48 protein-coding genes, 1 pseudogene and 1 riboswitch (2 of these 50 running past the window's edge) are annotated in these 57,671 nt (G+C 58.9%); of the genes and pseudogenes, 21 read left to right on the forward strand and 28 right to left on the reverse strand.

What is annotated here, in order from left to right:
- From EO087_RS13055 to EO087_RS13100, 10 genes and pseudogenes are all read left to right on the forward strand, one after another.
- A protein-coding gene (locus EO087_RS13055; RefSeq protein ID WP_240669207.1) for a S9 family peptidase crosses the window boundary here: on the forward strand, positions 1 to 1,696 show its 3' portion. Its footprint begins 542 nt before the window's first position; 1,696 of the gene's 2,238 nt are visible here — the last part of the coding sequence; the start codon falls outside the window, past its left edge; its stop codon occupies positions 1,694 to 1,696.
- 278 nt (positions 1,697 to 1,974) lie between these two features.
- The gene (locus EO087_RS13060; RefSeq protein WP_128899246.1) at positions 1,975 to 2,622 is read left to right on the forward strand and encodes a DUF2076 family protein; all 648 of its coding nucleotides are present in this window, start codon (positions 1,975 to 1,977) and stop codon (positions 2,620 to 2,622) included.
- A gap of 295 nt (positions 2,623 to 2,917) precedes the next feature.
- On the forward strand, positions 2,918 to 5,842 hold the full coding sequence (locus EO087_RS13065; protein WP_128899247.1) for a UvrD-helicase domain-containing protein: 2,925 nt from the start codon (positions 2,918 to 2,920) through the stop codon (positions 5,840 to 5,842).
- A gap of 99 nt (positions 5,843 to 5,941) precedes the next feature.
- Positions 5,942 to 6,187, forward strand: coding sequence for an AbrB/MazE/SpoVT family DNA-binding domain-containing protein (locus EO087_RS13070; RefSeq protein ID WP_128899248.1), 246 nt, complete (start codon positions 5,942 to 5,944; stop codon positions 6,185 to 6,187).
- A complete protein-coding gene (locus tag EO087_RS13075; protein WP_128899249.1) occupies positions 6,184 to 6,579 on the forward strand; it encodes a type II toxin-antitoxin system VapC family toxin in 396 nt (131 codons plus the stop codon). Before EO087_RS13070 ends, EO087_RS13075 begins: the two co-directional genes overlap by 4 nt.
- Positions 6,580 to 6,748: 169 nt before the next feature.
- Positions 6,749 to 9,174, forward strand: a pseudogene (locus EO087_RS13080) (class I SAM-dependent DNA methyltransferase).
- Entirely contained in the window at positions 9,167 to 10,438 is a 1,272-nt protein-coding gene (locus EO087_RS13085) for a restriction endonuclease subunit S (RefSeq protein WP_128899250.1), read from the forward strand. Before EO087_RS13080 ends, EO087_RS13085 begins: the two are co-directional and overlap by 8 nt.
- Positions 10,435 to 11,496: a PDDEXK nuclease domain-containing protein gene (locus EO087_RS13090; RefSeq protein WP_128899251.1), complete on the forward strand. Its 1,062-nt coding sequence runs from the start codon at positions 10,435 to 10,437 to the stop codon at positions 11,494 to 11,496. The genes EO087_RS13085 and EO087_RS13090 overlap by 4 nt, the downstream gene beginning before the upstream one ends.
- Positions 11,496 to 14,828 (forward strand): type I restriction endonuclease subunit R, encoded by a 3,333-nt coding sequence (locus EO087_RS13095; protein ID WP_128899252.1) that lies wholly within the window; start codon positions 11,496 to 11,498, stop codon positions 14,826 to 14,828. The genes EO087_RS13090 and EO087_RS13095 overlap by 1 nt, the downstream gene beginning before the upstream one ends.
- Positions 14,828 to 15,517 carry a SprT family zinc-dependent metalloprotease gene (locus EO087_RS13100; RefSeq protein ID WP_128899253.1) on the forward strand — a complete coding sequence of 230 codons (690 nt, stop codon included), beginning with the start codon at positions 14,828 to 14,830 and terminating at the stop codon, positions 15,515 to 15,517. The genes EO087_RS13095 and EO087_RS13100 overlap by 1 nt, the downstream gene beginning before the upstream one ends.
- 313 nt (positions 15,518 to 15,830) lie before the next feature.
- Here the strand turns inward: EO087_RS13100 and EO087_RS13105 are convergent, their stop codons facing one another.
- The 5 genes from EO087_RS13105 to EO087_RS13125 all read right to left on the reverse strand — a co-directional run bounded on the left by EO087_RS13105 (position 15,831) and on the right by EO087_RS13125 (position 20,941).
- Positions 15,831 to 16,268 carry a GNAT family N-acetyltransferase gene (locus tag EO087_RS13105; protein ID WP_128899254.1) on the reverse strand — a complete coding sequence of 146 codons (438 nt, stop codon included), beginning with the start codon at positions 16,266 to 16,268 and terminating at the stop codon, positions 15,831 to 15,833.
- Positions 16,269 to 16,282: 14 nt separating this feature from the next.
- The gene (locus EO087_RS13110; protein ID WP_128899255.1) at positions 16,283 to 17,290 is read right to left on the reverse strand and encodes a ribonucleotide-diphosphate reductase subunit beta; all 1,008 of its coding nucleotides are present in this window, start codon (positions 17,288 to 17,290) and stop codon (positions 16,283 to 16,285) included.
- 9 nt (positions 17,291 to 17,299) lie between these two features.
- Positions 17,300 to 17,554 (reverse strand): hypothetical protein, encoded by a 255-nt coding sequence (locus tag EO087_RS13115; RefSeq protein ID WP_128899256.1) that lies wholly within the window; start codon positions 17,552 to 17,554, stop codon positions 17,300 to 17,302.
- A 53-nt stretch (positions 17,555 to 17,607) separates the two neighbouring features.
- A complete protein-coding gene (locus tag EO087_RS13120; protein ID WP_240669208.1) occupies positions 17,608 to 20,010 on the reverse strand; it encodes a ribonucleoside-diphosphate reductase subunit alpha in 2,403 nt (800 codons plus the stop codon).
- 306 nt (positions 20,011 to 20,316) lie between these two features.
- Positions 20,317 to 20,529: riboswitch (cobalamin riboswitch) on the reverse strand.
- A 115-nt stretch (positions 20,530 to 20,644) separates the two neighbouring features.
- The gene (locus EO087_RS13125) at positions 20,645 to 20,941 is read right to left on the reverse strand and encodes a hypothetical protein (protein WP_128899258.1); all 297 of its coding nucleotides are present in this window, start codon (positions 20,939 to 20,941) and stop codon (positions 20,645 to 20,647) included.
- A 416-nt stretch (positions 20,942 to 21,357) separates the two neighbouring features.
- Here EO087_RS13125 and EO087_RS13135 point away from each other — a divergent pair, with 416 nt between their 5' ends.
- On the forward strand, positions 21,358 to 22,653 hold the full coding sequence (locus tag EO087_RS13135) for a hemolysin family protein (RefSeq protein WP_128899259.1): 1,296 nt from the start codon (positions 21,358 to 21,360) through the stop codon (positions 22,651 to 22,653).
- A gap of 52 nt (positions 22,654 to 22,705) precedes the next feature.
- On the opposite strand, the gene zapE is transcribed toward EO087_RS13135, so the two are convergent.
- Entirely contained in the window at positions 22,706 to 23,809 is a 1,104-nt protein-coding gene (gene zapE, locus EO087_RS13140) for a cell division protein ZapE (protein ID WP_128899260.1), read from the reverse strand.
- A 108-nt stretch (positions 23,810 to 23,917) separates the two neighbouring features.
- Positions 23,918 to 24,592, reverse strand: a complete 675-nt coding sequence (locus tag EO087_RS13145; RefSeq protein WP_128899261.1) for an alpha/beta hydrolase — start codon at positions 24,590 to 24,592, stop codon at positions 23,918 to 23,920.
- 182 nt (positions 24,593 to 24,774) lie between these two features.
- On the opposite strand from EO087_RS13145, the gene EO087_RS13150 reads away from it, so the two are divergent.
- Complete coding sequence (locus EO087_RS13150) at positions 24,775 to 25,182, forward strand: hypothetical protein (protein ID WP_128899262.1); 408 nt, start codon at positions 24,775 to 24,777, stop codon at positions 25,180 to 25,182.
- 392 nt (positions 25,183 to 25,574) lie between these two features.
- Here the strand turns inward: EO087_RS13150 and EO087_RS13160 are convergent, their stop codons facing one another.
- The 4 genes from EO087_RS13160 to EO087_RS13175 all read right to left on the reverse strand — a co-directional run bounded on the left by EO087_RS13160 (position 25,575) and on the right by EO087_RS13175 (position 28,769).
- On the reverse strand, positions 25,575 to 26,684 hold the full coding sequence (locus tag EO087_RS13160; RefSeq protein WP_128897721.1) for an ISAs1 family transposase: 1,110 nt from the start codon (positions 26,682 to 26,684) through the stop codon (positions 25,575 to 25,577).
- A 387-nt stretch (positions 26,685 to 27,071) separates the two neighbouring features.
- Positions 27,072 to 27,554, reverse strand: coding sequence for an RES family NAD+ phosphorylase (locus EO087_RS13165; RefSeq protein WP_128899264.1), 483 nt, complete (start codon positions 27,552 to 27,554; stop codon positions 27,072 to 27,074).
- A complete protein-coding gene (locus tag EO087_RS13170) occupies positions 27,551 to 28,204 on the reverse strand; it encodes an antitoxin Xre/MbcA/ParS toxin-binding domain-containing protein (RefSeq protein WP_128899265.1) in 654 nt (217 codons plus the stop codon). The genes EO087_RS13165 and EO087_RS13170 overlap by 4 nt, the downstream gene beginning before the upstream one ends.
- A 43-nt stretch (positions 28,205 to 28,247) precedes the next feature.
- Positions 28,248 to 28,769 carry a c-type cytochrome gene (locus EO087_RS13175; RefSeq protein WP_128899266.1) on the reverse strand — a complete coding sequence of 174 codons (522 nt, stop codon included), beginning with the start codon at positions 28,767 to 28,769 and terminating at the stop codon, positions 28,248 to 28,250.
- 454 nt (positions 28,770 to 29,223) lie between these two features.
- Here EO087_RS13175 and EO087_RS13180 point away from each other — a divergent pair, with 454 nt between their 5' ends.
- The 3 genes from EO087_RS13180 to EO087_RS13190 all read left to right on the forward strand — a co-directional run bounded on the left by EO087_RS13180 (position 29,224) and on the right by EO087_RS13190 (position 37,079).
- On the forward strand, positions 29,224 to 30,501 hold the full coding sequence (locus tag EO087_RS13180) for an efflux RND transporter periplasmic adaptor subunit (protein ID WP_128899267.1): 1,278 nt from the start codon (positions 29,224 to 29,226) through the stop codon (positions 30,499 to 30,501).
- A 193-nt stretch (positions 30,502 to 30,694) separates the two neighbouring features.
- On the forward strand, positions 30,695 to 33,934 hold the full coding sequence (locus tag EO087_RS13185; RefSeq protein ID WP_128899268.1) for an efflux RND transporter permease subunit: 3,240 nt from the start codon (positions 30,695 to 30,697) through the stop codon (positions 33,932 to 33,934).
- A 1-nt stretch (position 33,935) separates the two neighbouring features.
- A complete protein-coding gene (locus EO087_RS13190; RefSeq protein WP_128899269.1) occupies positions 33,936 to 37,079 on the forward strand; it encodes an efflux RND transporter permease subunit in 3,144 nt (1,047 codons plus the stop codon).
- A gap of 30 nt (positions 37,080 to 37,109) precedes the next feature.
- Here the strand turns inward: EO087_RS13190 and EO087_RS13195 are convergent, their stop codons facing one another.
- The 11 genes from EO087_RS13195 to EO087_RS13245 form a co-directional block, all read right to left on the reverse strand.
- Positions 37,110 to 38,150, reverse strand: coding sequence for a TyeA family type III secretion system gatekeeper subunit (locus EO087_RS13195; RefSeq protein WP_128899270.1), 1,041 nt, complete (start codon positions 38,148 to 38,150; stop codon positions 37,110 to 37,112).
- Positions 38,143 to 38,805 carry a protein EsaK gene (locus tag EO087_RS13200; protein WP_128899271.1) on the reverse strand — a complete coding sequence of 221 codons (663 nt, stop codon included), beginning with the start codon at positions 38,803 to 38,805 and terminating at the stop codon, positions 38,143 to 38,145. Before EO087_RS13200 ends, EO087_RS13195 begins: the two co-directional genes overlap by 8 nt.
- The gene (locus tag EO087_RS13205; RefSeq protein WP_128899272.1) at positions 38,802 to 39,374 is read right to left on the reverse strand and encodes a type III secretion system domain-containing protein; all 573 of its coding nucleotides are present in this window, start codon (positions 39,372 to 39,374) and stop codon (positions 38,802 to 38,804) included. Before EO087_RS13205 ends, EO087_RS13200 begins: the two co-directional genes overlap by 4 nt.
- On the reverse strand, positions 39,371 to 40,078 hold the full coding sequence (gene sctJ / locus EO087_RS13210; protein WP_128899273.1) for a type III secretion inner membrane ring lipoprotein SctJ: 708 nt from the start codon (positions 40,076 to 40,078) through the stop codon (positions 39,371 to 39,373). Before sctJ ends, EO087_RS13205 begins: the two co-directional genes overlap by 4 nt.
- Positions 40,075 to 40,332, reverse strand: coding sequence for a type III secretion system inner rod subunit SctI (gene sctI, locus EO087_RS13215; protein ID WP_128899274.1), 258 nt, complete (start codon positions 40,330 to 40,332; stop codon positions 40,075 to 40,077). Before sctI ends, sctJ begins: the two co-directional genes overlap by 4 nt.
- Before the next feature lie 16 nt (positions 40,333 to 40,348).
- Positions 40,349 to 40,630, reverse strand: a complete 282-nt coding sequence (locus EO087_RS13220) for a DUF1039 domain-containing protein (protein WP_205744369.1) — start codon at positions 40,628 to 40,630, stop codon at positions 40,349 to 40,351.
- A gap of 7 nt (positions 40,631 to 40,637) precedes the next feature.
- A complete protein-coding gene (gene sctF, locus EO087_RS13225; protein WP_128899275.1) occupies positions 40,638 to 40,853 on the reverse strand; it encodes a type III secretion system needle filament subunit SctF in 216 nt (71 codons plus the stop codon).
- 159 nt (positions 40,854 to 41,012) lie between these two features.
- The gene (locus tag EO087_RS13230) at positions 41,013 to 41,255 is read right to left on the reverse strand and encodes an EscE/YscE/SsaE family type III secretion system needle protein co-chaperone (protein ID WP_128899276.1); all 243 of its coding nucleotides are present in this window, start codon (positions 41,253 to 41,255) and stop codon (positions 41,013 to 41,015) included.
- A gap of 13 nt (positions 41,256 to 41,268) precedes the next feature.
- On the reverse strand, positions 41,269 to 42,447 hold the full coding sequence (gene sctD, locus EO087_RS13235; protein WP_128899277.1) for a type III secretion system inner membrane ring subunit SctD: 1,179 nt from the start codon (positions 42,445 to 42,447) through the stop codon (positions 41,269 to 41,271).
- Positions 42,448 to 42,462: 15 nt separating this feature from the next.
- Complete coding sequence (locus EO087_RS13240; protein ID WP_128899278.1) at positions 42,463 to 43,953, reverse strand: EscC/YscC/HrcC family type III secretion system outer membrane ring protein; 1,491 nt, start codon at positions 43,951 to 43,953, stop codon at positions 42,463 to 42,465.
- Entirely contained in the window at positions 43,953 to 44,366 is a 414-nt protein-coding gene (locus tag EO087_RS13245; RefSeq protein ID WP_128899279.1) for a protein EsaB, read from the reverse strand. The genes EO087_RS13240 and EO087_RS13245 overlap by 1 nt, the downstream gene beginning before the upstream one ends.
- Positions 44,367 to 44,464: 98 nt before the next feature.
- Between EO087_RS13245 and EO087_RS13250 the strand changes: the two genes are divergently transcribed.
- Positions 44,465 to 45,109, forward strand: coding sequence for a two component system response regulator (locus EO087_RS13250; protein WP_128899280.1), 645 nt, complete (start codon positions 44,465 to 44,467; stop codon positions 45,107 to 45,109).
- A 39-nt stretch (positions 45,110 to 45,148) separates the two neighbouring features.
- Here EO087_RS13250 and EO087_RS13255 read toward each other — a convergent pair whose 3' ends face one another.
- From EO087_RS13255 to sctR, 6 genes are read right to left on the reverse strand one after another with little or no spacing between them, the layout of a single operon-like run.
- The gene (locus tag EO087_RS13255) at positions 45,149 to 47,902 is read right to left on the reverse strand and encodes a two component system sensor kinase (RefSeq protein ID WP_128899281.1); all 2,754 of its coding nucleotides are present in this window, start codon (positions 47,900 to 47,902) and stop codon (positions 45,149 to 45,151) included.
- Between the two features lie 8 nt (positions 47,903 to 47,910).
- A complete protein-coding gene (locus EO087_RS13260; RefSeq protein ID WP_205744370.1) occupies positions 47,911 to 48,729 on the reverse strand; it encodes a lytic transglycosylase domain-containing protein in 819 nt (272 codons plus the stop codon).
- Positions 48,716 to 49,789, reverse strand: coding sequence for an EscU/YscU/HrcU family type III secretion system export apparatus switch protein (locus tag EO087_RS13265; RefSeq protein WP_128899282.1), 1,074 nt, complete (start codon positions 49,787 to 49,789; stop codon positions 48,716 to 48,718). The genes EO087_RS13260 and EO087_RS13265 overlap by 14 nt, the downstream gene beginning before the upstream one ends.
- Positions 49,786 to 50,523 (reverse strand): type III secretion system export apparatus subunit SctT, encoded by a 738-nt coding sequence (gene sctT, locus EO087_RS13270; RefSeq protein WP_205744371.1) that lies wholly within the window; start codon positions 50,521 to 50,523, stop codon positions 49,786 to 49,788. Before sctT ends, EO087_RS13265 begins: the two co-directional genes overlap by 4 nt.
- A 43-nt stretch (positions 50,524 to 50,566) precedes the next feature.
- On the reverse strand, positions 50,567 to 50,836 hold the full coding sequence (gene sctS, locus EO087_RS13275) for a type III secretion system export apparatus subunit SctS (protein WP_128899284.1): 270 nt from the start codon (positions 50,834 to 50,836) through the stop codon (positions 50,567 to 50,569).
- A gap of 10 nt (positions 50,837 to 50,846) precedes the next feature.
- Positions 50,847 to 51,494 (reverse strand): type III secretion system export apparatus subunit SctR, encoded by a 648-nt coding sequence (gene sctR / locus EO087_RS13280; protein WP_128899285.1) that lies wholly within the window; start codon positions 51,492 to 51,494, stop codon positions 50,847 to 50,849.
- Between the two features lie 272 nt (positions 51,495 to 51,766).
- Here sctR and EO087_RS13285 point away from each other — a divergent pair, with 272 nt between their 5' ends.
- The 5 genes from EO087_RS13285 to EO087_RS13310 all read left to right on the forward strand — a co-directional run.
- Complete coding sequence (locus EO087_RS13285; protein ID WP_128899286.1) at positions 51,767 to 53,575, forward strand: pentapeptide repeat-containing protein; 1,809 nt, start codon at positions 51,767 to 51,769, stop codon at positions 53,573 to 53,575.
- 1,211 nt (positions 53,576 to 54,786) lie between these two features.
- The gene (locus tag EO087_RS13295; RefSeq protein WP_128899288.1) at positions 54,787 to 55,326 is read left to right on the forward strand and encodes a DsrE family protein; all 540 of its coding nucleotides are present in this window, start codon (positions 54,787 to 54,789) and stop codon (positions 55,324 to 55,326) included.
- A gap of 16 nt (positions 55,327 to 55,342) precedes the next feature.
- A complete protein-coding gene (locus EO087_RS13300) occupies positions 55,343 to 56,293 on the forward strand; it encodes a substrate-binding domain-containing protein (RefSeq protein ID WP_164931842.1) in 951 nt (316 codons plus the stop codon).
- A complete protein-coding gene (locus tag EO087_RS13305; RefSeq protein WP_128899289.1) occupies positions 56,290 to 56,952 on the forward strand; it encodes a cytochrome c in 663 nt (220 codons plus the stop codon). Before EO087_RS13300 ends, EO087_RS13305 begins: the two co-directional genes overlap by 4 nt.
- On the forward strand, positions 56,949 to 57,671 hold the 5' portion of the coding sequence (locus EO087_RS13310) for a c-type cytochrome (RefSeq protein WP_128899290.1). The gene runs 252 nt beyond the window's last position; the window shows 723 of its 975 coding nt (coding positions 1-723); its start codon is at positions 56,949 to 56,951; the stop codon falls past the right edge of the window. The genes EO087_RS13305 and EO087_RS13310 overlap by 4 nt, the downstream gene beginning before the upstream one ends.

Consider the following 57,671-nt stretch of genomic DNA (forward strand, 5'->3'; position numbering starts at 1 on the left):
TACGGATAACGCGATTCTGGAATGGTCACCCGATTCGAAGCAGATCGCTACGTTCCAGCAAGATCAGCGCCTTGACGGTGACATGTACCTGGTCACCACCAAGGTGGGTCATCCGGCACTGCAATCGTGGAAATATCCCTTGCCTGGCGACCAGCATGTCACCTTGATCGAGCGTGTGATCATCGATGTGTCGACCCGCAAAGTGGTACGCCTGAAAACGCCACCGGACCAGCATCGTTCCAGCCTGTGCGACGACATAAGCTGTGGCGACAAGGGTGGCTGGGATGATGTGAAGTGGGCGCCGGACAGTAAGACGCTTGCCTTCGTCTCCACCTCGCGCGATCACAAGCATGAAACCTTCCGCATCGCTGACGCGAAAACCGACGAAGTGCGCACGGTGTTCCATGAAGACGCGCCCACTTACTTTGAAAGCGGCAACGGTGCGGTGAACTGGCGTTACCTGCCGGGTTCCAATGAGGCAATCTGGTACAGCGAGCGCAGCAACTGGGGCAACCTGTACCTCTACGATCTCGCCCATGGCCAGCTCAAGCATGCGATCACCACCGGTGAGGGCAATGTCACCGAGATACTGAAGGTGGACGACAAAACCCGTACCGTGTGGTTCCGTGGTGTGGGCCGCACCTCCGGCGTCAATCCGTACTATCAGCAATTCTGGAAGGTGAGCCTGGATGGCGGACAGCCGGTGTTGCTGACGACTGAGCCGGCCGATCACACCATCACCATGTCCGATGACGGTAAGTATTTCATCGACAGTTATTCAACGCCCGTTACACCTCCGGTTGCCGTGCTGCGTGACGCGAACGATGGCCGCATCCTCACGACGGTGGCCAAGGGCGACATCAAGCGCCTGTTGGCAACGGGCTGGCATCCGCCGGAGCTGTTCACGGTGAAAGCACGCGACGGCAAGACGGATCTGTATGGCCTGATGTTCAAGCCCACGCATTTCGACCCGCGGAAGAAGTATCCGATTGTCGACTACGTTTATCCGGGTCCGCAGAGCGGCTCCGTCGCGAGTTTCGGGTTCCTGCCTGCACACTATGACAATCAGTCGCTGGCTGAGCTGGGTTTTGTGGTGATAGCGATCAACGGCATGGGCACGCCGTGGCGCTCCAAGGCGTTCCACGACACGTGGTACGGCAACATGGGCGATAACACCTTGCCGGACCAGGTGGCTGGTATCAAGGAGCTTGGTCAGCGTTATCCGTGGATCGACCTGGATCGGGTCGGCATCTGGGGTCACTCAGGCGGCGGCAACACAACGGCGGATGCGTTGTTCCGCTATCCGGATTTCTTCAAGGTCGGCTGGGCCGAAAGCGGCAATCACGACAATCGCGAGTACGAAGATGATTGGGGCGAGAAATACCAGGGGCTGCTGGTCGGCAATAATTATGACAACCAGGCGAACCAACTCATTGCCGGTCATCTCAAGGGCAAGTTGATGCTGGTCCACGGCATGATCGACGACAACGTGCCGCCGTACAGCACTCTGCTGGTCGCCGATGCGCTGATCAAGGCTAACAAGGATTTCGACATGCTGCTGCTGCCGAACCAGCACCATGCCTACGACACGGACATGCCGTACGTCACCCGTCGTCGCTGGGATTACTTCGTGCACAACCTTGCCGGCGACACACCGCCGAAGGAGTACGCACTCAAGCCCTGGCCCTGGCATTGAAGTCACGCATGCGAGCCGCAGTAAAAGCATTTGCCTGCTGCTACGGCTTCATCTTGTTTCACCTTTGTGCTGCCTGCACAGGCTGACATGCATGCGATGTCGGCGCGGGTGTGGTCAATAGGCCATCTGGCCTGTTTCATCCAAGCCGGATGAACTGAACATCAACCACATGGAAATCGTTCCCGCACTCCATGCGCCTCTTGAGGTCACATATCCGGTGCATATTTCCAGCACGACCGGCGTTGGCCGGCACTCGTATACAGCGCAACGGTGATCTCATGACTCCTCAGGAACAACTCCTCCTCGATGATTTCCTTCAGCGCCTGGCCGCCGTGAATGGCGTAGCCAAGGACACCCAGGCCGATGCGCTGATTCGCCAGCGCCTGGCCAGCCAGCCCGATGCGCTCTATTTGCTGGTGCAGCGCAGCCTGCTGCAACAGCATGCGTTGGATGCCGCCAAGGCCCAGATTTCGCAACTTCAAGCCCAGTTGGGTGGACAGCAGGGTGGCGGCAGCTTCCTGGGTGGCCAGCAGTCGTCCGCATGGGGCGCCGCACCGCCGGCTTATCCGCCGATGCCGCCACCACAACAGGCCCCAGCCCCCACTTGGCGTGAACGCCTGTTCGGTAGTGCGTCTGCCACAACGCAAGGTGGTGGTTCCAGTTTCTTGTCCAGCGCGGCCACCACGGCGGCGGGTGTTGCGGGCGGCATGTTTCTGTTCAACGGTATTGAAGATTTGCTGGGCGGTCACCGCGGTGGTGGTTTCTTCGGCGGTGGTCAGCCGGAAGTGATCGAGAACGTCACCGAGAACAATTTCTTCGATGACGGCAATCTGTCGAACGGTGGCGGGCAGGATTTTTCGTCTACCGATTTCGATGATGCCAACTTCGATAGCGGTGGCTTTGACGACGACAATAGTTGGACCTGAGTTCGCCGCGTCATGCGGCAACAAAAACGCCTGGGCCATTTGGCTCCGGGCGTTTGTTTGGTTCGGGCGTTTGTTTGGTATGAAGCAAGCACTCGTGCTAACCCCAATGGCACTAACTTAAGCCACTCTCTCTTCAGGAAAGCTTAAGAGCTAACCTGATCGACCAGGCCCCATTCTTCGCAAGAAGGGTTACCAGCTGATGCTAAGCTTCGCGACTCCCCGTCGCGGGCGGGACCTCAAGTGATCATCGTCGACTCATCCATACGGCTGATGATCCTAGACTGGCAGCACAGCTATGAGAATTCTTGAATACATCGGCCTGGATACCGCAGGCTTTGCCAAGCCCTACCGCAAGGTCGCCGAAGCGATTGGCGCGGGTGATTTCCGTGCCGCGCAAGTCAAGAAACTGTCCAATCTGGCGCACGGCAAGTTCTATCGCGCCAAGCTGGACGACACCAATCGCTTGCTGTTCAGTCTGGTTCGGCATGGCGACGAGGTATGCGTGCTGATGCTGGAAGTGATCGCCAACCACGATTACGACAAATCACGCTTCCTGCGCGGCGCCGCCATCGACGAGAGCAAAATTCCCGACATTGATGTCGTTGAGGCCGGTCGCGATGCGCAACTGCTGCGCTACCTGCATCCCGAGCGGACCACGCTGCACCTGCTCGACAAGCCCATTTCGTTCGACGATACCCAACATGCGATCTATCACACGCCTGCACCGCTGATCGTGATCGGCAGCGCTGGCAGCGGCAAGACCGCCTTGACGCTGGAAAAGCTCAAGCAGGCCAAGGGCGACGTGTTGTACGTCACCCACTCGGCTTATCTGGCGCAGAGCGCGCGCGACTTGTACTACGCCAACGGCTTCGAGCACGCGGAGCAGGATGCCGTCTTCCTCTCTTATCGCGAATTCATAGAGTCGATACACGTGCCGCAGGGCAGGGAAGCGCATTGGCGCGACTTCGCGGCCTGGTTCGCGCGCATGAAGCAATCCTTTCGCGACATCGACGCACATCAAGCGTTCGAAGAAATCCGCGGCGTGCTTTCCGCGTCGGCGAGTGGCGTGTTGTCCCGCGAAGACTACCGCGCACTGGGCGTGCGGCAATCGATCTTCGCCGAAGACAAACGCGACGCACTGTATGACCTCTTCGAGAAATACCGCGCCTGGTTGACCGAGTCCAACCTGTTCGACCTGAACCTGGTGGCGCAGGCTTGGATGGCCCGCGCACAAGCGCGCTACGACTTCGTGGTGATCGACGAAGTGCAGGACATCACGCCCGTGCAACTGGCGCTGGTGCTGAAAACGCTCAAGCAGGCGGGTCATTTCCTGTTGTGCGGCGATTCCAACCAGATCGTCCATCCCAATTTCTTCTCCTGGTCGCAGGTCAAGAGCCTGTTCTGGAAAGATCCGGCGCTGGCCGAGCGGCAGGAGCTGCGCGTGCTGTCGGCCAATTTCCGCAACGGCCAGCAAGCCACGCGCGTGGCCAACCAGTTGCTGAAGATCAAGCACAACCGCTTCGGCTCCATCGATCGCGAAAGCAACTACCTGGTGCAACCGGTGGGCGGTGATGTCGGTGCCGTGCATCTATGGCCGGACAAGGACGCCAGCAAGAAAGAGTTGAATCAGCAGACCGCCAAGTCCACGCAGTTCGCCGTACTGGTGATGCGCGACGAAGACAAGGCCGAGGCCAGAAAACATTTTTCCACGCCGCTGCTGTTTTCCATACACGAAGCCAAGGGTCTGGAGTACGAGAACATCGTGCTCTACCGCTTCGTATCCAGCCATCGTGCCGAGTTTTCAGAAATCGCCAACGGTGTCGATCGATCCGCCCTGGCCGCCGAACAACTCGACTACCGGCGTGCCAAGGACAAGAGCGACAAATCGCTGGAGGTCTACAAGTTCTTCGTCAACGCGCTTTACGTAGCCTTGACGCGTGCGATCCGCAATATCTATGTGATCGAATCCAATACCCAGCACGAACTGTTCCCCTTGCTGGAATTGTCCGTGGCCAGCCAGACGCGCGTCGAAGCCCGGCAGTCGACCCTGGAAGAGTGGCAGAAAGAGGCACGCAAGCTCGAACTGCAAGGCAAGCAGGAGCAGGCCGATGCGATCCGGCAAAGCATTCTGAAGCAGAAGCCAGTGCCTTGGACCGTGCTGGACCAAGCGCAATCGCAATCGCTACTGGCGACCGTGTTCCAGCAGCAGGCGCCGGGCGGTAAGCCGAGGCAGCAGTTGCTGGAAATTGCCGCCTGTCATGACATACCGGTCGTGGCCTCCGCGCTGGATCGGATGAATTACGGTGCGGCTAAAACGTTCTTGCAACAACGTAACTTCCTGGCGCGTAAAACCTACGACAGCTACTTCCTGCCCAGCTTCAAGAACGTGCTGCGCCAATGCGACGAGCATGGCGTCGAACACCGCCTGCCAATGAACCTCACGCCGCTGATGGCGGCGGCATCCGCCGGCAACATCGCCTTGGTCGAGGCTTTGCTGGAACGCGGCGCCGATCGCGAAGCGAGCGATCATTTCGGCGCGAACGCGTTGCACTGGGCCATGCGCGAGGCCTTCGCCGATGCCAAATTCGCCCGCGAGCGTTTCGCGCGGCTCTACGATCTGTTGGCGCCCTCATCGGTGGACGTGAACACCGGCGAGCGCCTGGTTCGTCTTGATCGTCACCTGTCGGAATATTTCCTGTTCCAGACGCTGTGGGCCTTATTCAAAACCTGCTTTACCCATCCACAGCGGCACGCCCACGCCGCCTTCGAAGCAAGGATGATTATCGAAGCCTGGGAGTCCTTGCCGGGCGCCGTCGTCAGGGCGGAGCGCAAAAAGCGCACCCACGTGAACCAGGTATTGGCACGCAACGAAGTGGCCCGCGAATACGCCTACAACCGCGATCTGTTCATCCGCGTCGCGCAGGGCTGGTACCAGTTCAACCCCGACTTATCGGTACGGCGCAAGATCAATGGCGAGGAAACTTGGGTGCGGATGTTCCAGGTCTTGAACCTGCCGTTTCTCAAGGAACTGGCATGGCCGCAAAACGCAGCGCGGGTCGATGACTATCTGGGGTTTGCACTGCTGCCGGAGCAGCCACCCGGCGTGCTCACCCAATGGCTGGCCAGCTTGCCCAGGCAAGCCGCCGAGCCAAAATCGGTGGCAGCCGCGACGCGGAAACCCAGTCACGCGGCCGGGCGTGGCGTGAAGCGGCGCTGGTAGCGGGTGCGATGGCTGCCATCCATGCCGCCGGCAGCTGCAAACCTTGCGCTCCGCATCGCCTTACGTCAAAGTAAGGATTGTGAAGATAAGGAGGCGAACATGGCTTCTGCCACGGTAACATCGAAGGGGCAGGTCACCATCCCCGTGGACGTGCGCACCCATCTTGGCCTGGCCACCGGGGACCGGATCGAATTCGTCCTCAATGAAGCAACCGGCCGGTACGAGGTGGTGCCCGCGACGCGTTCAGTCACCGCACTCAAGGGCATCATCCGCAAGCCGGCCAAGCCGGTGACGATTGAGGACATGAATGCGGCGATCGCCGAGCAAGGCGGTTCGGCCAAATGATCGGTCTGGATACGAATGTGCTGGTGCGCTATGTCGCGCAGGACGATCCCGTGCAGGCAAAAAAAGCCGGCGCACTCATTGAATCGCTGACACCCGAGCACCCGGGCTATGTCACTCAGGTGGCCCTTATCGAGGTCGTCTGGGTGCTTGGCCGGGCGTATGGTGTTGAGCGCGGCGAGATTGCGCGGGTGATCGAGGCTTTGCTTCGCACCAAGGAAATAGTCGTGGAAGCGGCGGAGACCGTGTGGAAAGCGCTGCGGCTCTACGCGGGCTCATCCGCGGATTTCGCCGACTGCCTGATCGAACGGGCCTGCTATCAGGCGCAATGCGAGCACACGGTAACGTTTGATGCCAAGGCAGCCAAAGCGACTGGCATGCGCTTGATCAAGTAAGCGGATGGGGCGCGGCGCAGCCAGATGGAAGCGCGCCCCCCCTCGCCACGATCGACTGATTGGCGATCGCACGACTTATAACAACACCCTATCCGGATATCCCATGCCTTTGACTCTCCCCCAACTCGAACGCCATCTGTTCAAAGCCGCCGACATCCTGCGCGGCAAGATGGACGCCTCCGAGTTCAAGGAATACATCTTCGGAATGCTGTTTCTCAAGCGCTGCTCCGACGTATTCGATCAGCGTCGCGAGGAGGTGATCCGCCTGGAGCTGGAGGCCGGCAAAAGCCAGGCCGAGGCCGAAAAAACGGCTGAAAACGCGCGCTGGTACAAGCTGGAAGGCTTCTTCTGGGTGCCGCCGCAATCCCGCTACGCGTTTCTGGTCAATGACGCACATCACGATGTGGGCGATTACCTCAACAAGGCGCTTACCGGCATTGAAACGGGCAATACCAATCTGTACGACGTGCTTGAGCACATCGACTTCAAGCGCAAAGTGGGCCAAGGCAAGATTCCCGATATCAAGCTGCGCCAGCTGATCAACCACTTCAGCCTGCATCGCCTGCGCAACGACGATTTCGAGTTTCCCGACCTGCTCGGCGCCGCCTACGAATACCTGATCGGCGAATTCGCCGATTCCGCCGGTAAAAAGGGTGGCGAGTTTTACACGCCACGCTCCGTGGTGCGCATGATGGTGCGCCTGCTCAAGCCGGAGCTGAAGCATGAAATCTACGACCCGTGTTGCGGTTCCGGCGGCATGCTGATCGCCGCCAAGGAATACATTGACGACCACGGTGAAGATGGCCGCAAAGCCAACCTGCGCGGCCAGGAATTCAACGGCACGGTCTGGTCCATCGCCAAAATGAACATGTGTTGCACGGCATCAGCAACGCCGACTTGCGCAACGAAGACACCCTGGCCGATCCGCAGCACGTGGAAGGCGGCGAATTGATGCGCTTCGACCGCGTGCTCACCAATCCGCCGTTCTCCATCAACTGGGGCACCGCGGACAAACAGGCCGACGGCAAAACCCCGGTCTGGCAGCCCACGTTTGCCGATATTCGCTTCCCCTTTGGCCAAGTGCCGCTGGGCGCGAAGAAAGCCGACCTGATGTTTGTGCAGCACATGCTGGCCGTCACCCGCGACGGCGGCATGGTCGCCACGGTGATGCCGCACGGCGTACTGTTTCGTGGCGGCGAGGAAAAGACCATCCGCGCCGGCATCATCGAGGACGACCTGCTCGAAGCCGTGATCGGCGTCGCGCCCAATCTATTTTACGGCACCGGCATTCCGGCCTGTATTCTGGTGCTGCGCCAGCGCGTGCAGAACGGCGCCAGGCGCGTCAGCGGCAAACCCAAGGAACGCCAGGGCAAGGTGCTGTTTATCAATGCCGATCGCGAATACTTCGAAGGCCGCGCGCAAAACCAACTGCTGCCCGAACATATCGAAAAAATCGTCACCACCTTCGACGCGTTCAAACAGGTCGCCGGCTTCTCCGTCATCGTCGACAACAGCAGCCTCAAAGCCAACGACTACAACCTCAACATCCGCCGCTACGCCGACAATGCCCCACCGCCCGAACCGCACGATGTGCGCGCGCATCTGGTCGGCGGCATCCCCAAGGCCGAAGTCGCGGACAAAGCCGCGCTGTTCCAGGCCCACGGCCTCGATCCCATGGACCTGCTGATCGAGCGCGACGCCAAGTATCTCGACTTCGCAGCGGCCCTGGCCGCACGGCAGAACCTGAAGCCGGCCATCGAAACCAACCCCAGCCTGGTCGCACGCGAAACCGCCTTGCGCGAGGCGTTCGAAAACTGGTGGCAGGCGCACAGCCGCAGCATCGTGACCCTGCACGGTGCGAAAAGCTCCGTGACCACACGCGACGAACTGCTCACCACCTTCGCCGCATCACTGATGCCCATCGGCATGCTCGATGTCTTCCGCGTGCGCGGCATCAGCGCCGGCTTCTGGTACGACAACCTCAACGACTTCAAGACCGTGATGGCGCGCGGCCCCTTGGGTCTGATCCGTGGCTGGCGCGACACCATCGTCAGCGAACTGGACGATGAGGAGCTGAAGAGAAAAGCCAAGCCGCTGGAGCACAAGCTGGTCAAGTTCCTGCTGGGTGATTTCGTCGAGGCGATCAACGAGCTGGAGGCGAAGAAGGCAGAGTTGGATAGTCAGATCAAGGCAGCCAGTCCGAAGGGGGCTGATGGTGAGGAAGGGGATGAGGCTGTGGAGATGGAGGCTTATGACGGGAATGCTGTGGATGAGGTGCAGGTCAAGGCTTGGAGGAAGGAGCTTGCCGGGGTCAAGAAGCAGCTCAAGGTGTTGATGGATGACTTTACGAAGCACCTCAACGCTGCGGTCAACAAGCTGTCACCTGAGCAGGCAGCCGATTTGCTGTTGATCATCTTGCACAATGATATGAAGGCCATTGTTGAGCGCTATATCGCGGCTCAGCGTAAGGCCGTTGTCTGTGCGTTTGAGGGATGGTGGGATAAGTATCGTGTGACCTTGACCGAGATTGAGAGGGGGCGGGATGCGGCGGCGCGGACCTTGCAAGGATTCTTGAAAGGGTTGCGATATGCCTGATTTGCCCTTTTCCTTGATCGCAGAGGTCAATCCGTCCGTTCGAATACCAAATGGCTTGTCAGACAAGGATGCGGTGTCGTTCATACCGATGGGTGATGTATCTGAGTCCGGTCATTGGATGTTGAAGCAAGTTCGTCAACTGAAATCAGTTGACGCTGGTCTGACTGCATTTGAAGAAGGCGATGTTCTCGTGGCAAAGATCACGCCTTGCTTGGAAAATGGCAAAGGTGCTCATGTCGTTGGCCTTGAGAACGGTATTGGTTTCGGGAGTACCGAGTTTCATGTATTGCGAGCAAAGCGGGGGAACAATGCGCGATTTGTTTTCCATCTCACGCAGTGGCGTAAATTTCGGCATGCAGCAGAGAGTCAAATGGTTGGTTCGGCGGGACAACAGCGTGTTCCACGTTCGTTTTTCGACGAATTCCTCGTTCCTGATTTCGATGTCGGGCAGCAAACAGCAGTTGCTGAAATCCTCGACACCCTCGACGCCGCCATCCAGGAAACCGAGGCGATCATCGCCAAGCTCAAGGCCATCAAGCAGGGCCTGCTGCACGACCTGCTGACGCGCGGCATCGACGCCAACGGCGAACTGCGTCCGTCCCAGGCGGAGGCTCCGCATCTCTACAAGTCATCGCCACTAGGGTGGATTCCAAATGGGTGGAACGTTCACCCATTAGAGAACTTGGCCGAGGTTACTCGAGGAAAGTTTACACATAGGCCACGAAACGATCCTCGGTTCTACGGTGGTCGCCATCCGTTTGTCCAGACGGGGGACATTGCAGCCACCCAAGGCGAGTACCTTTCTTCATACTCCCAAACACTCAGCGACCGCGGCGTCTCTGTTAGTCAGGAATTTCCTGCTGGCGCTATCGCGATCACCATTGCTGCGAATATTGCCGATACAGCAATCCTTGCCATACCAATGTACTTTCCTGATAGCGTTGTGGGTGCTGTCGTCAATTCCAACCACAATATTAGATTTGTCGAACTTTCGATACGCAAGGCGAAGCGCGGGCTTGATGCAAGAGCCCCCCAGAGCGCCCAAAAGAACATTAACCTGCAAGATCTTCGGCCATTGTTACTAGCGGTGCCGGAACGAGCTGAGCAGAATAGGATTGCTGGCAGGTATGAGGCTCTCCAATTGCAACTTCAGAGCGAGCAGGAGGCATTGGCCAAGTACCGATACGAGAAATCCGGCCTCATGGACGACCTCCTCACCGGCCGCGTCCGTGTCACCCCGCTATTGGAAGGCGCCCCCGCATGAACGAACGCCCCGTCTCGCTCACCCGACCCCCAGCCGGCTACACCGTCTGGCTGGCCGAACTGAAAACCCGCATCCACAACGCCCAGCAGCGCGCTACCCTGGCGGTCAACCGCGAGTTGGTCTTGCTGTATTGGCAGATCGGACGGGACATTCTGGAGCGGCAGGGGCGCGAGGGTTGGGGCGCGAAGGTGATCGATCGGCTGGCGCATGACTTGCGCAGGGCCTTCCCGGACATGAAGGGCTTTTCCCGCGCCAATCTGATGTATATGCGCGCTTTTGCCCAGGCTTGGCCGGATGCCGAAATTGTCCAACAGGCTGTTGGACAATTGCCCTGGGGCCACAATCTGGTGCTACTTACCAAACTGAAAAGCCCGGAATGGCGTCTGGCCTATGCCCAGCGCGCCATTCAGCACGGTTGGTCGCGCAATGTGCTGGAAATCCATATCGAGACCCGGCGATTGGAGCGCGAAGGCCAGGCCATCACCCATTTTTCCGAACGCCTGCCTGCACCAGACACCGATCTGGCGCGTCAATCCCTGAAAGATCCTTACCTGTTCGATTTTCTGCGGATTGGCAAGGAGGCAGGTGAGCGGGAAACCGAAAGCGCCTTGGTGCAGCACATCGCACAATTTCTGCTGGAGCTGGGCGCAGGTTTCGCTTACGTAGGCCGCCAGGTGCACGTAGAAATTGGTGGTGATGATTTCTTTATCGACCTGTTGTTCTACCACCTCAAACTGCATTGCTATGTGGTGATCGAACTCAAGGCGGATAAATTCAAGCCCGATCATCTGGGGCAGCTCGGCTTTTATCTCACGGCGGTAGACGCCCAGGTTAAAAGTGAACACGATGGCCCCACCATCGGTCTGCTGTTGTGCAAAAGCAAGAACAAGGTGGTGGCCGAATACGCTTTGCGCGATACGGCGCAACCGATGGGCATTGCTGAATACAAAATGCTGGAAGCGTTGCCGGCCGAGCTGCAGACAGGACTGCCCAGCATCGAGCAGATCGAAAGCGAACTGGGTGCATTGAGTAGCGCTAGCGACACGGAGGAAGGTTGATGGGCTGGGAACTCGAAAACGTCGAAAAACCCTTTATCGCTCAACTACAGGCTTTGGGTTGGAGCCACACCGAAGGCAGTCTCGATCATCCTTCACTCACCGGCCGACCCCACTTTGCCGACGTCATCCAGGAATCCGTACTGCGCGAACAATTGCGCAGACTGAATCCCGGCCCGGATGGCCAGCCCTGGCTGGATGATGCCCGCTTGTCCGAAGCGGTTGCGGCCATCACGCGGTTCGCTGCGCCCAAGCTGTTGGAGGCCAACCAAATGGCCACCGAGCTGTTGACCAAGGGCTTCACCGTCGAAGGCTTGCCGGGTTGGCACGGCGGCCGTAGTCAGACCATCCACTTTATCGATTGGAACAAGCCGGCGCGTAACCGCTTCACTGTCATCAATCAGTACCGCGTCGACTGTCCGCCTGGTTTCAATTCGGCAAAGCAATTTATCGTGCCCGATCTGGTGCTGCTGGTGAATGGCCTGCCGCTGGTCGTGGTGGAGTGCAAGAGTCCGTCGATCCCCGAGCCGCTGGCGGACGCGGTCGATCAGCTGCGCCGCTATAGCAATCAGCGCAAGGCGGCGTTCGAGGTGGATGAGAACGAGGGCAATGAGTCGCTGTTTGCCACGGTGCAGTTGCTGGTCGCCAGTTGTGTGGACGAGGCGCGTGTCGCCTGCGTTGGCGCTAGCTTTGAACACTACGCGCAATGGAAAACGGTGATCGGCCCCGATGGTCGCGGCTCCGAGACCGACCTGGCGCAGGCGCTGGGCAAGTCTGCACTCAACGAACAGGAGCGCCTGGTCGCCGGCCTGTTGGCGCCGGCGCATCTGCTCGACGTGATACGCAACTTCATGTTGTTTATGCAGGTGAGCGGACAGACCATCAAGACGGTTTGCCGCTACCAGCAATACCGCGCGGTGAATCGTGCGATCGCCCGCTTGAAGCAGGGCCAGACGCGGCTACAGCACGGCGAGAGTGATCAGCGCGGCGGCATCATCTGGCACACCCAGGGCTCGGGCAAAAGCCTGACCATGGTGTTTCTGGTGCGCAAGATGCGCGGCGATACGCAGTTGCGTCGCTTCAAGGTCATCGTGGTGACCGACCGCAAAGACTTGCAAGCCCAGCTTTCCACAACCGCCACGCTGACGGGCGAAGCGGTGGAGGTGGCCAAGAGCATGGCGGGCGTGCGGGCCTTGGTCAGGCGCCATGGTCCGGGGCTGGTATTCGCCACCATCCAGAAATACCGCAATGCCGATACCGAGAACGACGCGCCGCTGACCGCGGAGGATTTGCCTCAGCCTGCAATAAGCGGGGTCGCGGAGTCGAAAGAAACGTACCAGGCGAACGAGCCCTTCGAGATAGTGAACGAGGACGACAGCATCCTCGTGCTGGTGGACGAAGCGCATCGCACGCAAGGCGGTGACATGCAGGCCAACCTGCTGGCCGGCTTGCCCAACTGCGCGCGCATCGGTTTTACCGGCACGCCCATCATCATGGGCGAGAAAAAGCGCACGCACGAGATTTTTGGCGAATTCATCGACCGCTACACCATCAGGGAAGCGGAGGCCGACGGCGCCACCGTACCGGTGCTGTACGAAGGCCGCACTGCGAACGCCGCTATCAAGGACGGCGCCAGCCTCGACGAACTGTTCGAAGATCTGTTCCGCCAGCAAACCCCGGACGAGCTGGAGGCGATCAAACAGAAGTACGCCACCAAGGGGCATATTTTCGATGCTCCGGCGCTGATCGACGACAAGGCGCGCGACATGCTGCGCCATTACGTCACCAACATCCTGCCTAATGGCTACAAAGCCCAGGTGGTGGCCTATAGCCGCCTGGCGGCGATTCGCTATGTGGCGGCCTTGAAACAGGCGCGGGATGAGCTGCTGACCGAAGCCCGCAAGCTATCGCCCACCGACCAGGCCCTGGACGACGAAGCGCTCTGCCAGCGATCGCCGAAGGTGCAGGCGGTGATTCAGGCGTGGCGCTATCGCGACACGCTGGCCGAGCTGGAGTTTGCGCCCATCATCTCCGGCAGCAACAACGATGATCCGGCGTGGAAGCCCTGGACGGATGGTGCTGCGCAGGAACAGCTGGTCAAGCGCTTCAAAAAGCCGCTGTTGCACGCAGACCCGGCCAAGCGTGATCCGCTGGCGTTCCTGGTGGTCAAGTCGATGCTGCTTACCGGCTTCGACGCGCCCATCGAGGGCGTGATGTACCTGGATCGGCCGATTCGCGAGGCCGAACTCTTGCAGGCCATCGCCCGCGTCAACCGTACCGGTCACGGCAAGCGCTGTGGCGTCGTGGTGGATTATTACGGCGTTGCGCGGCACCTGAAGGAGGCCTTGGCCGCGTACGCCGACGAAGACGTGCAAGGCGCGCTGGCCAGCCTGAAAGACGAGGTGCCGATACTGCGCGACAGACATCTGCGCGTGGTGGATATCTTCCGTCGGCGTGGCATCGAATCGCTGGAAGACACCGAAGCCTGTATCGATGCACTGGGCAGCGAGAAGCTGCGGGCTGAGTTTGCCGTCAAGCTGAAAGCCTTCCTGGCTTCGCTGGAGATGGTTCTGCCGCGCCCTGATGCGCTGCCTTTCGCGGCCGATGCCAAACGGCTTGCTTACATCCATGCGCGTGCTCGCAATCGCTACAGGGACACACCCGCGCTGGGCAAGGATGTGGGTGCAAAGGTACGCAAACTGATCGACGACCACGTGATCTCGCTGGGCATCGACCCGAAGATTCCGCCAATTCAGCTGACCGATGCCGAGTTCGACACGCACTTGGCGCGCGAGGCCAACGATCGTGCCAAGGCGTCGGAAATGGAACATGCGATCCGCTCGCACATCCGCCAGCACGTGGATGAAGATCCGGTGCTTTACCGCAAGCTCTCGGAGCGCTTGCGCGAGATTCTCAAGAGCCTGGGTGAGCAGTGGGATGAGGTGGTCAGGCAATTGCAGACGATCATCGACGAGTTGCGCAATGGCCAGGCGGGCAGGGCTGACACGCCGGCCGATCTGCCCGAACATTGCGCGCCCTTTCTGCGCACGGTGCTGGATGTGGTGTATGCCGGCGCCGCGCCTGCACCCGCCGAGCTACTGCGTTTGAAAGACGTGACCGTGGAGCTGGTGGACCACTTGGTGCAGGAGCTACGCGGCAACCGCAATCTATGGAGTCCGCACAAGCGCGCTGCTCAGGAGGGCCTGAATGGGCAGTTGTTCGATCACCTGATGCGCCTGCGCCCGCCCTTGGTGGACAGTGACATGGCCGGCGTGCTGGCCGACCGGTTGATGGAGCAGGCTCGCGCCAATCACGACAAGTTGGTGGCACTGTGATGATGCGGGTAGACGACCTGCGTTTGGCCGTGCGCCGCAGTCCGCGCCGCAAGACGCTGGAGATCACCGTAGAGCGCAGTGGTGAGCTGTTTGTCAGTGCGCCGCCTGATGTGAGCGAAGCGCGGTTGCGCCAATTCGTGCGCGAAAAGAGCTTCTGGATCTACACCAAGCTGGCCGAGAAGGATCGCTTGCAGCGTGTCGTGCTGCGCAAGGAGTTCGTCGGTGGCGAAGGCTTTCTGTATCTGGGTCGCAGTCATCGCTTGAAGTGGGTGGCCGAGCAAGAGGCGCCATTGAAACTGATGGCAGGCCGCTTTTGCCTGCGCCAGGATGCTTTGCCCAAGGCGCGCGAACATTTCGTTCGCTGGTACAGCGAACGGGCGCGGTTATGGTTGGCGGGCAAGGTGGCCGAGTACGAATCGCGTATGGAGGTGCAGCCGGCTGGCGTAAAGGTGCAAGACCTGGGCTACCGCTGGGGTTCCTGCGGCAAGGGTGATTGGCTTTACTTCCACTGGAAGACCATTCTGCTGCCCGCACGTATCGCCGAATACGTGGTGGTGCACGAAGTCGCCCATTTGCACGAGCGACACCATACCCCTGCATTCTGGTTGCGCGTGGAGCGTGCGATGCCCGATTACGCGCAGCGCAAGGCTTGGTTGGCCGAACATGGGGTCGATGTCGAGGGGATTTGAAAAGATGACGGACTATTTCACAAGCGACCACTTCAAGCTGCTACCTGATTAGTGTCGATCCTCAGCCAGGCTGTTCACTTCACACTCGTCACCCCGGCGAAAGCCGGGGCCTAGCGACTTTCAAGCCAAAGTCGCTAGGCCCCGGCTTTCGCCGGGGTGACGAAGAAATGGCAACTGAGGATCGACACTAATCAGGAGCTGCTAAATAAGTGGAAAGGACAGAAGCGCGATGAGTCCAATCCTGAGCAGAGAGGCGCTTGCGGGGCGTCGGGGTTTGCGCGCCACCATCACCTGACTTTCCAATTCATGTGGTTCAAGTCGCCGCAACCAGCTCCTTGGTCATGAAAACACGGCTGTTACCTGGCGGGTCGCAGGGAATGTTGCCGAATTCCCACCAGCCATGCTTCTGGTAGAACTCCGGCGCCTGGAAGCTGTTGGTATGTAGCAGGCCGATGCGGCAGCCGCGCTGTCTGCCTTCGTTTTCCGCCATCTTCAGCAGCTTGCTGCCCAGACCCGAGCCGCGCATCGACTCAGGCAGGAAGAACACATCGATAAACAGTACCCCGCGCGAGGTGCGGCCATTCAGGCCGCCCAGTACTTCACCCGTAACGGGATGCTTGACCAGCAGCGCCACTGGACGCTGATCGTCGATACCACTTGCTACGCGGTTGAATGCATCAAGACCACGACGGATCGCCGCAAGTTCGCTGGCTTCTGGGGTGTCGGTAAGAACGATTTGCGGTGAATCCATGCGTACGATTTTCTTCAGAACGACATGTCGAACGCAACTTCACCTTGCACGCCAACCTGGTAAGCCGACACGCGACGTTCGAAAAAGTTGGTGACTTCCTGCACATCCTGCAGATCCATGAAGTCGAACGGATTCTTGGCGCCGTACTTCTTGGGCAGGTCGAGCTGGGTCAGACGCTGATCGGCGCAGTATTCCAGATACTGGCGCATTTCCTTCGCCGACAGGCCCGCCACGCCGCCGGAAAGCACGTCCTCGGCAAATTGCGTCTCGCAGGCGATGGCCTCTTCTAGCATGGCCTCGATCTGTCCGCGCATGTCTTCATCAAACAGATCCGGTTCTTCCGCACGTACCTTGCGCACCACTTCGAACGCAAACGCCATATGTCCGGACTCGTCGCGGAACACCCAGTTGGTGCCCGAAGCCAAGCCGTGCAGCAAGCCACGCGAGCGCAAGAAGTACACGTAGGCGAACGCGGCAAAGAAGAACAATCCTTCGATGCACGCCGCGAAGCAGATCAGATTGAGCAGGAACTGCCGGCGTTGTTCACGCATTTCCAGGCGCTGCAGATTCTGGATGGAGTCGATCCATTTGAAGCAGAACGCACCCTTCTGTTTGATCGACGGGATGTTCTCGATGGCTGCAAACGCCTTGTTGCGTTCGTTCGGATCGGGAATATAGGTATCAAGCAGGGTGAGGTAGAACTGCACGTGCAGCGCTTCCTCGAACAACTGACGCGACAAATACATGCGCGCTTCCGGTGCGTTGATGTGCTGGTACAGGTTCAGCACTAGGTTGTTCGCCACGATGGTGTCGCCGGTGGCGAAGAAAGCCACCAGGCGGTGAATAAGGTGGCGGTCCGCATCGGTCATCTTCGACTTCAGGTCGGTGACGTCGAGCGAGAAATCGACTTCCTCCACCGTCCAGGTGTTCTTGATCGCGTTGCGATACATTTCGTAGAACTCGGGGTAGCGCATGGGGCGCAGGGTGAGTTCGAAGCCGGGGTCGAGGATGTGTTCGGACATGGATGTTCCTCAGTACTTAGTCGAGTTTGCGCGTGTATTTGCTGCGCACAAAACGGCTGCTGATAAGGTGGAAAGGCCGATACCTGCCTGGGACGGCATTTGCATGTTGCGTACATGCATGCGGCCAGGTTTAGCATCGGTGTATTCGTAAGTGCCACCGCGCACGAGGTGCACGAGGTGCACGAGGATGAAGCCCTTGCCGATCGCATAGGTGCTCACGCCGGAGTGGCGGCTGCGATTGCGATAGGGTTTCAGGCGGGGCATGGGTGTAAGAAAGTCACTGGGTCCCGGCTTTCGCCGGGGTGACGGATTTGAGGTTACTGACAGGCCTCGCAATACTCCGGATTCTCCAACGAGCAAAAGACCGCAGCTGTTGCTTCTTCCTGTGCATTGGGTGTGGGTGCTGCGGCAACTGTCGTTGTCACCGTCGTCTTCGCAATCTTCGTCGCCGGCCGCGAGCGCAGGTAGTACGTGGTTTTCACCCCCGACTTCCACGCATACATGTACATCGAGCTGAGCTGACCGATGTTCGGATTCTCCATGAATAAGTTCAGCGACTGACTCTGGTCGATATACGCGCCGCGTGCCGCAGCCAGATCGATCAGCGCCTTCTGCGGCAGTTCCCACACGGTGCGATAGATGGTGCGCAGGCGTTCCGGAATGGCAGCGATACCTTGGATCGAACCTTCCGCTAGCTTGATCGCATCGCGGATTTCCGGTGTCCACAGGCCCAGCGTCTTCAGTTCTTCCACCAGGTAGCGGTTCACCACCAGGAAGTCGCCCGACAGCGTTTCGCGCTTGAACAGGTTGCTGACCTGCGGCTCGATGCATTCGTAGCAGCCGGCGATCGAGGCGATGGTTGCGGTCGGCGCAATGGCGATCAGCAGCGAGTTGCGCAGGCCCTTGGCCTTGATCGCCGCGCGCAGAGCATCCCAGCGTGTCGCATCGTGCTGCTGGGAATGGGGCCAGTAGTCGAACTGCAGCTCGCCGTTGGCGGCACGGCTTTCCTCGAAGCCCGGATGCGCGCCATGCTGTTCGGTCAGCGCGTTCGACTGCGATAGCGCGTTGAAATAGATCTCTTCCGCAATGCGCGTGGACAACTCCTGTGCTTGGGCTGAATCGAACGGCAGGCGCAACTTGAAGAACACGTCCTGCAAACCCATCACGCCCAGGCCCACCGGACGCCACTTGCGATTGGCGGTGGCGGCGGTGTCGATCGGGTAGAAGTTGAGATCGATCACACGATCGAGCTGGCGCACTGCCGTGCGTACCGTGGTGGCGAGCTTGGCGAAATCGAACGTGCCATCCACTACGTGACGAGCCAAATTGATCGAGCCCAGGTTGCACACCGCCGTCTCGCCGGCGTTGGTCACTTCCAGGATCTCGGTGCACAGGTTCGAGAGGTGGATGACGTTCTCGGTCTTGGCGGTCTGGTTACTGGTAGCGTTGCTGCGGTCTTTGAAAGTCATCCAACCGTTGCCGGTCTGCGCCAGTGTGCGCAGCATGCGTGCGTACAGCTCGCGCGCCTTCACCGTTTTCACGGCAAGACCTTCGGCTTCGGCCTTGTGATAAGCGCGATCGAATGCTTCGCCCCAGGAGTCGACAAAATGCGGCACGATCTTGGGATCGAACAGTGACCAGTTGCCGTCGTGCTCGACGCGGCGCATGAATTCGTCGGGAATCCAGTTGGCCAGGTTGAGGTTGTGCGTGCGGCGTGCTTCGTCGCCGGTGTTGTCGCGCAGTTCGAGGAATTCCTCGATGTCCGCGTGCCATGGCTCCAGGTACACGCAGGCGGCGCCCTTGCGCTTGCCACCCTGGTTCACCGCGGCGACGGAGGCATCCAGCGTCTTCAGCCACGGCACCAGGCCGTTGGAGTGACCGTTGGTGCCCTTGATCAGCGAGCCGCGCGAACGCACGCGCGAATAGGCCAGGCCGATGCCGCCGGCGAACTTGCTGAGCTTGGCGACGTCGCCGTATTTCTCGTAAATCGATTCCAGCGAATCGGTAGGCGAATCGAGCAGGAAGCAGGAGCTGAGCTGTTCGTGCGCCGTGCCGGCGTTGAACAGGGTCGGTGAGCTGGCGATGTATTCCAGCGATGACAGCAGGCGATAAAGTTCCAGCGTCTCGGTAATCTCGCTACCGCCCAGCGCGCAGGCAATGCGCATGAAAAAATATTGTGGCGTTTCGATCACCTTGCGCAGTTGCGGGTGACGCAACAGATAGCGGTCATACACGGTGCGCAGGCCGAAGTATTCAAAGCGGCGGGTGGCTAGTGGATCGATCGCATCGTTGAGCTTGCGCGCGTTGGCGGCAACGAAATCACGCAAACGTGCGTTGACGATGCCCAGCTCGGTACCGCGTGCGATGGATTGCGAGAAGCTCTGGATTTCCTGGCCGCTCACTTCCTTGTCGATAAAGGCACCGAGCAGGCGTGCGGCGAGCTGGCCGTATTCGGGTTCTTCCGCGGTCAGTGCGGCCGAAGTGCGGATCGAAAGCTGGTCCAGCTCCTGCGTGGTGGCGCCGTCGTACAGGCCGCCGATGGTCTTCAGCGCCACGCGCAGCGGATCGACCGCATGCAGGCCCTCGGCGCTGCGGGTCACCGCGCGCACGATCTTGTTGACATCGACGATCTCATGGCTGCCGTTGCGCTTGGTCACGCGCATCTGGCCGGGGCTGTGGGGGGGCGTCAGTGTGAAGGGTGCTTCAGCGGTAGCGGGCATCGTTGCGTGGTTGGCAGTGGCCGGCGCATGGGCGTCGGCGGGAAGGACGGACGAGTCCACGCGGGCGTCGGCGCGCTCGCGCGATTCGGTATCGATAGGTTGCATGTTGGGCGCTCCGGGCTGTGGAGCTGTCCTGGGCCGGACTTCTCGGGTCCGGTTCGTTCGGGACGAGCTCCAGATTTCAACCGCCTGCTCCCACGCGCAGGGCTGACGTGGCGGTTGCCGCGGTAGGTTGCATCACACGGTTACGGACATCCGCGTCATGCGACCCGCCTCTTCGCGGAGGCCGTCACTTTTGGCATGACACTCCGGCCACGCCGCGTCGGCAGGTCTTCGGACTTGCGGACATGGGTCTTGCGACCCGCCTCATCGTCCTGCTTCCCGGCACCCCCTTGGGCCAGTGCACGATGGGCTTTCGTTTCCGCTTACCGCTGCGGGGCAGTCCCGGATTTACACCGGATTCCCTCAAGCCGTCCTCGAAACAGTCCGAGAGTGGCGGCCGACGGGACACAACATATCGGGGTGGCGATGATCGGTCAACCCAATAACTTGTGGATAAGCCAGTGGATAAGCCGCGGGAAGTCAGACGGGGTGCGGCCTGCGGGAATTTCGTGATTTTTGGGTATCAACCCGGTTACTGAACCACCGCAATCACAATCGCCAGCCACATCAGGATCATGCCTGCGGCAAAGGTCCGGCGGGCCGGGACAATCCGCTCGAAGCCGTCTTCCGGCACGGGGGTGGTGATTAGCCAGATCGTCGAACCCAGGGCCCCAAGGCTGAGGAAGGCCAAGCAGACCACCAGGATATCGAGCGCCTTCCAGGGGATGGGCTCATGGACACCCCAGTAGCCCAGAAAAGCCATGCCCATGGCCGACGTCGTGGCGGAGGCGGAACAAAGTCCGACGACCGAACCGGTGGGTGCGCGCATCACAGGCTCCGACGGGAAGGGGGCGGGCCGTAGAGTAACGCATGGCTAGGATGCAGATGCAGCTGGCGTGCTCAAGGGATAAAGCGATGAGCGGGTTAGAGTGGAGAAGGATGGGGCTCGATGAGTGTACTGGTGTGTGCGATGTTACCGAGAAAGGCGGCCAGATCGGTGTGCAATGCGTTTGCTCAATTCCAAATTGCTCCCACGAATTGAGGGTGGTAGTGGCGGAGGGTGCCCTTTGCTAGTTATTGGAATCACGCCATCTCTTTACGTCGAAGATTGACTGGTTTCGGTTCTGCCCGATGCGCTTGTGAGTGATTGGCGTAGGTATCCCACGTGGGCATATAACATAGCTGCGGTAAGGTGCGGGTCCGGGGCGGGTGGGAAAGCGAACCTATGGCGCAGGATGTTTGGCGATGAATGAGTGGCTAGGCATTTTCACGGTATTTTTGCTGGTGGCAGCCAATGGCTTTTTCGTCGCGGCAGAGTTTTCGCTGGTTGCCATTCGGCGCAGCCGGGTGACCGAGCTGGTCGCGCAAGGTCGTGCGAATGCCAAGGTCTTGCTGCACACCGTGGATCGTCTTGATGCCAGCCTGGCGGCTACACAGCTTGGTATCACATTGTCTTCGCTGGCGCTGGGCTGGGTGGGCGAGCCAGCGCTGGCCCACCTGATCGTGCCGCTGCTGGAAGGTTGGGCTGGCAAGTACGCCAGCGTGAGCGCTGAGGTGATTGCGGTGGCGATCGCTTTCAGCATCATCACAGCCTTGCATATTGTGCTGGGCGAGCTGGCGCCAAAGAGCCTAGCCTTGCAGCGCAGCGAGGATACAGCGTTGTGGGTGGTGCGGCCGCTGAACCTGTTTCTGTTGGTGTTTCGCCCGGCCATCGTGGTGCTCAACGGCTTGGGCAATCTCGTGCTGCGCATCTGTGGGCTGCGCCCCGGCGCGAGTGAAGAAATGCTGCATTCGGCAGAAGAACTCAAGCTGCTGGTTTCCGCCAGTCAGGAGGCCGGCCTGTTGTTGCGCACCCAGCAAGAGGTGGTAGAGCGCGTCTTCAATATTGGCGACCGGCGTATCGGCGACATCATGACGCCGCGTACCGATATCGTCTGGATCGATATGGACAATGATCGCAATGAGATCCTGCAAACACTGCGCGAATGCCATCACGAGCATATCCTGGTGGGCCGTGGTGATATCGATGAACTGCTAGGCATGCTGACCAAGCGCGATCTGCTCGACCAACACCTCGATGGCCGTGAACTCGATCCGCAGGCCGCGTTGCAAACACCCCTATCGATCCAGGAATCGACACCGATTTTCAAAGTGCTGGAGCGTTTCCGTGCGGCGCCTGTGCGCATGGCGGTGGTGCGCAATGAATACGGTGGACTGGAAGGTATCGTTACCCAGGCTGACTTGCTCGAAGCGATGGTGGGACATCTGCCGGATGCCGAAGGCGATATGCCCCATATCGTCGAGCGCGAGGATGGCAGCCTGCTGATCGACGGTGCCTGCCCGATCTTCCAGATGTTCGAACGGTTGGGATTGCGCCAGCCGGCCGAGCGCAGTGCATATCACACGGCAGCGGGTTTCGTGCTGGCCCAGTTGGCGCACATGCCACAGGTAGGGGAGTACTGTGTCTACGAAGGATGGCGGCTGGAGGTGGTGGATACGGATGGGCGGCGTATCGACAAAGTGTTGGCGACACGCGCGTAGGGGTGCAAACCCCAACACCGCCATGCATGGGCGTTGGGGTTTGCACCCCAGCCTACGGGCGATGTTCCAGCGCGAGATATTCCTGGCTCTGCATCTCGATCAAGCGCGACTCGGTACGCCCGAATTCCGCGCGCAGGCGATTGCCGTCATACAGCTCGGTGATCGGTGCCGCCGCGGAAAGAATCAGCTTCACATGGCGATCGTAGAACTCGTCGACCAACTGGATAAAACGCTTGGCAGGGTCTTCACTGTAGATAGTGAACTGCGGCACGTTGGAGATGATCACGGCCGGGCCGCTCTTCGCCAGTGCGATGTAATCGGCCACGGCTCGCGGGCCATCGCATAGGGCTTCAAAGTCGAACCACAGGATATTGTCGGCGCGTTTGCGCATGGGAATCGGCCGGTCGTTGATGATCAACTCGCCGCCGGCGATGACCTCGCCCTGCGCCTGGCTGGAAAAAATGCGGGACAATTCACGCTCTGCTTCCAGACCGGGGGGCGTGTGATACACCGGTGCATGCGTCAGTGCGCGCAGGCGCCAGTCGTGCGCCGAGATCATCTCCACCACGCGGCACTGCGCTTGGATCGCCGCAATGGCGGGCAGGAAGCGTGAGCGTTGCAGACCGTCTTTGTAGAGATTCTCCGGTGCGGTATTGGAGGTGGTGACGAGGGTGACGCCACGCGCAAACAACGCCTCGAACAGGTTCGCCAGGATCATCGCATCGCCGATGTCGTTGACCAGGAATTCATCCAAGCACAGCACACGGCAACGCGCGGCAATGCCGGCGGCTACGTCGACCAGTGGATTCTGCCGGCCGCCCAGTTCGCGCAAACTCTCGTGCACTTCGCCCATGAAGCGATGGAAGTGACGTCGCAGTGTTACGCCATGCGGCAGGCTGGCGGCGAACAGATCCATCAGGAAGGTCTTGCCGCGACCCACGCTACCCCACAAATAAAGGCCGGGCACGGCGGCGCGCGCTTCCGCGCCGAGCAGGGATTTCAGCCGGCCGAACAGGCTGTTGTTGTCGGCGCCCGCGCAGAGTGCGGCCTGTATGCGGTCGAGCTCCGGCAGCACGGCAAGCTGTGCCGGATCGGAAGTCCAGCGGTGCGCGGCGACGCCTTCTTGATAACGCGCGCTGGGGGAAATATCTGCCATATCTGAAAAGTCTCTGCACCAGGATCGTCGTCCCGGCGCAGGTCGGGATCGGGTGTCTTGCAAAGAAAGTCATGAGGCCCCTGCCTGTGCCGGGACGACGGGTTGGGGTTAATCGCGAAACGGCGGCAGCCAATCGTGGATCGCGTGCTTGACGGCGCCGCGCAGATCCATCAACCGACGATGGAAGAAATGACCGGTCTCCGGCATGCGGACCAGTTCCGGTGGCTGCTCAAGACTGTCGATCCAGTCGAACACGGCTTGCGGTTCCACGATTTCGTCTTCTTCGCCCATTACCGCCAGCCAGGGGCAGGTGGGCAGCGCGAGCACTTCCAGCGACCAGCGGCCGACGGGCGGCGCAATACTGATCAAGGCATCGGCCTTCAAGCGCACGGCGTTGCGCAAGGTGACGTAGCTGCCAAAGGAGAATCCGGCCAGCCACAACGCATCATCGGGGCGTACCTTGCGCACCCAGGCGACGGCGGCGGCGAGATCTTCGCTCTCGCCGATGCCATGGTCGTATTCGCCCGCCGATTCACCACCGCTGCGGAAATTGAAGCGCAGCGTGTCCAGGCCCGATTCATGCAGGCTGCGGTCCAGCATGGTGACTACTTTGTTGTGCATGGTGCCGCCATCCTTGGTGTTGGGATGACAGATCACCGCTGTGCCGCGGCGCGCGCCAGGACGTTCAGCCACATCGCTGATGGCTTCGAGCGGCCCCACCGGACCTTGCAGGAAGAATTCGGTGAGCTGGTCGGGGAATGAGGTGGGGGCGGGGGATGTCATGGGGCTAATGATAGCCGGGCCACATGCTCGTCATCCCGGCTTGTGCCAGTGGGATGATGGTGCAATCCACCCAAGTTAAGCACAACGCCTTGATTTGAGACAAAAACCAAAAAAGTGCTTGACAAGGCAACGATGTTGCGCGGCTGCCAATAAAGATCATTTTTGGCCTTCATCGAGTCTTCATGGATTTGGCAGCGGTCTTCTCCGGTCTTTCCGACTATATGCATTCGGCAGAGTTTCGCGATTTGGCGCGACACCCGGAACATCCCAACGCGTTCACGCGTCAACGCAAACTTCCCCTTCCCACCCTGGTGACCCTCCTGGTGAGTGGTATGCGCAAAAGCTTCCAGGCTGAAGTGGACGAGTTCTTTGCTCGCGTCAGACAACAGGTTGATTGGGTGCGTGAGGTTATCCTCAGGGCGATCGCGCTATGTTGCGCCCCCAAACAACAGCCCGCATCGATATTCCAACGTTTGGACATAGCCACAGTAACACGCACACCAGGAAGCTTAATGCTTTCATTGGAATCCCCTGAAGCTGGAAAACTTCGCCTGTGGAAGTTGACTGTGTGTATTGATGCTTACTGGTAGAACGAGATGGCGATGACTTGGTTTTATAATTGACTAAGCCAGTGGACGAACATCCAAACGAGAAAAAGTCCGACGATAAATGTTAGCAAGGTGCCCTTGGCTTTTCGCATGCGCTGCCGACGGCCTGAGCGCGTAAGCGGAATTCCAATTTTGCGAGAAACATTAGCTTTCGCAGACGAAATTCCGACCGCTCGCTTCCATGAGAACGACAGCCCCGGAATGCCCTTCCTTCTTCTGGTCATCTTCGCTCCTCCTGTAAGTGCGTGCCAAAAGCAGACTTCGCTGGCTTAGCTATCAAGCCGGCTCTTGGAGCGCTCTGTATATCGTAGCGACCCCAGCATTGAATCTGTCCGCCAACTGAGGCACGGAACAGGGCAAACGCATAAAAAACCCTATGCCAAGAGCACTTTGGAGCGGAATTCATCGCTCCAAGCTGCCCTCAAGCGTTTTTGTTTGATGCTGCCTTTGCTGGGCTCTTGCTGGAACAAGTTCAGTACCAGATGGCGGATGGATGCCATGATGGCCGGAGCAGCACCCGTGCGGAGTCGACTTTCGTCCTCACGAAAGGTCACGTCCAAACACCAATGCAACCCATTTTCGATCCCCCAGTGCCCCCGCACGGCATGAGCAAAGCGCTGCGCATCGGGAGCGATCGCCGCAATGAAATAGCGCGTCTCGCAGGTTTGCTTGCCATCCTGAATGCATTCTCGCTTCACCATGCCAATACTCTGCAACCCGCGCCACTGCTCCGGTGCCGGCAGGGTGTCCAAACACGGCGTAATCCAGTACTTCCGCGTTTCCAGCCGACCATGGCCTTTGTCGGTCTCCTCACGATAGTCATGCGTGACGCCTTGGAAGTCCGACGCGTGTGCGGTAGTGAAAAAGTCCTGCACCGCCTCGTATAAGTTGTCTTGATTGCCCTTCAGGCCGATCACGTACTCGCCACCCTGTTCCACTATTTGCGCCGCAATGTCGCGTTGGCACCCCATGGCGTCCAACATCACGATGCAGCCCTTCAATTCCAGCAACTCCAGCAAGCGCGGGATGGCGGTGATCTCGTTTGATTTCTCATCCGTTGCTTCCTGGCCCAGCACGAGGCGACTGCTTGTCGCCCACGCGCTGACAAGGTGCAGTGGTTTGCGCCCATGTCGGCGGTTCTGCGAGCCACGCACGGTTTTGCCATCGATCGCGATCACTTCATCTCCCAGCTCAGTCTTGATGCTCGCCACCCAGTCACAAAAACACCGTGTGAACTGGGTCGGCGAAAGGCGTGCCATCACATACGCGATGCCATCATGCGATGGCACGCCGTGGCGAAGTGGCACGAAGCGCCGCAGCCAATCAAGCTTGTTGTAGCCGAACTCTTGGATCGCCAACCACCCTTCGGCACCACTGATCACCGCACACACGACCAGCACCAGAATATCCATCAAATCGTGCCGCTTGTGACGCTCAATACGTGGATCTTCTATGCGGGAAAAGTGATCGATGAAACTCGGCATCGTGTGATTTCCTGATCAGGTCCATCAAGAATCACTTTCACATAGCTGTTTGTAAAATGGTTTTTATGCGTTTGCCCTGTGGCACGGAATATTTGTCCTCTTCGCGCAGAAGCTTGACCTGTTTGCCGTGTTGGCGCTCACAGCCGATCAACTACTGCGATGGATCACGTAGCATCTATTCCTCGCCGTCGCGAACACCCCTCGGTGATGCCCGGGGCAGGCGCCTGCTGTCAAAACGAAGCGTCTGTGAACATTTCTCGACCCATCTTTCGATGTCAACCCACCAGGACGCGCCCGAATCACCATAATCTTCTGGACCCAGGCGGCAACTGGGTTCGAATCACGAGATGACGAGGGAATTTTGCAAGAGGCTCTCTGGCTATTCAATTAGGCCCGGAACCGTCGGTCGTAGACAAACTTCCGAAGCTTGATTGCACTAATGCTTGTCGCATCAGGATGCTTAGGATTGATCAGCACATTACATTCCTCCGGCACAATCACAGAAGGGACCCGCAAAATAGCGCTGCTGTTAGCGGCAAGCCATGCATCGCCCGTATTGAGTGAAACCGCGCCGGCTGGTTCTGCATCCCATCCAACCATGGCGAGATTGCTCGGGTCGACATGCTCAGCCGCGCTCCACACTGGATTGGGAATGTCGAGCCGCACAAGGTATCGATTCAACGGCAGCGAACCGACCTTGAGATGTACCAATGTCTCAAGACAGGCAAGGGCAACTGACGTTGCGGTGTAGAGCATGTGATTGCCCGGCCGATTCCATCGACCGCCCGACATTTTGGCGCCAGTTCCCGACTTATCCTCGGCGGTGTAATCCGGCGTATCGGTGCCGATCCTCCATGCGGTGATTGTCACGCGTAGGCGCCCGATTGCGCTTGCGCAAGCAGTTGCGAAACAAGTTCCTGTCCACCCGACGTATCCATGTACTTCGATGGTGGTTCGCCACCCAGCGCAGGCAAAGGCTGTTCCAACCAATGGCCAATCCACGCCGAAGCGTCAAACCCTTCAGGGTCACCACTTTCCTGCACCATCTTTTCAACCTGGCCAACCAATCTCATCACACCCAGGACCCGCTCAGACGCAGGTAGGTCCAACGGCTTCTGATCTTGAAGGCGCCGATTGAAAGTCGCTTTTGTGACCCCCATGAAACCGAGTAATTCGACTTGTTCTAGCTTCATGTCCTGGGCCAATGTTTTTACAACCTTGGCGGGCATCCCTGCTTTCACAAGTTCAGCGCGAAGCAGCGGCGGCGATTGAAACAATTCAACGTAACGTTCTTTGCGCTCTGCAACGCGGTCCCATCCTTTCGGATTGAAGACCATGACGATTTGCCTTTTTTTTCCCACTTTGTGGCGTTTGATGAACTTAGCGCCAGCATGACCGTGCACCTCGGTGGATTCGGCCAGATGTATCGGAGCGTTTTTAGACCGTTTGGGGTTTGGGGATGAGTGCCGGGTGTTCATTTTCGCTTCTCGCACAAATTGCAAATGTCTCAACTGAGACATTATCACGGCTCATGTGAGAATGTCGTAGCCCTAGGCAAGGCGATTACTTTGACTGCTCCACTATCCAGTTCACGGCGGCCTTCACCTGCGCGTCGTTCAAGCTGGGATAGTTGCCCTTCGGCGGCATCGTGTTGCCATCCGGGCCGTGGTAGCCGTTGATGGCGTGCTGTACCAGGGTGTCGATGCCTTCGGCAATGCGCGGCGCCCACGCTTCCTTGTTGCCCAGCTTGGGGGCGCCGAGCACGCCGGCGGTGTGGCAGCTCGTGCAGACGCCTTCAAAAATGGTTTTGCCATCGGTGGAGCCGCCAAACGCGACTTGCGCGGCCGCCGCCTTGGCGGCCGCGGCCTGGGCTGCTTCCATCGCTGCGCGGCCGGTATTGCCGGCGTATACGGCCCCGTTCGGGGCAAGACTGGCGGAAAGTTGTTGCGCGGCGTTTGGATTGATTTCCTTCGGCTCGTGCTCGTAGATCGTCCAGGCGGTGAAGATAAGGACCAGGGTCAGTACACCAAGGCCGGCGATAAGCAACGAGAACTGATGCAGAAAACTCCGGTCTGACTTGCTCATGGAACCACTCACGCAATACTCCAGTCATCGAACGATCAATCTGGAAAGCCGTCACGACGACCGTAACGTGCCTTGCCGCCACCCCTTGGCGACCATGCGCCGCGGTCCATGGAGTCCCCGCGGACAACGAGGCTCGAGTATAGACGAAGCCTGCGGTAAGTTTGAAAGCTTGTCCTGCAGGGCTGGGGGAAGTGTGCCGTCGGCACGTTTCATATCCATGGATAAAGGAGATTGCGCGCGTGGCCATGCAGGCACTGGGTCATGCTTCGCTGTTAGCCTTGGTCATTGCGGGCCCTGCCATGGGTCATAAGGCACCTATGTCAACCGGCATTGTCCAATCCCGTTCAGCAGATCCTATGCTTGTCAATCAGAACTTGTAAGCAAGTGGTAGGGCGGGTGCATGGTTTTGCGTCGGTGGGGTCGAGTGGCCCCCGTTTATCTCAGGAGTTTCAGCATGTCGCGTTTTTGGAAGATCGCGCTCATCGTGATCACGGTGCTTGTCGTAGGGGGCGTCGCGTTCCGCCTGCTGCATAAACCTGAAGCGACCGGTGGCTATGGCCATCATCGCGAGGCCGGTCAGGGAGGCTCTGCATCGGCGCAGTCCGGTAACAACAGTCAGGACAACGCGCCGGTACCGGTCACCGTCGAACCCACGGTGAAGCAGAACGTGCCGGTGTATCTCACCGCGCTAGGCACGGTGACGGCGTTGAACAGCGTCGTGGTCAATCCGCAGATCGGTGGCCAGCTCTGGACCATCAATTTCAAGGAAGGCCAGGCGGTGAAGAAGGGCGACGTGATCGCCCAGATCGATCCGCGTACCTACCAGGCCGCCTATGACCAGGCTGTGGCTAAGCAGAAGCAGGACGAGGCCTCGCTCGACACCGCCGTCAGCACGCTCAATCGCAACCAAGATCTGGTGGCGAAAGGCTACGTGGCCGCGCTGAACATGGACACCTACCGCAACAACGTGGCCCAATTGAAGGCCACCGTGGTGGCTGACGAAGCCAATGCGCGTTCGGCCAAGGTGCAGCTCGATTTCACCAAGATCATCTCGCCGATCGATGGCGTGGCCGGTATCCGCAACGTTGACCCGGGCAATGTAGTCACCACCACCACCTCGATCGTGACGCTGACCCAGATCCAGCCGGTCTACGTGATCTTCAGCCTGCCCGAGCAGAATCTTGAAGCGGTGCGTGATGCCTTCCAGAACGGCGCGAACAAGCTGGAAGTGATCGCGCTGGATCGCAGCGATGCACATCCGCTGGATACGACCGGCTTCCTGCAGGTGGTCGACAACCAGATCGACACCGCTACGGGCACCTTCAAGCTGCGTGCGCAGTTCACCAATCCCGACAGCAAGCTGTGGCAGGGTCAATTCGTCAACGTGCGACTGCGCGTGAGGACGGTTTCCGGCGGGCTGGTGGTGCCGTCGCAAGCCGTGCAGCGCGGTCCGGATGGCGATTTCGTCTACAAGCTGCAGGCGGATCAGACCGTGGCCATGCAACCGGTGACGGTGGCCGGTGAAGTCGGCGACAGCCACGTGATGGTGAGCAAGGGCCTGGACGAAGGCGACCAGGTCGTCACTGAAGGTCAGTTCCGCCTCAAGCCGGGTAGCAAGGTGCAGGCACTCAAGCCGGGCGAAGTGCCGGCAGCCCCCGCGGCTTCGGAGGCTGACAAGAAAAAGTGGAAGCAGCAGGGTGGCGGTCGCCGCGGCGGTGGTGGCGGTGGTTGATGCAGCCGACGCTTCGCTTTCTCCCTTTTCGGGAGATGACTGGGGTGAGGGCAACGTCGCGCGATGTTTGTTTCAGGAAAAAGCAAAAGGGCCGTGCTTAGCACAAGATCGTGTCACGCAAGGCAAGCCCGCCCCCTCACCCCAATCCTCTCCCCGGAGGGGAGAGGGAGCTGACATTTAGACGGTATTCCGCATGGGATTCTCCACACTCTTCATCCGCCGTCCCATCGCCACCGCGCTCCTGATGGTGGCGGTGATGCTGCTTGGCGTACTCGGTTATCGCGAATTGCCGGTGTCGGCACTGCCCGAGATCGAAGCGCCCAGCCTGGTGGTCACCACGCAGTATCCGGGCGCCAGTGCTTCCACCATGGCCTCGCTGGTGACCACGCCGCTTGAGCGCAATCTAGGCCAGATTTCCGGCCTCGACATGATGACCTCGGATTCATCCGCGGGCCTGTCGACCATCGTGTTGCAATTCAACATGGATCGCGATATTGATATCGCGGCGCAGGATGTGCAGGCAGCGATCAACCAGGCGCGCGGCACCTTGCCCAGCACCCTGCCGTATCCGCCGGTATACAACCGCGTGAATCCGGCCGACGCGCCGATCATGACCCTGATGCTCACATCCGATAGCCGCCAGTTGCGCGACGTGAACGACTTGGCTGACTCGATCCTCGCGCAAAAGCTATCGCAGGTGCAGGGCGTGGGCCTGGTGTCGATCGCGGGCAATGTGCGTCCGGCGGTGCGTATTCAGGTGAATCCCGCGCAGCTCGCCAATCTCGGCCTGACGATGGAAGACGTGCGCAATGCGCTCACCGAGGCCAACGTCAACGCGCCCAAGGGCACGCTCAACGGCGCCACGCAGTCCTACACTATTTCGACCAACGACCAGCTTGCCACGGCGGCCGAGTACAAGGACACCATCCTCTCCTACAACAGCAGCACCAACGCGCCAGTGCGTCTGTCCGACGTGGCCAAGGTGGTGGATGGTGTCGAAAACGATCAGCTAGCCGCCTGGGCCAATGGCAAGCCGGCCGTATTGCTGGATATCCGCCGCCAGCCGGGTGCGAACATCGTGCAGACGGTGGCGCAAATCCGCCAGATCCTGCCGCAATTGCGCAGCGTGTTGCCGGCCGACGTACATCTGGATATCTTCGCCGACCGCACCATCACCATCCGCGCCTCGGTGGAAGATGTGCAATTCACCCTGCTGCTTACCATCGCGCTGGTGGTGGCGGTGATCTTCGTGTTCCTGCGCCGCCTGTGGGCCACGATCATTCCGTCGATAGCGGTGCCGCTATCGCTGCTCGGCACGTTCGGCGTGATGTCGTTCGCCAACATGTCGCTGGACAATCTCTCGCTGATGGCGCTGACCGTCGCCACCGGTTTCGTGGTGGACGATGCGATCGTGATGATCGAGAACATCGTGCGCTATATCGAGCAGGGCAAGAGTGGGCAGGAAGCGGCAGAGATCGGCGCCAAGGAAATCGGCTTCACGGTGCTGTCGCTGACCGTTTCGTTGATCGCCGTATTCCTGCCGCTGCTGTTGATGCCCGGCGTCACGGGACGACTGTTCCACGAATTTGCCTGGGTGCTGGCCACCGCTGTCGTCATCTCGATGCTGGTGTCGCTGACGCTCACACCCATGATGTGCGCCTATCTGCTGCGTCCGGATGCCTTGCCGGAAGGCGAGGATGCCCACGAGCGCCATGCGGCAGCCGGCAAACGCACCGTGTGGAGTCGCACGGTGTCACTGTACGAAACCTCGCTGGATTGGGTGCTCGATCATCAGCGCTTGATGATCCTGGTCGCCGTCGTCACCATTGTGGTGACGGTCTTCCTCTACATCGTTATTCCGAAGGGTCTGTTGCCCGAACAGGACACTGGGCTGATCACGGGTGTGGTGCAGGCTGACCAGAACGTCGCCTTCCCGCAGATGGAACAGCGCACCAAGGCGGTGGCCGACGCGCTGCAGAAAGATCCCAACGTGGCGGGCGTGGCGGCCTTTATCGGCGCCGGCTCGATCAACCCTACGCTCAACCAGGGCCAGCTCAGCATCGTGCTGAAAGATCGCAGCAAGCGCGGCAGCCTGGATAACGTGGTAGCGAGCTTGCAGAACGCGGCAGCGAATATTCCAGGCGTGGCGCTGTACTTGAAACCAGTGCAGGACGTGACGTTGGATACACGCGTTGCCGCGACCGAATACCAGTACTCGATGTCCGATGTGAATTCGGATGAGCTGGCGCAATACGCCACGCAGATGACACAGGCCCTGCGCGCACGGCCGGAGCTGGCGGACGTCGACAACAACCTGGCCAATCAGGGCAACGCGCTCAAGCTCACCATCGACCGCGACAAGGCCAGCACCCTGGGCGTGCCGGTGCAGACCATCGACGACACACTGTATGACTCCTTCGGCCAGCGCCAGATTTCCACCATCTTCACCCAGTTGAACCAGTACCGCGTGGTGCTGGAGGTGGAACCGCAATTTCGTTCCAGCACCTCGCTGCTCAATCAGTTGACGGTGAAGAGCAACGGCAGTGGCGCACTTACCGGCAGCAATGCCACCACCTTCGGTCAGGCCACGTCGAGCAACTCCTCGACCGCCACCGGCATCGGCGTGGCGAACACCGGCATCATTCTCGGCGCGGGTGGCACCATTCCGCTGGCATCGCTGGTTAACGCGGAAGTGACGACGGCGCCGCTGGTGATCAGTCATCAGCAGCAACTTCCCGCAGTGACGGTTTCGTTCAACCTGGCGCCAGGCTATTCGCTGTCGCAGGCTGTCGATGCGATTCACGAGGTGGAGAAGAAACTCAACTTCCCACCCCAGGTACGCGGCCAGTTCATCGGCAAGGCGGCGGAGTTCTCCTCCTCGCTGAGCAACGAAGCCCTGTTGCTGCTCGCTTCGGTGATCGTGATCTACATCGTGCTGGGTGTGTTGTATGAAAGCTACATCCACCCGATCACCATCATCTCCACTCTGCCGCCGGCGGGCGTGGGTGCCTTGCTGGCGCTGATCCTGTGCAACATGAGCCTGTCGGTGGACGGCATCGTGGGCATCGTGTTGCTGATCGGCATCGTGAAGAAGAACGCGATCATGATGATCGACTTCGCGATCGAGGCACAGCGGACCGGCATGAGGCCGCGCGAGGCCATCCATCGCGCCTGCCTGTTGCGCTTCCGCCCGATCATGATGACTACCGCGGCGGCCATGCTGGGTGCTTTGCCATTGGCGCTGGGCAATGGCATCGGCGCCGAATTGCGGCGTCCGCTTGGTGTGTCGATTGTCGGCGGCTTGCTACTGTCGCAGTTGGTGACGCTCTACACCACCCCGGTGATCTATCTATACATGGAGCGGTTCTCGGACTGGCTGGGTGAGCGCAGGGAGCGGCGCGCGCTGCGCCACGCGCAGCGTGGCGCCGTCTAACATGAACATCTCTGGCCCCTTCATCCGTCGCCCAATCGGCACTTCCCTACTGGCGATGGGGGTCTTTGTGATCGGCGTGATCTGCTACGCCTTGCTGGGCGTCTCGGCCCTGCCGGACATGCAGATCCCGGTGATCTTCGTGGCCGCCAGCCAAGCCGGCGCCAGCGCCGACAACATGGCGGCCACGGTGGCCGCGCCACTGGAGCGCCACCTGGGGCAGGTGCCTGGCATTGACACCATGCGCTCGTCCAGTTCGCTCGGTAGCACGCAGATCCTCTTGATGTTCGATAACGGCCGCAACATCGATGATGCGGCTCGCGATGTGCAAGCGGCCATCAACGCGGCCCAGCCGGATTTGCCCTCGGGTTTGAACAGCCCGCCAAGTTACGCGAAAGCCAACCCCAACGACGACCCGGTCATTGCCTTCGCACTGACCTCCGATACGCAATCGGCGCGCGATCTGTACGACGTGGCCGATTCGCTGTTGGCGCAACGCCTGCGCCAGCTTACGGGTGTATCGGAGGTGGATATTCTCGGTGCTGCCACGCCGGCAGTGCGCGTTGATGTGAACCTGCGCCAGCTCAATGCGATGGGTATTTCGCCGGATCAACTGCGCAACGCGCTGACTGCCGCCAACGTGTTCGAACCGCAAGGTTTTCTTTCCGATGGCAAGACCACCATGTCCGTGCAGGCCAACGACGCGCTGCATACCGCGAGCGACTTCGCCAACCTGGTGATCTCGACCAATGGCAAGGGCGTGCCGGTACGCCTGAAGGACATCGCCAGGGTCTACAACGGACAGCAGGACGCCTATCAGACGGCCTGGTTTCAGGGCAAGCCGGCGATCCTGATGTATGTCTACAAACAGTCCAACGCCAACATCATTGGCACGGTCGACCGCGTGAAGGCGGAAGTGCCGCTGTTGCGCGGTTTTCTGCAGCCTGGCACCACACTGACGCCGTACTTTGACGACACGCCCACCATCCGCGCATCGCTGCACGAAGTGCAGGCGACCTTGCTGATCAGCCTGGCGATGGTGGTGCTGGTGATGGCGCTGTTCCTGCGCCGGCTTGCACCGACGATGATCGCTGCCGTGGCGGTGCCGCTGTCGCTCGCCGGTGCGGCGGTGATCATGTATGCGCTGGGTTTCACCCTCAACAACCTCACGTTGCTAGCGTTGGTGATTGCGATTGGCTTCGTGGTGGACGATGCGATCGTGGTGATCGAAAACATCATCCGTCACATCGATCAGGGCATGACGCGTATGGATGCCGCGCTTACCGGTGCGCGCGAAATCGGCTTCACTATCGTGTCGATCACGGCTTCGCTGGTGGCGGTATTTATCCCGCTGCTGTTCATGGGCGGCATCACTGGCATGTTCTTCAAGGAATTCACCCTGACTCTGGTGGCGGCCATCGTGGTCTCCGCGCTGGTTTCGCTCACGCTTACCTCGTCGCTCTGCGGTCATTTCCTTAGTGGCCACAATGAGCCTGAAAAGCCTTCCAGGTTGGGGCATGCACTGGATCGTTTCCATGCAGGCATGCTCAAGTTCTATCAGGTATCGCTGGACTATTCGCTGCGTCATGCCTTGCTGTTTTCGTTGACGCCGTTGATGCTGATTGGGCTGACGGTGTTGATCGTGATGTCCGGCCAGATCAAGACCAGTTTGTTCCCGACCCAGGACACTGGCCTAATCCGCGGCCGCGCCACGTCGGGAGCCACGGTGTCGTTCCAGGATTCGGCCAATCGCCAGCAACGCCTGATCGACATGTTGCTGCGCGATCATGATGTCGCTGTTGTCGGCTCACGCCTGGGCAGTACGCGCCAGGGCGCAGCCGGTACTTTCGATATCCAGTTGAAGACCCACCAACAAGGCCGTAAGGACGACACCTTCGCTGTGCTGGCACGTTTGAGCGCCAAGGCAGCGCGATATCCGGATCTCAACGTGCGTCTGCGCGCCATCCAGGATCTGCCCAGTTTCGGCGGTGGCGGCACCAACCAGGGTGCGCAGTATCAGATTTCGCTGCTCGGCAACAACTCGGTCGAGCTGGCGGAGTGGCTGCCCAAATTGGTCGACGAACTGCGCAAGCATTCCAAGCTGCGCGATGTCGGCAGCGATCTGGATACCGCCGGCTTGCAACAAAACATCGTGATCGATCGTGACAAGGCCGCGCGGTTGCAAGTTAACGTCGGCACGATCGATTCGGTGATCTACGACTCATTCGGCCAGCGCCAGGTCAGCACCATCTATTCGGATCTCAATCAATACAAAGTGGTGGTCAATGCGTTGCCTTCACAGACGGCCACGCCGAAGTCGATCGATGAAGTGCTGGTGCCTGCCGCCCATGGCACGATGGTGCGCCTGTCTGCGTTCGCGCACCAAGAGCCAGGGCTGGCTCCGACGCAAGTCACGCACATGAACCAGTATTCCACCAGGGATCTCAGTTTCAACCTGGCACCCGGCGTGAGTATGGGTGAAGCGTTGCAGATCGTGCAGGCCACCGCCAACAACATGCGTATGCCGGGCGATATCAAACTGGATGTCGGCGGCGATTTCCGTCGCTTTAAGCAATCGCAGACCGGCGCGCTGTGGCTGATATTCGGCGCGATCGTCGTGGTCTACATCGTGCTCGGCATTCTCTACGAAAGCCTGATCCACCCGGTCACGATTCTTTCGACCTTGCCAGCGGCCGGTGTAGGCGCGCTGCTGGCGTTGTGGTTTACCAATACCGAGTTGTCCGTGATTGCGCAGATCGCACTGGTGCTGTTGATCGGCATCGTGAAGAAAAATGCCATCATGATGATCGACTTTGCCCTGGTCGCGCAGCGCGAACACGGCAAGACGCCGCTGGAAGCGGCGCGCGAAGCCAGCCTGGTGCGTTTCCGCCCGATCATGATGACCACCATGGTGGCCATTCTGGCTGCGGTGCCGATTGCGGTGGGGCTGGGCGAAGGTTCGGATCTACGCCGCCCGCTGGGTATTGCGCTGATCGGCGGCCTGATCATTTCGCAGAGCCTCACCTTGCTCAGCACACCGGCGCTTTACGTGATCTTCTCCTGCCTCAGCGAACGCTGGGCGGCGTGGCGTACACGATCGCGCGAGCGCAAGGCCGCGCGGCGGCGTGTATGGGCGCGCGAATCCTGATGTATGTTGGCAAGACTGTTCAGAGCATCCTTACTCCGCCAGTGTATTTCGATATTCCGTCAACGTTTCGATGATCTGTGTGCGATGCCCCGTATCGTTGAAGCATTCATCGGGCAGCAACTGAATAAGCCGCAGCAGTGCTTGCACCACCTTATAGCGTTGGTCGTCGTCCGCATCAGGCACAATGTCGGCAATGGCTTCGGGCGTCAGCCAGATCTGTTCGATCAATTCCACGATATGCCGGAGCATGGTTTCGCCGTTGAAGGCGGGTAGTGCCAGGGCATCGGCGGCCTGGTCGCAGTGCGCTTCCAGGCCGATGATGCGCAACAGTTGCTGCAGGTCGTCGATCACGGCGGCGAGGTGGCTGCCGACAATCGGCTGGCCGCTGGCGGACAGTTCGTACGAGAGCACGCGTAGCATGGTGCGCAGTTTGCGCTGTCGTTCGTCGCGCTCGCCCAGGGTGGCTAGCCATTGCGACATTTTTTGATGCTGGGCACTGGCGCGGTGGTAGAGCCGTCGCAGCTCATGCATCAGCCCTGGAGTGCATACGCCGAATTCGAGCGTGCCGAACAACGAAAGGGACATGTCGTCATCGGCGGCCAGCTCGGCCAACGCGTCTTGCATACGCCGACGCAGAAGCCCGTTGGGTTTGCCGCGTGCGAGCGTGGCGGCCAGTAGCAGCGCAGCCTGCCCGGGATCCGGCGCTTGTTGTTGCAGCGCGGTCAGCAGGTGTGGCGACTGTTGCCAATCGTCAGGTGAATCCAGCAGGGCATCCAGGGTGATGGCCCCGACGCTTTCTATTTCGGCGACGAGTTTGTGCGCGAGTACGCGGCCGCGCACATTCTGTTGGGTGCCGGGGCCGCCGCGCCGCGTATCGCGCAGCCGGCCGCCCAAGGCAAAGCCGAGATCTTCTTGTGTTTCGGCTAGGGCGTTGCTCTGGAACTCCAGCAGCGAGGAACGGGCTATGGCGGTGGTCGATTCCGCTGGCAGGTGCGTGTTGCCTGCTGTTTGCGTGCCGAGGTCGTTGAGCTCGGCAAGACCTCTCAGGTTGACCTGATCGAGTTTAAACATAGGTTTGCCGCTCGCTCGCCAGTTGCGCCAGCAGTTCATGTTGCAGCACGGACAAGTCAACATGCACGTGCAGCAGATGGCTCTCCAGGCGAGCCTGTCCTTCGGTCAGTTGCTCGTCGGCAATGACGGTTATGGAGGTTGTTTCCGCGAAACTGTGCCGGGCTGCGGCCAGCGCCGAGGGCGTTACATGCAGTGCGATCTGTCCGTGCGGCAACAACTCGCCGACCTTGCGCTCGATACGGCGCATCAGCAGTTCGGTCTGGTCGTGCTTGCCGATAGTCTCCTTGAGCACTTGTGCGGTGAGGTGACGCCAGCGTAGTGAAACCTCGCGGGCGATCGCCTGTTCAAGGTTTTGCTCGGCGCAGAGCCACTGCACGGCTTCGGCTGCCCCGGCTTGCTGGGCTTCGCGGCGCAGTGCTTCGATCTCCTGAGCAGCTTGTCGATGGGCATCCTGCCGAATGGCGTCGGCATCCTGTCGCGCTTGCTCCAGCAAGGCGGCGGCGTCTGCATGGATGCGCTGTGCTTCGTCGTGTGCCTTCGCGATCAGGTCTGCGCAGGCTTTCCGTTCTGCCAGGGTGGCGGCGCTGATGCGCACGCCAGCGGGAAGTTCCCCGGGCAGCATGAAGAGATCGAGCCGCAATGGATTGGATGTCATAGCCATTTTCGCAGCTTGTCCAGGATAGGCATGGGCGAAGCTTTGGGCGCTTCGGCTTGAGTAGGTGCTTCAGTGGGCGACCAGAGCAAGCGCGTAGCGGCAACAGCAGGATCGTCTGCCGCGGCCAGCCAGGTCCCGCCAGCGGTGCGGGCGGTGTCGATCAGTTGCGCGGGTTCGACGCAGGCTGGCGCATCGGCGTTGGCGGGAAACAAGGTACACAGTTGCGCCAAGGTGGATTCGCCCAGTGCCTCGGCCAGCGCCAGGCGGTAAGGGCGCAGCAACAGGTAGTCCGGACAGTTCAGCGCCCACAGGCCCAGTGCGATGCACAAGGTTTCGCTGTGTTGCTCGTCATCCAGCAGCATCTGTGCTTGCGGGGTGAGCGGAGGAATGGCGCCCTGGTGGCCGAGTTGTTCGGCGATGAGTGCGTCCAGCGAAGGGCGAACCCCCGCGTGCTCGGCGTAAGGCTGTTGCCAGGCGTCCATGGACATGTGCTGCCACCAGCCGTCCGCCATCACGGCACCCGGCCGGTGCCATAGCGCATGAAGCCTCTGCTGCGCCGGGGTGATCATGCCGTTGCTGCTTTCCTGCGACCGAGCAGTAACCAGGTGGCGAAGCCGATGATCAGCAGCACCCCGCCGATGACAACCGACATGAGCGGCAAGTAGTTACGCTTGGGCGTGGGTGCAGTGTCTGGCATATAGCGATATTCGGCACGCTGCAGGCTGATGCTGATGTGATCGGAGGTGATGTCTGGAATGCCGTTGAGCACGAGATTGCGGATTTCCGCTTCACGCGCCGCCAGGTTCACTTCCGGGCTGTACTTGATGAAAACGGCGGCTGACGTGATGATCTTCTGGTCGCTGTCGGGTAATAAGCGCGGCGAAGCCACCGATACTTCGGCGTTGATGACACCATCCATGCTGGCGAGCATTTTTTCCAGTTGTTGGCTCTTCAGGTACATAAGCTTGGCTGCTTCTTGTTCGGGTGAGGAAACCAGTTGGCCGCTGGGAAATAGGTCTTCCATGCTTACCGTCTTGTGCCGTGGAAAGCCGTTCTGCCTTAGTACTTCGACGGCATCCACGAAGCGCGCTTGATCCACGCGCAGGGTGATGCCGTTTTTGGCGGCCACTTTTTCGGCGGGAATGTGGTAGTACATAAGCAGGGCCATCATTTGGTTGGCATCTGCTTCATCCAGATTGGTGTACAGGTCGGTGTTGCAGCCCGCGAGTAGCAGTGTCAGCACGGCGAGCAGAATTTTCCAGCGCGTCTTCATTGCATGTTAGTCAGTTTGTTGATCGATTGGGCGAGCGAGCCGAATACCTTGGCGGCCAGATCGGTGCCGACCGTGAGCTGGCTCAGCGCACCCTGTACGGCGAGCGCATTGTCCGACGCGGTGGTGGCATTGGTATGGGTGCTCAGCAACTCGGCAAACTGGGACTGCAGGGCTTCGGTGGGAGCGGCGGCGGGGACGGGTTCCACGCCCTTGGCGAGGGGTCCAAGCAGGTGTTGGAGGTCGGCGATATTCATGTGGGTATCTCTACGTTTAGTGCGTATGGGTGGGTGTGGGCGCCAGCAGCGCACGCAAAGCAGTGCAGTCGTCGGCAGGTAGGAGGTCTAGCTTGGCTTTGGCCGCTTTCCTGCGTCGCAGACCGAACAGCAGTATGGCTTCGCAGCGCGCGAGCTGGCTGGCGTCGTCGATCCAGTCGGGCAGTGCGGCGAGGATCGTTTTCATCTGCTCGCGCATGCCGAGATTGGTAGCAACGAAGCCTGCTTCGATCACCAGACGACGGACATCCGGCGCGTTCAAGAGGTTGGGCTTGTCCACGGCGGTTTCAGATCTTCTGGATGATGCTCATCACCATGTCTTTCATGGTTTTCATCACGGCGCTATCCCAGCTTACCGCGAGCGTGTATTGCTGCAGGGCATACTGGGCCCTGAGCATGGCTTGGGCGTCTTCGTTGACATTGCCTTGCATGGCAGACTGGGCGTTGCTGGCCATTTGGCTGACATTGCTGTTCATGTTGTTGACGAGTTGGTCAATATTCATGGCTTGGACCTCTGAATGGAATGGTAAGCGCGTGGCGGCACGAGGATGGTCCGGGTTTGCGCACGGATGGGTGGATGTTTAGACGAATGCTGTCGCTCGTCATATGGATAGTTATGAGGTCTATCATTCCCTGCCGATGGCCTGTGCCCCATCGGGTCATCACCTGAGATGCGCGCTACGGGCATCGTCATGCAGCAACCATGCACGGTCGATCACTTCCATGGCGGCCAGGCAGGATTGGCGTTGGCGTTCAAGCCGGGCGAAGACGTCGGCTGATGGGGTGTCGCGCTGTTGCTGGTTGAAATCGCTTGCGGCTTCGGCGAGTGCATCGAGCAGGGTGCGACGGGTTTGACCGAGGGGGTCGATCAACAGACGGTCTTCGAGTTCGGTGAGGGTGGACATGGCATCTCACAAGTCAGGCTTGCAGTGGTAGAAAGATCAATCGGTGACTGTCGGCGAGCGAAATACCCGATGGCACGATGTTCACGATGGTCATGCCTCGTCGCACCACGCTACCGATTTGCAGACGCACGCCGTTGCCGAGTTCCAGGTAGGGGGCGGCGGCATTGCCCCCCACATTGGAGATGGCAGCGGGCAGGTATTGCGAGGCATCGGCGGCACTGGGGGCGTTGAGGAAGCGATAGTTTTCACGCTGCTTGTCAGTATTAAGTGTACCGATCAGTTGTTGCACGGCGGTTTGGGCTGCAGGATTGAGCTGACCGGATAGCAGCCAGCCGTTGCGTGTGGACTGAATGCTCAGGCCCGACAGTAACTGGCTTTGCTTGAGCGACTGAACCAGCGACGCGAATTCGTCTGCCCGGTGATCGGTAAATTTCCAGCCTTGCAGGTTTGGCAGCCGGTCGAGTGCTTCGGCGATGCCAGTAAGGTCGGCGTTCTTGCGGATGGGGCCATCGATGACGGCGTGTCCATCGGCGCCGATCTGCACGGTGATGTCGGTGTAGCCTGAACCCTGCAATATCGCTAGTACCTCACGCTGGAGATCGTCATCACAGGTTAATTGCTGTTCCAGCCATACATTCGACTGCCGCAAACGCGCGATCAGGGTAGACAGTTGCTCGCTGCTGCGGCAGCGTCCGCTTAATTGCAGCCGGTTCTTGTCCAGCCACTGTGTGTGCAGTCCCGGGTAGTCATGCAGCACCTGGGGTAACCAGTCGTGCGGCGTGGGTGCGGGCGGTGGCGGCTTGGGATAAGACGCCCAGCCCAACATAGCCATCAGGGCAACAACAATCAGTGCGACGGGAGCGTAGGCGCGCGCCGGACGGGCTCGCGGAATGACAGCCAGATTGCCGATTTCGGCATCGGGACGGTCGATCACGATGTGGATGCCGGCAAGATCGATGGCGACGGCGAGCGGTAGCGGCCCGGTATGTGGACGACCGCGCACCCAGCACGGTGTCGTATCCGTCAGCAACACCTGCTCTTCACTGACATCGAGCGTTGCGGTCAGGTCGGCTTCCAGTGGTAGCGACAAATCGCAGTCGCCGCTGCCGATCGAGAAGGGGCCGGCTGGCAGTTGCAAAGTGCGCCCGACGAGCGGACCGTTGAGTAGTTTGAGTTTGTAATGGGCTTGCATGGCGCTGTGCTCGCGTCAATCGAGCAGACGTGGTCTGGCGTCGATAAGAAATATGCGCACGACACTGCGTGTGCTTTGCGATTTGCTGCGGAATAGCCCGCCGATCAATGGCAGATCGCCCAGCAGCGGAATTTTGCTTTTGCCCTGGACGTGCTCGTTTTGCACAAAGCCGCCCAGCAACAGAGCCTGGCCGACATTCAGTGTGGCCTGGGTGGCGATTTCGGCGTTCTGTATCTGCGGCAGTTGTTCACTCCCGCCGATGGCTGGTGCCTGTCGGCCATCCTGGATGTTGAGCGTGAGCAGTACCTTGTCTTGTGTGCCTTCGTCGTGGATCAGGCGGGGCGTCACGCGCATCAGCGAGCCGGCTGCTACCGAGGCGAGCTGTGTATTTTCCTTGCTAGAGAGCTTGGTGTAGAAAGTGATGTTACGGTCGAGAATGGCTTGCACGTTGTCCAGCGTGACGACCGACGGGCGAGAGACGATGGTAGCCTTGGATTGTTCGGCGAGCGCGTTGATGCGCGCCATGAAGCCACTGCTGTTGGATACCACGGACGAGAAGCTGTCCGAGTCCAGGCCGCCGCCGCTATTGAAGCTGACCTGACCGCCGCCGATGCGAGTGGACCCTGACCAGTTGACGCCCAGTGCTTGGATATCTGCTGCATCCACATCGATGATGGCGACCGAGATTTCGATGAGGGCCGGACGCTTGTCGAGCTTGCTGATCAGCTCGCTATACAGGGGCATGTTCTTCTTGCGGTCGCGGATCAGTACCGCGTTTTGCAAGGTGTCCGCCGAAAAGGACGGCAAGCCGCTGGTGTCCTTGGGATCCGCTGTTTTGTCGTCGGGTAACGGTAAGGCGTGCCCCTGTGCCATGTCGCGCAGCACCGACACGACACCGGGCACCACCACATTTTGGTTGCGGTAGGCATAGTTGGTATCGGCGGCGCTGGCGTATTTGAGTGGGTAGAGCGCGATCGTTTCCTTGTTTTGTTCCTGATTGAGGTTCTGCACATCGAGCTGCTTGGCCAGTTCGCCGACGCGGGTCAGGCAAATGGGCACGCCGGTCACCTGGATCGCATTGGCGCTGCCGACCGGCAGCAGGTGACAGGCCTTGTCGTCGAGCAGTTTGCTCTGCAGGATGAGTCGTTCCAACTGGGGTGTGTCGATGTAGCTGGGTGTAATCAGTGTCTGGCTGACTTCCTGCGCCTTGTACACGTACAGCGTGTTGCCGTCGTAATAAGGTAGCAACTGGTAGAGCCGGCTCAGCTCACGCAGTGCGTAGCCGGGGGGGGTATCTTGTAACGTTCCCGCGTAGTGTTCGGTGATCTGGGGGCTGACCACCACGGGCAGGCCGTAATTGGCGCCCAGGTCTTTCAGCACGGCGGCGAGGGGATTGCCACGGCTGGACACAAAGAAGGGTTCGCCCCGCCACGGGATCGGTTTGCCCCATACGGACTGGCACGCGAACAGAAAGATCGAGGCTATCAATAAAGCAGGTAGGCGCATTACGCGTATTTCACAGATAAGGGGGGGGAGGGGGAGGCATTCACGGGAGGGACGGCGAGTAAGGCCGCCAGCGTTTGCTGCTGTTTGATTAGCAGGTCCAGTTCGGAGGCAAGCAGCCGCTCGGGATAGCGGCGCAGGAGCCACAGCCGGTTGTCTGCGCTATACACCGAGTCGTCACAGGCTTCGGGTGTGGTGGCGAGCAGCAGACAGGCTTCGGCGGCCTGTGCCAAGGGGCGGTCCAGCGTCAACGCCACGGTCAGTCCAGTCACAAAATAGCGGGCACGGATGAGTCGTTGGCCAAGCTGGCCGCTCAGCACGCGGCCGCTGTTCGAGCAGACGGGCTGCTCGATACGTTGTGCCAGCCAATTGAAGGCGCCGGAGGGGTCGAGTCGACGATCAACGAGACGGTTCATGCCGCCATAGTGCCTATCATCGGCGGGTACCCCAATCCGGCCTACACCTGAGCTTATAATGATTACGTGATGGTCACGATTACGTAGGATTTTCCGACATGAGCCTTGCTACTGGTGCTGTGTTGCGTGTACTGATCGTGGAAGACCATTCCCTGCTGATCGATGGTCTGCGCCATCTGCTAAGACGGCAACCCCGCTACGAAGTGGTCGGTGCCGTATCCAGCGGGCTAGACGTTTATAAGGCTTGCCAGGACCTGTCGCCGGATATAGTGCTGCTCGACCTGGGGTTGCCAGGCATGGATGGCATCGATGTGATCCGTCAGTTGCGAAAACGGTGGACCCAATTGCGCATTGTGGTTGTCACGGCCGCAGCAGAAGAGTGGCGTGGTCAGGAGGCGCGGGAGGCCGGCGCCATGGCCTATGTGCTCAAACAGAGTCCGCAACAGGTATTGCTGGCCGCACTGCAGCACGCGGCACTTGGCAAGCCATATATCGATCCTGCCCTGCGGCTGAATTCGCTGGAGCCGTCATCGAGCCCCGCGAACAACGAGGTGCCATTGACGTTGCGGGAGCGTCAGGTGCTCAAGCTGGTGGCGGAGGGCCACAGCAATCGCGATGTTGCCGAGTTGCTGTCGATCAGCCTGAAGACGGTGGAAACACACCGCCTCAACTTGATGCGCAAACTGGATGCACACAAAGCCACCGAGCTCACCCATTGGGCTCGCAGGCTGGGGCTGATCTAGGGCAACACTGAATAAGTATCGCCCTAGACAAGCCGCCCGTTACGATATCCCAGTCGTTTCGGATGACAGTGCGGTGGCTTTGATGAGCACTCGCACGGACGTCCATTCCTCCCTGGCGGACAGATCACCGGCCTGCAACCGTTGTTCACAATGTGCAGCGGTTTCGTACAGGAAGTCCAGGCCCGCTTGCCCGGCAATGCCTTTGAAGGCGTGCAACCATTCCAGGCTGGTTTCGCATTCGCCCCGCATCAAGGCGATGTCGATACGCGTGTGGTAATCGAGCAGTAATGCACGTACGCGCGTCATCAGTGCTTGATCGTTGCCAAGCATCGGTTGTTCCGCACCGGTATTGGGCATCAGTTCCACGCCGCGCATCAATTGCAGGTCGGCGGCGTATTCGATCGCCTGTGCTAGGGTCGCTGGCATGACCGGTTTGGTGAGATATTCGTTGAATCCCTCGGTCATCAGGCGTTCGCGTTCCGCAGGCTGCGAATTGGCGGTCAAGGCGATGATCGGACAGTCAGGGTCGAGCATGCCATTGTCCTCAGAGCGCCAGCGGGCGGTGGTTTCGCTACCGCTCAGGCCGGGCATACGTATGTCCATCAGCACCAGGTCGAATATGTGCGTGCGCCCCAGTGCCAGGGCAGTTTCGCCGTCGACGGCTTCGAACGTGCGATGGCCTTGTTGTTGCAGCATACGGCCGATGATGTTGCGGTTGGTGTCGATGTCGTCCACGATCAGCACTTGCAATGACCAGGCGGACATCGGCAGTGTATCGGACGAGGCACTCTGAGCGGTTTGGTGAGGATCGAGCCGCATGCGCAATCGCGCCGGCAAGTAAGCCAGTTCGGGCGAAGCCAGCGTGGCATTCTCGCCGTCGTATGGTACATAGCCCCACGCTTTCAATTGATTGTGCAGGCGCAAAGGCGCAGCTATGGCCGTGCCGGGCACCTGGTTGGCAGGTTGTGTCGCACCGCCGGTAGGCAATTCCAATTGAAAATGCGCCCCGATTTCGCTGCGCAGCAAGCGCAGATCGCCACCCAGTAGTTGTGCCAGGCTGCGGGCAATGGGCAACCCCAGGCCGCTGCCGGGAACGTAAGTGTCGAGCTGGCTGAAGGCTGCGAATACCTTGTGTTCGTCCTCGGGTGCAACGCCAGGGCCGGTGTCGGTGACATCAAAATAGAGATGTTTGTCATCGCTCCACGCGTACAGCTTGACTTTGCCGGAGGGAGAGAATTTGACCGCGTTGCCGAGCAGGTTGATCAGAATTTGGCGCAACCGCAGGCCATCGGTATGCAGCATCGAGGGGAATTCGGTCGTGACCAGCGTGGTCAACTGAAGATGCTTGTTCAGAGCGGGCGCCTGCACGGTGAGCATGGCCTGGTCGATGATGTCCAGCGGGTCGAACAGGTTTTGAGACACCACCATCTGCCCCGATTCGATGCGCGAAAAGTCAAGCAGATTGTTGATGATCTCCAGCAGGTGGCCCGAACATTTCACCGCCGTGTCGATCAGATCGGACTGGTTGTCATCACAAGGCGTCTTGCGCAATAACACTAGCGCCCCGACCAGGCCGTTCAGTGGCGTGCGTATTTCATGACTGATGCTGGTGATCTGTTCGCTCTTGCTGGAACTGGCTTGTTCGGCTTGGCGCTTAGCAGCGTCGAGTGCGATGGTGCGCTCAGCCACCTTCGCTTCCAGTTCAGTGTAATGGGCTTGCACGACATCGAGCAGATGATTGTAAGCAAGGGCGATCTGCCCCAATTCGTCGGGCCGGTGTTCTGGCAGACGCGCCAGTTTCTGGTGAGGACCAATGACACGCACGAATGTTTTCAGCGTGCGTCCTAGGCTGTATCGGAGTACGAAATAGAACAAGCCGACCAAGATCACGAAAGCAAGCAGGGCCAGTGGTACGCGCTTTTTCAGCATCAGCTGTGCCTGATTGGTGATGCGCTCGGCGGGATAAACCTCTACCAATCGCCAGCCTATAGGGTTGACGACATTGCAAAAGAAACGCACGTTGCCAATGCGTTCCGAGAAGGGTGTGATGCAGTCGGGTATGCGAGCCAGCATGTCAGGGCTGACCAATGGCGAAAGTGGGGTAAGCGGCTGGCCGTGTCCGTCGAGCCAGAATAGCTGCGCCTGTTGAGATGCGCCAAGCGGGTAAACGAACGAGGGCAACGCCACTGTCATGCCGATGGTCGCGTCGGTGTGCGAATCGACGGCACCCACCGTCAGTTGCCATTGGCCGTTGTGGCTAAACCTGGGGCGTCCCCACTTCAATCCATTCACTGATGGAATCGAATTCAGTTGCTGAATGGATGCGACTTCAAATTGCAGATTCTTGTCGTTGCCTAACGTGTGGTGCAACGCGGTGCCCGAGTTCAGCAGGACGAAGCTATTGACAATGTTGCCGATGCCGCTGATGCCGTATGCTTCGGCCACGGCCACGGCACGCGCAAGTTGTTCGGGCGCGACAGGTGCGGCGCCGGGCGTAGGTATGAATTCGGATGTGAGATAGTGCCGGCCTTCCTTTATCGGAGTCTGTTGGCTGGCTTGCCAGTGACGCAGCAGCGTATTCACGTCATGGGCGGCTTTTCGCAGATTGTGGCTTTGGGTTCCCTCCAAGCTCTGCGCTTGGAGCTGGAGTCGTTGAACCAGCGCGTCGCGTGTATCGCGGTACACAATGCAAAAAGTAAAGATTGTTGTCGCCAGCCAGGCCAGAAAGGTCGCCGCACTGAGCACCACGCTAAGCCGGAACGACAGGGAGTGCCTTAAGGGTAACGGTGTCATACGGGGCTTTACTGAAGATTGGATGTGTCGTTGACGTTGGTTTGCGCGGAATCGGCTCCACTGCTCATCAGCAATTGCGCCAGTTTGCCTAGGTCATTCCAGCGGGAAGTGCTGGCCGACGCTGTTCGCGCAGTGGCTGTCATGGTTTTCGGCACGGACCATTCCTGACCAACGCCGCCACCTTTCAGCCGGGTGTAATAAGCGAGCACTCGCTGCACATAGGCCTGCGTTTCCGGATACGGTGGTACGGTATTGCCGTTACGCAGCACGGCATTTTCACCCGCATTGTAACCAGCGAGCACCAGATTGAGCTGCCCCCCGAAGCGTTGCTGCAGTGCTTGCAGATACGCAGCGCCGGCTTCGAGATTTTCGCGTGGCTGATAGAGCTCCGTTTTACCGAAGCGTTGCGCCGTGGCAGGCATCAGCTGCATCAACCCCACGGCGCCCTTGCTCGACAGGGCGCGCTCGTTGTACGCAGACTCGACATGGATGACGGCGTGCATCAGCATGGGGTCAATGTTGTACTGTTTGGCGATATCAGCAATGAGCGGTGCATAGCGATGGGAGCCGGCGCTGAAGGGGGCCGTTGGAGCAGGCGCCTGCGATGGTGATTGTAGCGCTGCCGCGGCAGCTGCGGGCGGTGTCGGCAGGGATGCTGGCTGAAGCGCTGGCTGAGGCGCCGCGGGGGTCGGCTGAGCAGCCGTGGACGGGTCCGCCACGCGATACCAGACCAGGCCGTCAGCATGGGCCAATGGTACGAGGAGTATGCCCAGCGCGACCGATGTAGCCAGCATCGCATGGCGAACGATGGTCCTAAGCTTCAGCATCGTCGTCTTCGCCTTCGTCTTGCTGCGCTAGTTGTTTCTGGATCATGCCCAGCACTTGCGCGACCGGTTCGAGCAAGGATTCCGGTATATAGTCGCCAGGCTGGGTATAACGGATAAGAGCGCGGGCAAGCGGGATATGCTCAACGACCGGAATGCCATGGGCTTCGGCCAGGGCCACAATATGCAGCGCGCGAGCACCGCGTCCGTACTCCAAGACCATCGGCAAAGGTGTTTCTTCCGCGGCATAGTGCAGACAGACGGCTATATGCGTGGGATTGCGCACCACCACCGACGATTTGGCCACTTTGCCGGCAAGGCTTCCGCTCTGCACCTCCCTATGCATTTCGCGGCGGCGGTGCTTGATTTCCGGGTTGCCTTCGGAATTCTTGTACTCCTGCTTGATATCCTCGCGCGACATCATCAACTGCTTCATCGTCTGGCGATGCTGCACGGCGTAGTCGGCGATGGAGAACACCGCCGTCACGGCAAGCAGTATCATCCACATCCATTGCGCCAATTGCACGCACACCGCCATGCCAGTGACGATCGGCGCTTGTGGCAGGTGAGCGAAGGAGGCAGCGTAGCGCTTGATGAGGTAGGCAAAGGTAAGGCCAAGCACGCTGACCTTGAAAAGCATCTTGACCAGATCGAACAGGCTTCGCATGGAAAACATGTTCTTGAGGTTGCTGATCGGATTGATTTTGTCGGCGGATACCTTCAATGCACCCGGTGCAAACAGAAAGCCGGTTTGCAACATGCCTATCAGGGTAATGGACACCACCAGAATGCCAGCCAGTGTGAAGATGAAATGCATCATCAGTAGGGCGATTCGGCCAGTAATCTGGTTCATGGCCGTGTGCAGTGGCAGGTTCACGGCGTCGAGGGTGGCCGTTATGGTGTCCGTCAGTCCTTGCTGCAGCGACGGTCCAGTGGCGATGAGCCACAGCAAGATCACCCCGATCTGCACGGTGGCATTGATCTCTTGGCTCTTGGCGACCTGTCCTTTCTCGCGCGCGTCACGCAGCTTTTTCGCAGTGGGTTTTTCGGTCTTTTCGCTCATCGGCTGGGCTCTAAAAAGCGTATGATGCCGCCGTCGAAATGCGCCAGCCGATGGGTAATGTTGGAAAAGCCGAACTGCATGCCGATGATCAGCATCAGCACGGTGACCGCGCTCTTGATCGGCATCGACAGTAAAAACACGTTGAGCTGCGACACGGAACGATTGATCAGACCTAGCGCAAGGTCCACCAGTACGATCATCACTAGCGCTGGCATGGCGAAGCCCAGCGCCAGGGTGTAGAGCGTCTGCCACTCACTGGACAGGAACGGCACGAATTGTTTGCTCCAATGCCAGCCCGCACCGGGCGGTAACTGCACATAGGATTGGTACAGCGCGCTCAGCAGCGCATGAAAGCCGCCTAACAGGAAGAACATGACGATCGTAAGATGCGAAAACAGCGCACCCAGCGGCGACGATTGTCCGCCGAGTAGCGGATTGAGCACGCCTGCCATCGAGGCGCCACGCAGGGTGTCCAGTGCGAAACCCGCGGCGTCGACGGCCCAGAACGGGATGGCTGCCGAAAAGCCGAGCAGTACGCCGATGCCTAGCTCGCGCGTCAAGATCATGATGTAGGCCCCGCTGGAAACCATCGGGTTGGGGATATCCATCGTCGCCAACAAGGGCAGCACCGGAATGGTGGCGACGAGTGCCAAGGCGTTGCGTGCCAGCGTTCCTCCGAGCGTGGACGAAGAAAACGCGGGTACCAGCAACATGGCGCCGAGTGGGCGCATCATCGCTATGCCCAAGAGCGGCCACCAACGGTTAAGTTCCTCCACTTCAGCTGCCCATCTGCGAAATAAGGTCGAAGCTTTGGTTCGTGTAGCGAAGCAACATACCGCCCATCCAGTGATAAGTCGCAACCAGCGTGATACATGCGGCTACCAGCTTGAGCAGGAACGGCACGGTCTGATCCTGCACCTGGGTCAACGCCTGTACTAGGCTGACCAGCAGACCAACGACCGATGCGACCACCACGATCGGCAGCGACAACAGCAGCACCAGCCACAACAGCTCGCTGGCAAGATGGATGATGAGAGCCTCGCCCATGTCGCGCTCCTCAGTGGTAGGACAGCAATAGCTGCCCCAGCAGACGGTCCCAGCCGCTGATCAGCACAAACACCAGCAGCTTGAAAGGCATCGAGATGGTCATCGGCGACACCATCATCATGCCCATCGCCAGCAGTATGTTCGACACAATCAGGTCGATGGCGATAAAGGGCAGAAACAGCAGCAACCCGATCTTGAATGCTTCGACCAGTTGACTGACAGCAAAGGCGGGCATCAGCATCAGCAAGGAATCGTCGCTGATGCGGTCGCGGTCGCTGGCAGGCCAGTTCTTTTGTGCGACATCGCGGAAAAAGCGGATCTGCGCCGGCGCGGTGTGCTTTTTCAGGAACTCCCGGTACGGGTCGAGCGTATTGTCGTTGAGTCGCGCAAGGATGCTGGCGTCAGCCGTAGTCGGTGCAGCTTGAAGCTTGTCCTGCACCGACATCGCCACTGGCGCCATGATAAAAAGGGAAAGAATCAGCGCCAGCCCATAAAGCGCGATATTCGGCGGAATCTGCTGGATGCCGAGCGCATTGCGCAGCAGTGAAAACACGATGCTGATCTTAAGGAACGAGGTTCCAATCACAATCAGTAGCGGAAGCAGTGACAGAATGACGAGCAGGGGGATGATCTGGGCAGGTTGGTAGGCCGATGCCATAGCCTATATCTCAGAGTGAGGAAGTAGCTCTATTGTCAGCATCGATCCATGGTGAGCCCATCCGGTCTACACCTTAACAGGCGGTTGAGAAAGGTGTCTTCGCTGGCAGGCAATAGATCACTCAGGTGTTTACCCGATGCCAGGCCATTCGCTATAGAGTCATAGTGCGTGCACTTACATGGCGCATGTAAGTGTTGCTTATTCACGTAAGTGTACTTACTCAGCACACTTTGCATGATCTTGAATTTAATAAAGGGTCAAAGAGAGTCAAGATGGAAATCTCAGGTAGTACGGGCTCATACAGCAGAATGGTCCAAGATGGTCAGAATAATCAATCCGTATCGCGCGAAGAAGCGCGGAAGATATTTTCGGATATTAGTAGCGATGATTCTAATTCGAATTCGCGTTTAGATGGATTAAAAGCCCTTGCATTGATGGATGATAGGTTTCTAAAGGAAACCTACATAGCAAAGATCAACCGCCTGTCTTGTGAACAAAAGCAGCTTCTTCCGATTCCTGAACTTATCCAAGAAATGACTAAGCATGACCCGGAGAGTGAAAGGCACCAGAAGATGGTTGATTTTGTGAACCATCTCGATCTGACTGGCGTGACTTTCGAAAACACCAATTTTAGCGGATTGTTCATAAAGGGACTTAAGCTTTCCAATATTCGCCTGACGAATCCAGACTTTCATGGCGCAAAGCTATCTGAATGTCAATTTCAAAATGTTGTGATGGATAACGCAAACTTTCAAGACACACGGCTATCTGAATGTCAATTTCAGAATGTTGTGATGGATAAGGCAAATTTTCTTTGTGCCAGTCTCACCAACACCCACATGATAGATAGCTCTTTATTGAATGCGAACATGCAGTATACAATACAGAGCAATAACACATACGAGTGCTGCCCTATGGAGGGCACAGATTTTGGCAGATCCATTTTCACGGACGTAGATTTAGCATCATCCCAAATTGAGGGTTGTGACTTTGAATATGTTCGATGTCATGGCAATGTGAAGTTGCCGCCGGATATAGGCCTTACAACTCAAGACGCAGTAATAGACCTCACATCTCTAGAGGACTTAATGGACATGGCATTGACGGATGATGGGGATCAAAAGCAAGCCTGTATAGCAGGTATCAACAACCTATCTTGTGAACAAAAGCACCTTCTTCCGATTCCCGAACTTATCCAAAAATTGGCTTCGTATGACCCGGATAGTCCAGAGTGCCAGAAGATAGTTGATTTTGTGAACAGTCTTGACCTGACTGGTGTGACTTTCGAAAACGCCGATTTTAGCGAATTGTTCATAAAGGACCTTAAGCTTTCCAATGTCTGCCTGACAAATTCAGACTTTCATAACGCAACACTAATTGATTGTGAATTTAATAATGTTGTGATGGATTATGTGGACTTTAATGGCGCAGAGCTAACTCATTGTGAATTCCAGGATGTTTCGATGAATTATGCAGACTTTAATATGGCTGCTCTCACCAAGATCCACATGGAGGATTGCTTTTTATTCAGTGCGAACATGTGTGAGACACAGCAGGAAAATAACATATACAAGCGTTGCGATATGCGTGGCACAAATTTTTCCGATTCCATTTTCGTAGACGGAGATTTATCATTATCCCCCCGTACTGCGGGATGTAACTTTCAAGGCGTTCGATTTTGGGGTGACGTGAAGCTTCCTCCGCCATCAAGAACCCGCGAGGAACAGTTTGCGGATATAGAAAATTCCAAAGAATCTGACATGGTCGAGAAACCAAGTTACGAAGTCCATTCCTTCGTTAATCGCCAAAAGGCTGTCACGGGTGAAGAATCAGACTTCGAGTCAGACTTCGAGTCAGACTTCGAGTCAGACCGTGAGTTAGGCCGTGAGTTAGGCCGTGAGTCAGACCGTGAGTCGGGCCGTGAGTCAGGCCGTGAGAGGAATACGGCCAAATCGGTTTCTTTTGCTTCGACGGGCTCATACCTGAAGCTCGACGTAGATAGCGAGGGCGCCACCGTGAAGGGGCAAGAGGCAAATATATCGATAAGTAACGAAGACAAGCATGGAAAAGCGCTGTCGTAAGTGCGAAAGTAGCGACACAGTATGCATGTCAGTGTTTGAGCCATCCATACGCGCTCCATTCTTTGCTCAATGATTCATGATTCGTTGTGAGGTTCAGTTTCCGTCGCAGCCATTGCAGCGGGAGCGGGCGACGCTGAAGGCTGATCTTGCCCGGAATTGAATCGCTTATGGCAACGCTGAAAAGTGCCTGCAAGTAGCAAAATAAGCCTTCCTCCACCCGTGCCTGGCTTATGAAACAGCAAGCGCTATCGATGGGTGTTGATCAGGCGGCGGCATTCGAAAAATGCCGCCGCCTGATCTTGTGAGATGTGTTCTTGGAAACGATAGAGCGACTCGTGCCGCGGGCAGAGCTATCCTCCGTTACCAACGGCGGTCGATGACAAAATCTGCGCGGCAGCCGCGATCCACCCAGATGCCGTCGTGCGACCAACCCCAGCTTCGGCCTTGCCGGCAATCTGCACTGGAGCGTTGGTTGACCATGCGGACCGAATCATCGCGGTGCAGCTCCACCGGACAAAATTGGCGATTGCCGCCGTGGCTTTCGCAACGCACTTGTCCCTGTCGTGACGGATGGTCCCAACCAGGCCTGCCCCAATCAGACCCCCTGTCTCCGTAGGAGGGGCGGTCGTATGCCGGGGCGAATTGCCCCCGACAACCGTTATTCACCCAGATGCTGTGGTGATCGAATCCCCATGTCTGGTCTCGTACGCAGCGCACCCTGGATTCTTGTTGTACCAGCACTGCATCGCGCCAGGGTACTTGGCAGCGGGCGAAGTCGCCGCCATTGCTGGCGCAATACGCACCTTGTGACCCTTGCTGTGCATGTAGCGGCGTCGTGGTCGTCAACAAACCGAATCCAACGGCCAAGGTAGCCACTCCGCTTGTTAAAAACTTTCCGATCACACTCATAAATACCCCCTTTTTGAGATAGGCAAAAATATTTCGATAGGGACGATAGTCGTATCGCTGCAACAAGTCATCAGCTTCGAATGGGGGAGTGAAAGCAGCAGTTCATATTGAGCCGGTTCAAGCCAAGATGATTGTCCTGCAACACGCTGGTCCTGTAACACTCTGATAACACGGCAGGGATAAGGCGATCTTATCTGTCATATAGGCAACATGAAGTGGCCTGATCGTAGTAAGCGGCGTACCCTCCCCGCTGAAACAAGCGTGCGTTACTTGTGAGACACCACACTAGGTAAAGGAGGAACATGAAACGTTCGAATCTGTTGTTGCCATGTATCGTTGGCCTGCTTGCTAGTGGCGCAGCCACTGCACAGAACGCCCCGCAGATTATTACCGCCGCCGGCGCCTACCATCCGCTGCCGCAGGCGGCTTATCAGCCTGATCGCAACGCTACTTACAAGGTGGTGTTTTCACTGACCAAGGCGAGCGACAAGCCGGACCAGATCAATCCTGGCATCGAACGCGTGGCTCGCACGGTGAATCTTTATACTGTTGCGGGTGTGCCGCTTGATCATCTGAAGTTCGTGGCGGTGGCGTATGGCCCGGCCACGAGCTTGGTGCTGGATGACGAGCACTACAGGGCGCAGTTCGGCACGGCCAACCCTAATCTCGCGGTGATCAGCCAGCTTCGCAAGGCGGGCATCGATGTAGCCGTGTGCGGTCAGGCGATGGCGGAGCATCATTATGCGAATGAGTGGGCATTTAAGGATGTCACACTCAGTCTGTCCGCACTGACCACCATCACCGAGCTGGAGCAGAAGGGTTATGCCCTGATGCCGCTTTAAGACAGGGAAGTGAAACATGTCGCTACGTTCGAATGGCCGTTCATGGAGTGTGATGCTGGTGGGCATGCTAGCTATGGCTTGCAGTACGGCCAGCACGGCTCAGGCCAACTACCTTCCACCCTGGAATCCACCGCCGAGCGGCGGCGTGTCGTTCGCCGTGCCGCCGTTCGATGCCATTGCCGATTTGCATGGAGACATGGTCGATCCACAACTTACGGTGTTTTTCGCCGGCAACCAGTTCATGGTGGTGCACGATCTGGTTGAAGCGTTCAAACAGCATTATCCGCAATACCAGCGTATTTATGTGGAAACTTTGCCACCAGGCATCCTGGTCAGGCAGATCGAGACGGGGTCGCTGGTGATGGGTAATCTGCGTATTGCGCTGAAGCCGGACATCTTCACCAACGGCAAAGGCTCGATCGCTGATTTGCAGAAACAGCATGAATGGTTTGCCGATACCGCCGACTATGCACGCAACCCGCTCGCCATTCTCGTTGCCAAGGGCAATCCCAGGCACATCGAAGGGTTGAAAGATCTCGGTCGCAGCGACGTGCGTGTCAGCATGCCCAATCCGCGGTGGGAAGGCATCGCCAAACAGATCGAGGCCAGCTATCGCAAGGTGGGTGGCGATGCGCTGGATCACACCATCATGGACAGCAAGGTGAAAAATGGCAGCACGTATCTCACGCGTATCCATCATCGCGAATCGCCATTGCGCGTTTTGCAGGGTGAGTCGGATGCCGCACCGGTATGGTCGACCGAGGCGTATTTCCAGCAGCAGATCCTGCATCGGCCGGTGGAAACCGTGGCGATCCCGGCGGATCAAAACGTCATGGCCACCTACACTGCGGCACGCATGAAAGATGCGCCGCACGCCCAGGCAGCGAAGGACTTCCTGGCGTTCATGACCTCGTCCCAGGCACAGGCCATCTACCACAAATACGGCTTCCAGCCACCGCAGTCATGAAGCACGCATGCCTCGCATGGTGGGTGTCATGTGCGCTTTGTGTGGGCGGCGTGCTGGCCAGCACGCCGGATGGCGCCATGATTGCGCAGCAAGGCAATGGGCACAGCGCGGCACCTTGCATGGCATGCCATGGTATGGATGGCGGTGGTCAGGCGGCTGCAGGGTTTCCACGCCTGGCAGGGTTGCCGGAAGCGTATTTGCGCAAGCAGCTCGAAGACTTCGCCGACGGTTCGCGCGACAACGCTACCATGCTACCGGTGGTCGGCGCCTTGACCGACGCCGAGCGCGATGCAGTCGTGGTCTACTACAGCAAGTTGCCGGTACCCGTTCCGGCGTCGACCGAGCCACTCAAGGAAAGTAGTGCTCAAGTCGGCCAAGCGTTGGCGGCACGGGGGCGCTGGTCCGATAGGCTACCAGCGTGCGAACAATGTCACGGCCCTGGTGGTATGGGTGTGGGCGATCACTTTCCACCACTATCGGGGCAGTCATCGGTCTACCTCAGCAACGAGCTGCACGCCTGGAAGCAGGGAGCGCGGCATAACGATCCGCTACAACTCATGCAGAGCGTCGCCAGCAAGTTGAGCGACGACGACATCGCGGCGATCAGCGCATGGTATGCCACACAACCGGTCGCGCCGGGCAAGGAGCAGCAGCCATGAAAGCGAAGTATCTGACACTGATCATGGCCAGCTTGTTGCTCACTGCTTGCGAGCATTCCACGCCGCAACCTGCTGCACCGGTTGCCAAGGCGCCGGCCCCGGCATTATCAACATCGAAGAACGAAAGCCATTTTGCGCCGCCACTCGAATCGTCGATCCCCAACGATGATTTTGGCAAGCAGATCACTTTGGGTCGGCAGATTTTTATGAACCCCGGCAAGTACGCGGGGGCGTATGTAGGCAATCAACTGAGCTGCGACAATTGTCATCTCGATGCTGGTCGACTGGCGTATTCCGCGCCGATGTGGGGTGCGTATCCGATGTATCCGGCCTATCGCAGCAAGACCGGTCAAGTGAACACCTTTGCCGAGCGATTGCAGGGTTGCTTCAACTACAGCATGAACGGCAAGGCTCCGCCACTTGGCGATCCGGTGCTGGTGGCGCTGGAAACCTATGCGTATTGGATGTCCAAAGGTGAGCCCATTGGTACATCGCTGCCAGGTCGCGGCTATCCCAAATGGCCCAAGCCCGCGCTTGCCCCTGATTATGTGCGAGGCGAAGCGGTATTCAAGCGTGATTGCGCGCTGTGCCATGGCGATAACGGCCAAGGCCAGCAAGCAGGAGGGCGTGTGGTATTTCCGCCGCTGTGGGGACCGCAATCTTTCAACTGGGGTGCGGGCATGGAATCGATCACCAACGCTGTGGGCTTCATCCAAGCC

It is taken from the genome of Dyella sp. M7H15-1 (genome assembly GCF_004114615.1).
Taxonomy (GTDB): domain Bacteria; phylum Pseudomonadota; class Gammaproteobacteria; order Xanthomonadales; family Rhodanobacteraceae; genus Dyella_B.

Coding starts and splice junctions, on each gene's coding strand:
- EO087_RS13060 (WP_128899246.1), top strand. CDS start 1,975: ATGACTCCTCAGGAACAACTCCTCCTCGATGATTTCCTTCAGCGCCTG.
- EO087_RS13065 (WP_128899247.1), top strand. CDS start 2,918: ATGAGAATTCTTGAATACATCGGCCTGGATACCGCAGGCTTTGCCAAG.
- EO087_RS13070 (WP_128899248.1), top strand. CDS start 5,942: ATGGCTTCTGCCACGGTAACATCGAAGGGGCAGGTCACCATCCCCGTG.
- EO087_RS13075 (WP_128899249.1), top strand. CDS start 6,184: ATGATCGGTCTGGATACGAATGTGCTGGTGCGCTATGTCGCGCAGGAC.
- EO087_RS13085 (WP_128899250.1), top strand. CDS start 9,167: ATGCCTGATTTGCCCTTTTCCTTGATCGCAGAGGTCAATCCGTCCGTT.
- EO087_RS13090 (WP_128899251.1), top strand. CDS start 10,435: ATGAACGAACGCCCCGTCTCGCTCACCCGACCCCCAGCCGGCTACACC.
- EO087_RS13095 (WP_128899252.1), top strand. CDS start 11,496: ATGGGCTGGGAACTCGAAAACGTCGAAAAACCCTTTATCGCTCAACTA.
- EO087_RS13100 (WP_128899253.1), top strand. CDS start 14,828: ATGATGCGGGTAGACGACCTGCGTTTGGCCGTGCGCCGCAGTCCGCGC.
- EO087_RS13105 (WP_128899254.1), bottom strand. CDS start 16,268: ATGGATTCACCGCAAATCGTTCTTACCGACACCCCAGAAGCCAGCGAA.
- EO087_RS13110 (WP_128899255.1), bottom strand. CDS start 17,290: ATGTCCGAACACATCCTCGACCCCGGCTTCGAACTCACCCTGCGCCCC.
- EO087_RS13115 (WP_128899256.1), bottom strand. CDS start 17,554: ATGCCCCGCCTGAAACCCTATCGCAATCGCAGCCGCCACTCCGGCGTG.
- EO087_RS13120 (WP_240669208.1), bottom strand. CDS start 20,010: ATGCCCGCTACCGCTGAAGCACCCTTCACACTGACGCCCCCCCACAGC.
- EO087_RS13125 (WP_128899258.1), bottom strand. CDS start 20,941: ATGCGCGCACCCACCGGTTCGGTCGTCGGACTTTGTTCCGCCTCCGCC.
- EO087_RS13135 (WP_128899259.1), top strand. CDS start 21,358: ATGAATGAGTGGCTAGGCATTTTCACGGTATTTTTGCTGGTGGCAGCC.
- zapE (WP_128899260.1), bottom strand. CDS start 23,809: ATGGCAGATATTTCCCCCAGCGCGCGTTATCAAGAAGGCGTCGCCGCG.
- EO087_RS13145 (WP_128899261.1), bottom strand. CDS start 24,592: ATGACATCCCCCGCCCCCACCTCATTCCCCGACCAGCTCACCGAATTC.
- EO087_RS13150 (WP_128899262.1), top strand. CDS start 24,775: ATGGATTTGGCAGCGGTCTTCTCCGGTCTTTCCGACTATATGCATTCG.
- EO087_RS13160 (WP_128897721.1), bottom strand. CDS start 26,684: ATGCCGAGTTTCATCGATCACTTTTCCCGCATAGAAGATCCACGTATT.
- EO087_RS13170 (WP_128899265.1), bottom strand. CDS start 28,204: ATGTCTCAGTTGAGACATTTGCAATTTGTGCGAGAAGCGAAAATGAAC.
- EO087_RS13175 (WP_128899266.1), bottom strand. CDS start 28,769: ATGAGCAAGTCAGACCGGAGTTTTCTGCATCAGTTCTCGTTGCTTATC.
- EO087_RS13180 (WP_128899267.1), top strand. CDS start 29,224: ATGTCGCGTTTTTGGAAGATCGCGCTCATCGTGATCACGGTGCTTGTC.
- EO087_RS13185 (WP_128899268.1), top strand. CDS start 30,695: ATGGGATTCTCCACACTCTTCATCCGCCGTCCCATCGCCACCGCGCTC.
- EO087_RS13190 (WP_128899269.1), top strand. CDS start 33,936: ATGAACATCTCTGGCCCCTTCATCCGTCGCCCAATCGGCACTTCCCTA.
- EO087_RS13195 (WP_128899270.1), bottom strand. CDS start 38,150: ATGTTTAAACTCGATCAGGTCAACCTGAGAGGTCTTGCCGAGCTCAAC.
- EO087_RS13200 (WP_128899271.1), bottom strand. CDS start 38,805: ATGACATCCAATCCATTGCGGCTCGATCTCTTCATGCTGCCCGGGGAA.
- EO087_RS13205 (WP_128899272.1), bottom strand. CDS start 39,374: ATGATCACCCCGGCGCAGCAGAGGCTTCATGCGCTATGGCACCGGCCG.
- sctJ (WP_128899273.1), bottom strand. CDS start 40,078: ATGAAGACGCGCTGGAAAATTCTGCTCGCCGTGCTGACACTGCTACTC.
- sctI (WP_128899274.1), bottom strand. CDS start 40,332: ATGAATATCGCCGACCTCCAACACCTGCTTGGACCCCTCGCCAAGGGC.
- sctF (WP_128899275.1), bottom strand. CDS start 40,853: ATGAATATTGACCAACTCGTCAACAACATGAACAGCAATGTCAGCCAA.
- EO087_RS13230 (WP_128899276.1), bottom strand. CDS start 41,255: ATGTCCACCCTCACCGAACTCGAAGACCGTCTGTTGATCGACCCCCTC.
- sctD (WP_128899277.1), bottom strand. CDS start 42,447: ATGCAAGCCCATTACAAACTCAAACTACTCAACGGTCCGCTCGTCGGG.
- EO087_RS13240 (WP_128899278.1), bottom strand. CDS start 43,953: ATGCGCCTACCTGCTTTATTGATAGCCTCGATCTTTCTGTTCGCGTGC.
- EO087_RS13245 (WP_128899279.1), bottom strand. CDS start 44,366: ATGAACCGTCTCGTTGATCGTCGACTCGACCCCTCCGGCGCCTTCAAT.
- EO087_RS13250 (WP_128899280.1), top strand. CDS start 44,465: ATGAGCCTTGCTACTGGTGCTGTGTTGCGTGTACTGATCGTGGAAGAC.
- EO087_RS13255 (WP_128899281.1), bottom strand. CDS start 47,902: ATGACACCGTTACCCTTAAGGCACTCCCTGTCGTTCCGGCTTAGCGTG.
- EO087_RS13260 (WP_205744370.1), bottom strand. CDS start 48,729: ATGCTGAAGCTTAGGACCATCGTTCGCCATGCGATGCTGGCTACATCG.
- EO087_RS13265 (WP_128899282.1), bottom strand. CDS start 49,789: ATGAGCGAAAAGACCGAAAAACCCACTGCGAAAAAGCTGCGTGACGCG.
- sctT (WP_205744371.1), bottom strand. CDS start 50,523: ATGATGCGCCCACTCGGCGCCATGTTGCTGGTACCCGCGTTTTCTTCG.
- sctS (WP_128899284.1), bottom strand. CDS start 50,836: ATGGGCGAGGCTCTCATCATCCATCTTGCCAGCGAGCTGTTGTGGCTG.
- sctR (WP_128899285.1), bottom strand. CDS start 51,494: ATGGCATCGGCCTACCAACCTGCCCAGATCATCCCCCTGCTCGTCATT.
- EO087_RS13285 (WP_128899286.1), top strand. CDS start 51,767: ATGGAAATCTCAGGTAGTACGGGCTCATACAGCAGAATGGTCCAAGAT.
- EO087_RS13295 (WP_128899288.1), top strand. CDS start 54,787: ATGAAACGTTCGAATCTGTTGTTGCCATGTATCGTTGGCCTGCTTGCT.
- EO087_RS13300 (WP_164931842.1), top strand. CDS start 55,343: ATGTCGCTACGTTCGAATGGCCGTTCATGGAGTGTGATGCTGGTGGGC.
- EO087_RS13305 (WP_128899289.1), top strand. CDS start 56,290: ATGAAGCACGCATGCCTCGCATGGTGGGTGTCATGTGCGCTTTGTGTG.